Source organism: uncultured Paraglaciecola sp. (assembly GCF_937123705.1).
GTDB lineage: Bacteria > Pseudomonadota > Gammaproteobacteria > Enterobacterales > Alteromonadaceae > Paraglaciecola.
In genome coordinates this window covers 1-57,671 of the sequence record NZ_CAKZKO010000138.1, presented here as the reverse complement: position 1 = coordinate 57,671, position 57,671 = coordinate 1, and the positions used below count along the sequence as shown (strand labels likewise).

Genomic DNA, 57,671 nt, shown 5'->3' with positions numbered 1-57,671 from the left:
ATCTTAGTGGGGCGTTTGGACGCATCTAACATCGCGGCCGGTGCCATTGAGTTGCCCCCCGATTCTGAGTTACGGGAGCCAATTAACGTCAATAACGAACCATCCGAACCGGATTTATTAATGCCATACATAGGGTTGTGTGGATTGTTGCCCGTATCGTTTTCGGAGCGGGCAGGGATCACTGCACCATTCACATTGGCGCGGTTAGTAACATTTAACTTGTCTTGAATACCTCGCAAAAAGGCGCTGTCAGAATGAAACGCTAAACCAAGCTCGGTATTGATAAAATCACTTAAACCCGTATCTGGATTGGCGATTGAGGGCACAGTATCCCCAGGTAAGCCAAGCTTGCTGTAGCCGGCTGTGCTCAGAAAATCTAATTGACCACCGCGGCCACCCACCAATACATTGGAGCCTGAAATATTCGCGCCACCTGCTAAATCAAACACAATAAAAGGAATTTTTCCCGCCCCTTGGGTGGCAATACCGCAGTTACTTTTAAGGGCTTCTAAATCAGATGATAAGGTTGCGTGGGCAGAGCCAGGGTTGGCAAATAAGCTGAGCACAGAGCCGCTCATTGCGGTGCCCATTCCAGCCATAAAACCCTGAGCGATAAAATCGCGGCGCGTAACCGGCTTAGCATGGCAAGCATGGTAAAGGGGGGCATCTACGCCTATGGTGTGTTTATTTTTCATCATTCTTACCTTTATTGCATTGTGATGGCAGCGCTGCCTAAAGCACCAGCACACGCGGCCTTGACCACGGTTTTGGTATAATTAGCGTCACATACTTTGCCGCCACTACAATCCGTTAAGCGGGTGATTAAATTGTCTAGTTCTGCCGTTACGTCGGTGTTATTGGGTTGGTCATTTAAGCCGACACCTAAAATTTTGCTGGTGAGAGGCGTTAACACTAAGTCTCTGTTTGGGCCGCTAAAAGCCGAACTCGCACTTTGATTGAAGTTAAAACCAGAAAAATAGCTGTTTCTCAGGTTTTGGGTTTCAACCAGTTGATCACAATATTTAATAGCCATTTGGGTTACCGCCATTTGATTGGATGCTAAAAAACTATCCATATTGGTAACGGAGGGCAGTTGTTGTTTGAGTTTTTCAAATGTCTGTTTGATGGCAGTGTTATTCATAGGTACGCCGGTAACTGTGGACATACTGGCGTTAATTTCGGCAAAATTACGCATCCCAATTTCGGCTTGCGCTTTGACATCAACGCTGGCTGCTGGCGCAGCAGGATCGGCTTCAATTACAACATTGCTTTGATCGGCCAGTACCTCAAAGGTTAAGAAAAATTCATCCAATTCAGCCCCTTTCTCCACAGGAATGATGGTGCCTAAATCTGACAATGGTTGCCCTTGGCCAGATACATAGTTTGCTTGACTAATAGCGATATCGAGGTTTTGGTAAACTTGCCCAACATTTGCTTCACGGCCATTAATGCCAAGGCGCATTCCTTGTAGTGGAATATTGGCAATAGTGGCGTTGTTATCTAAGGAAATAAAGAAGGGTTTGGTAAACAAGTAGCTGTAACTATCGAATTGACTGCCTTCTAACACCACATAGCTTTGCGAAATATCAGTGATATCGCTAACGTCAAACAATAAGAAAAACTTCTGACCTATGCCCGCATCAAAGTTTTGTGCCACTTGGGTCGCACTCAACACCCGGTTGTGGATAGCGGTCATCCTGATTGTGCCAGCCCAAGGAATATCACCTGACACTTCATTACCTAACACCAAAGCATAGGTGTCGTTCCAATCTGCAAAGTTACCTGCTTGGGTGTTATCGCCATCGCCGGTAAACTCACCATTCACAAATATTTGCCTGCCATTCACCGGATCATAGTTAACCACAACATGTTGTAAACTAGCTTGTAATACTTCTGCTGCATCGGCAGTTGATAAGGCAGGTTGACCATTAAGGTCGGTTTGATCGGTGCGTAATAAAAAGTCATAGTTATATAAGGTTTGCCCTAAGGTAAAGTTGCGGGTGTCGGCGCCACCGGAGTAGCTTACTATTCTTGCCGGGCCTTCTTGGGTCACATTGGCTGGAACCACCCAAGCTTCAATCGCAAATTCACCGGTTTCGGTGATTAAATTATGTAATTTTTTACTGCTAGTGGTAGAGCCCTGTGCTTTACCATTGGTTAACTGAATCCCCCAACCGCCTACCCAGTTGACGTCGCCGTTAAGTGTGAGGTTAATCGCGGGCTCTACGCCACTGGTATCAAATACAGTGGTACCCGAACCGGTTTTAAATTCCCATTTGGCTATCAGGCTGTTTTCAAAGCGGCCACCTCCTGTCGCTAGCGTGCCATCAAAAAGAGATAGGGCTTTACTATTAACTAAGCGAGGATCTAACTCTGTCACATCAATGTCATCGGCCATTTCTTGAATAGCAGCACGTAGACTATTGGCATTGCTGTTGCAATCACTCCAACAATTATGAAATTCATCGCGAATTCTGCCCACAAAACGCGAACTAGCAGGATTGTCTAGATTGATTCTGGCCTTAGATGCTTGATAGGCTTCGTCAATATCATTTGAGGCAAAATATGGCGAAATAGGAATGGTGGCAGAGTTGGTGTGACAATTTGCACAATAAGTTTCTAACAAGGGATACAGGCCGTTGGCAAAAATTTGAGTGTCAGCGGGAAAATTTTTATTGGCGCCTGGGGTTTTGACTAGTGGTGCCTCTAATTGAATGTCCTCAACGGCTGCTTCTGTGGCGGCCCATTTAGTGATCCAAGTCGTCATAATATCACCACAAGCGGCATCACTGGTTAACCAGCAGTTGTGTCCTCCAGTTACTTTTGATACTAAAGTCGAGTCTTCAGGTGAAGCTAAATCCACTAATTGCACTGCTGCATCGTAAGCTAAGTTAATATCATCATTGCGGGCGAAAGACGGCGTTTGGTTGTCTTGTATGTGACAGGCACCACAACGTTCTACAGAGCTGATATTGTCCCACAGCTCTAACTTAAATTGGGTCACATCTGTTGTAGCAGCAACAGGGCCAGAATATGTAACAGGGGTATTACCCCCAGGTGCTGGTGCAGGTGTTTGCGTGACTTCAACCGAATTACCACCGCAGGCAGTTAGCACTGTAATCATCAACATTAAAATCAGTGTTTTCAGTGTTTGGTTTAGGTTAACGCTAGGCAAAGAGGTGCTATAGCTCATTTTTATTCCCCTTTACAATAGTCAGCCGAATCGGCAAACACTTGTTTGATGTTATAACCCGTGCTGGTAAATGTGTTGGTCATATGGGTGATTTGGGTTCTATCTGCGGCATTTTGAGGCGAGCGTAGGCAGATGTTTTCAAATACTTTCGTGACTTGGCATGTGGCAAATTGTTGGCTATTGGCGAGCTCTTGTCCCATAGATTTAGCACCGCTGCCAGTCGCGGGTAATGATTCATCCCAGCCGAGGTTTTTATTTAAACCTTGGCGCCAATAATTGCTCCAATTATCGTTATTGGTGCTAAAACCATAGGGAAAGTTATTGCTATTGATTTGATATTTTTTCTGTACTCGCGAACCCGTAGCGGCATCTATGTCACCCGCTTGATTGTATTGCAAGGAGCCTTGTTCGCCGTCAGGATCGCCATTTAGATTATATTCGTAATTATAGTAAGCGAAGGCTTGTGCCAGTGGATCCATTCCTGAGTGACAGCCCACGCAAGAATTATTAAATATGCGGCTATCGCCACCTGGGCTACGACTCACATCTTGACGCACCCGATCTGGACTACGACTGGTATCTTTTAAACCCTCTAAATCAGTACATAAGTGATTAATTAGAGTAAATCGAAACATGGCGCGATTGGTACCATCCTTAAAATAGGACTTAGCAGCAGCCCGTGTGGTCATCACACCAGCGGTAGCGTCGGCCGGAATAGCGGTTAACGCTGATTGAGTGGTGGCTTGTAGCACCTCTTTTAGATTGGCGCTCTGGTCTTCTAAGGCTTGGTAGTGGGCATTGCTATTGATGGAGTAAGCTGGCACAGCTGCACTTGCATTGGCGATATAGAGCAGATCGCCACTGAGTATTTGTCTAAAATCGATGTCGTCCCGGACTATGCCGATAACAGTAGCGGTATAATCATTTAATGGCGCAAATACATCTGAGTCCTCGTTAGTCCAAGGGGTGATCCAGTTTTTTAAGGTCACCGAATAAAACGCCGGATTACTCATTGCCAAATCTGCTGCTTCACGGGCTTTACCATCAGTCATTAGGTTTTCCATTTGCTCAAGCACAATAGAACTAGGCGGCACCCCTGCCAAGCGGTCATGGATTCGCTTAGCTTGTTCTCTGGTACCTGAATATGCGGAAGGAATGGTGAATAATGTGGCAGCAATAAAGGCCCAACAGAGAATGTTTTTACTTCCGCCAATTTGCTTCGCTAAATATTTCAAATTGGAGCTCCTCTAGTTGCCAAAAAAATAGTGTCTGGCTTAGTATGGGTTTTAGTCAACAAAAGTGTTTATAACAACATTACTGATTCAAGTTAGGTTTGAATATTTATACCTAAAAATCATATTTGGGGTAAAAAAGCGCACACTACAACAAAAAGTGCTCTTGAATTGTGTGAGAGAGTTTTTCCGTCAGTTTTTAGGTGTCAGCACAAATTACGCCACTTGTATCAATGCTTTGAATTGCGTGGCGTTTAGGAAGAGTGAAGCAAATTTAACTAACCGTAAATAGCTCAAAGTGTTGCTAATCTCCGACTTATTTATGGAGTAGAGCGACATTGACTAGCTCAAAAAGCCTGAGGAAAATGAGCATTATCTATATTAATCAATAGCTAAGATGGTTTGTGCTAGCGCCTTTGTGATGTCTTTAAAATCATACAGCCTCTAGGTGGCGGAACTTTTCCTGAATTAATTAAAATAAAGGCTAGACTCAAATAGCATTATTTCCGTACTGTATAGGATTAGGTATTTAATAACATTCCTAATAATAAAAGCATAAATTGTTCATCAAAGCCGTTAATGCAAGTATCTACCGTCTATTTAAAGGTAAAAGGTAGCAGCTAATAGACAGTTTTTGATTTTAGCGTTTGCTGATAGCCTACTTACCCTAAAAATTTGTTTTTAACCTGAGTGAAGCGCCTTGATGTATTGGTCATTATTAACATCTCCCCATTTTAGCCAAATAAGAGTCAGCATATTGTTGCTAGGGCTTGCTCTTGTTGGCTGTGGAGGTGACCAAATTTTGTCAACTGAGCAAGAACCCGACCCTGTGGTGGTTGATGTGCCAATAGCTTATATCAAACGTCCAGCACCAATAGACCAAGACTTAGTTTTATTATCCCAAGACTTGCGGGCCCCTAATGACTTTTTCCCAGGCGCGCAGTTATTCGTAAAACCTAGGGCTTCAGTTAGCGCCGTTGCCCAAAATATTAGTGATCGCGCGTTTTATTCTGAGGAACAAATTTTAGCCGCCACTGAAGATTTACCATTGGCAGGTTACGATGTAAAAGATTTAACGGTTTCCTATGATGGCCAGCGATTATTATTTGCGATGCGTGCCCCAGAAATTGAAGATGCCAATGATGACGAGCAGCCTAGCTGGAATATTTGGGAATATGATCTAGAGGCTGATAATTTAAACCGTATTATTGGTTCAGATCTAGACGCCGAAGTTGGCCAAGATACCTCACCAACTTATCTACCTGATGGGCGCATTGTGTTTAGTTCCACTCGGCAGCAAGCCAATCAAGCACTGTTGCTCGACGAAGGTAAGCCACAATACCAAGGCTTAGATGAAAGTCGCCGTCAAATTGCCTCGGTACTGCATGTGATGGGTGCAGATGGCCGTGATATACAACAAATATCCTTTAACCAAAGTCACGACCTTGATCCTATGGTGCTCAGTTCAGGAAAAATCCTGTTTAGTCGCTGGGATAATATGGGTAACAACAACAGCATCAACATTTATCAAATAAATGCAGACGGTAGCGGCTTAGAAATCGTTTACGGGCGGCACAGCCATAATAGTGAATTCAGTAATAATGCCATGCAGTTCACTGAACTGGCAGAGCAGCCTAACGGCCTGTTAATGGCGGCCTTAAGGTCTTTTGATAGTAATAGCTGGGGGGGACAATATGTCAATATTGATATCGCTAATTATATTGACAATACCATGCCAATTGCATCGCAGATAGGGCTTAGTGGACCGGCACAGCAGCCGGCCTTGTTCGACAGTGTTTTAATCGATGGCAGTATTTCACCCGGCGGGGTATTTTTGGCTGCATACCCTCTTTGGGATGGTAGCCAAAGAGTGTTGTTTAGTTGGAGTCAATGCCGCATATATGATTTTGAACAGGTTGTTACAGAGGGTGATGTGCGCACCATTTTACCCTGCGATGAAGCAAGTCTCGCCAATCCATTGACGGAGCCAGCACCTTTACTCTTTGGGTTATGGATGTATGACCCAATCGAAAATACACAATTGGTGATCAATGCGCCTGAAGAAGGACAATTCTATACGGATGTAGTGGCCATGCAGCCCCGTGCTTATCCAGCTGATACACAACAAGCTGATGAGTTTGAGCAAGATTTAGCCAATAAAGGGTTGGGCCGAGTGCACATTAAAAGTGTCTATGACTTTTCTGGCATTGATGCCACTGAGCAAGGTATAGCAGTCATGGCTAACCCGACTCAAACTCCTGTTGATGAAAGGCCCGCGCGATTTTTGCGGATAGTGAAAGCTGTGTCCATTCCATCTGAAGAAGTGCGTGATTTCGACAGCTCCGCCTATGGCCGCAGTCGCAACCAATTAATGCGTGAAATCATTGGATATGTACCTATTCAGCCTGATGGTTCGGTGTTGTTTGACGCCCCTGCTAATGTGCCTTTGGCATTTAGTGTACTGGATGTAAACGGTCGACGAGTTGGAGCAAGGCATCAAAATTGGTTGCAGTTGGCTGCCGGTGAAGTGCGTACCTGTAATGGCTGCCATAATCAAAATAATGAAGCCCCTCATGGCCGGGCTGATGCCGAAGCTGACAGTATTAACTTAGGCGCAACTGCGACCGGGAGTCCGTTTCCCAGTGCTAATCCAGCCTTATTTGCCGATCTTGGCGATACCATGGCGCAAACTTCCGGCAGAATTAACGGTGTAAACTATCCAACAGCCGATATCTTGTTTACCGATATATGGACAAACCCATCTATTCAAAACCCAGCGCCAGACTTAGGTTATCGCTATGCTAATTTACAAACGCCTTTACCCACTACTGCCAGTTGCGCCTTGAATTGGAGCAGTTTGTGCCGTATTCAAATTCATTTTCCCGAGCATATTCAGCCTATTTTTGAGCTAGACAGAAAAGTGTTTGCTGCAAACGGCGAGACCTTGTTACAAGACCGCAGTTGTTTAAGTTGCCATATCCCAGAAGGAGCAGACGGCCTCACTCAAATTCCTGCGGCTCAGTTAGATTTACGCGCCACTGCATCTACCGATGATCCTGATTTTTTGACCAGTTACCAAGAGTTGATGTTTGGCGACAATGAACAAGAACTACTTGAAGGGGCCTTAGTCGACCGTTTAATAATAGTCACCGATGAAAACGGCGACATTGTGTTTGAAGTGGATGAGGACGGGGAGCTAATTTTAGATGCAGAAGACAACCCCATTGCCGTTACTCGAACAGTAGGTGTGGCCAATAGTATGGCAACCAATGGCGCAGCTTCGAGTAATAGATTTTTTACGCCATTTAATCCGGGAGGCAGTCATGCAGGATGGCTCACTCCAAGTGAGTTAAAGTTAATATCTGAATGGCTAGATATTGGTGGTCAATATTACAACAATCCCTTTGTGGCTCCCTTAAACTGATGTTATTGATCCTAAAGTCGTTCATTTTCTATTTAAAAAGTGCACTCAAGTTTGGATTTGGGATAAGCCTAGCGTTATCAATAGTCATGTCTTACGCATTGGCCGATGACAATGTGCAGGTACAAGTTAAAGAGCCTTATATTGAGCTACATTCGGGCCCAGCTGGCGGTTTTCCTGTTATTTATGTAGCGGCAAGAAATGAATGGATCACGGTTTTAAAAAGGCGTACTAACTGGTTTAAAGTTGCCACCCATAAAGGTGTGCAAGGTTGGGTAAAACAACAGGCGTTGCATTTAACCCAAAGCAGTTCAGGACAGCCGGTAAAGTTGTTTGATGGTTCCTTCGAGTCCTTTTCCAAGCGAAAAGTAGAGTTTGGCGCTTTAGGTGGGTCATTTGAGGGTGTGGCCTCTATGACAGTATTTGCCGATTGGATCGCAACCGAAAACTTAACGGCTGGCGTAAGCGTGACGCAAGCCCTAGGTGACTTATCTGAGAATCAGTTTTTTTTAGTGCGCCTGCAACACAGCACTTTTCCAGAATGGCGCTTATCGCCTTATGTCACATTAAGTGCAGGGCAAATTCGTACTAAACCTAGAGCAAATTTAGTACAAAGTGGAGATGAAACCCGAACCAGTGATTTATTGGCTGCGGGTGTCGGTCTGCGTTATTACATGGCGCAAAATTTTATGTTGAAGCTTGAATATCAACATCTTCAAGCATTAACCAACAGAGACGAAAATGAGGACTTAGAACAATGGCAATTGGGATTCGCAGTTTTTTTCTAGCACTGCTTTGCACCGCGATAAGTTGTTCTTTGGCGGCACAACAAAACTCGCAACAGAAAAGTGAGCAAAGTGTAATTGAGCCTGGGGTTGAACGCCGCGATATTAATGAAGCGAATATCGACACTGAAAATTTTGAGTTTGGCCTGCTAGTGGGGGTGATAAGTGTTGAAGATTTTTCATCGAGCATGGTAGTGGGGGCGCGAGCGGCCTATCACGTAAATGAAAATTTTTTTGTTGAAGCCACATATGGTCAAGCCGAAGCAGGTGAAACCAGTTTTGAGGTACTCAGTGGTGGCGCACCATTTTTAACCGAAGCAGAGCGAGACTATCGCTATTATAACCTGTCATTAGGTTACAACCTCAACGGCGAAACCTTTTACACCGACCGTTGGGTTTTTAACTCGGCCACGTATTTCACCTTGGGTGCGGGCAGTACGGAATTTGGTGGAGATGAAAGGTTTACGCTAACTATTGGCGCGGGTTATCGATTGTTACTGACAGACTATTTTGCGTTGCATGTAAATTTGAAAGATCACTTGTTTAACTCTGAGTTGATTGGTGAAGAAAAAACCACACACAACATTGAATATGGCCTAGGGGCCACTTTCTTTTTTTAAGTTGTTTACCTATTGAGAGACTGTTTTATGTCAAAATTTAATCACAATCCTAGCCAAAGAAGACGTGTTGGAAATCGCAATGTTTTGGGTTTAGCCATATTAATCATTGGTACTTTGTTCAATGGAGTGAATGCCTATGCAGCAGCTAGTAATGGGCCCGCACCTGATTTTACCTTAGCGAGTAAAAATAGCGGCAATGTGCGTTTGCAAGAGCAATTAGGCAATGTAGTGTTAATCAACTTTTGGGCTTCTTGGTGCGGACCGTGCCGCGAAGAATTACCTCATTTAGAAGCGCTGCAACAAGAATATGCCGATTTAGGCTTCACTATTTTGGCCGTCAATGTAGATGAAAACTCTGCAAAAGCAGATATTTTACTGAATGATATTAGTGTTTCATTTCCGGTGCTATTTGATGTCAATGACGATGTGAGCAAGTTATACGATGTACAAGCTATGCCAACCACAGTTTTAGTGGATCGTGATGGTAATCAACGTTTATTGCACAAAGGCTATAAAAGTGGTGATGAAATAAAATATAAACAAGCTGTTAAAGCATTACTTCGGGAGTAAACAGTGAAGCAAGTCCATTCAATTCTGTTACGCTCGCTGTTGGCAGTCATGGCTTTGGGTTTAGCCAGTGGCTGTAGCAGCACGTTTGAGCCTTGGGTTAAACCCTACGAGCGTGACAACTTGGCCGATACCATCATGAGTATGAACCGCAATCCTGTATCTATGGCATACACTCACCATGCTTATCAAGCTCGTGAAGGGGCTAGAGGTGCAGAAGGTGGCGCTGGAGGTGGTTGTGGCTGTAATTAGTAAAAGCGCGCCACGGCCAAATGGCACAATGCGAAAACTACTGTTGCGATTGATTATTGCCTGCATAATCATTGGGTTGGCAACGTGGCAGGCGTATGCCGCAGTGTTACCACAGGACCGTTCTGACGCTATGTACCACTCTTACCAAGGTGGTGGCATGTCTATCGATGGCCCTTCTATTTTATTACGCAAAAAAATTGGTAATCATGTATCAATATCTGCCAATTATTATGTTGATACTATATCTGGTGCTTCAATAGACGTGTTAGCCACGGCCAGTCCTTATGCGGAGGAGCGCACCGAAAATGCCATAGGCATTGATTACCTTCACAACAAAACTTTGATGAGCCTGAACTACACTACTAGCTCAGAAAATGACTTTGAAGCCGAATCGTTCCATGTAGGTGTAAGCCAAGACTTTTTTGGTGATCTTACCACCCTCACATTAGGGTATTCCAAAGGCAATGATGAAGTGGGTAAAACCGGCGACAGCAGTTTTTTGAAACTGGCAGAACGCCAAAATTATCGCCTAGGGATCACCCAAATTGTCACAAAAAATATGATCCTTGGGTTAAGTCTAGAAAATATCTCAGATCAAGGTTATCTGAACAACCCCTATCGTTCGGTGCGTTTTCTCGATGCGGGTAGCGATCTGGGCTACCGTTTTGAGACCGAAGTTTACCCCAACACCCGCAGGAGTAACGCAGCGGCAATCACAGCGAATTATTATTTACCCCATCGCGCGTCTGTGTATGGTGAAGCCAAGTTGTTTTCTGATTCATGGGGCATAGATGCCAATACCTTTAAGCTCGGTTATATCCATACTTTTGGTGATGACTGGATAGTCGAATTACGCGCCAGACATTACCAGCAAGACAAAGCAGATTTCTATCAAGATTTATATAGCCGCAGCGCCGAATTTAACTTCCGCGCCCGCGATAAAGAAATGAGTACCTTTAATAATTTGTCTCTAGGTGCCAGTGTGACCTACGAATTCCAATTTTCAGCGGCTAATTTTTTCAAGAAAAGCACCATCAATCTCGACTTTGATCATGTGACCTATGACTATGATGATTTTAGAGATGTGCTGGCGTTAGATGCGTCTGTAGGGGCTGAACCCTTTTATCAGTTTTCAGCAAATATCGCACGTTTCTACGTGTCCATATTTTACTAGAGCCTTTTGTTTATCATGACCATAGGAATTCTCATGGGTTTTGACCTTAAAAAAATGTTTACCTTTATTCGCGTTCAATACAGGGTGTTACTAATTGGCTTGGTATTGAGTGCTAGCATGCAGGTCAATGCACAGCAAAATGAGCAAGCCTCACAAAAAACCGTTACCGAGCAATTGCAACAATTAAGAAAGGAAGTGATTGCCTTAAATCGCGATTTGTTTGTGTTAGAAGAAGATTTGTTGTTTCCATCTAGCACCCAAGTAGTGGTGTATCTTTCTATGGATATTGGCACTTATTTTAATTTGGATGCGGTTGAACTGAGAATTGATGACAAAGTAGTGACCTACCATTTGTATACCGAAAAACAAGTTCAAGCCTTGTTTAAAGGGGGCGTTCAAAAATTACATATTGATAATCTGGCCCAAGGTGAGCATGAAATCAGTGCCTTTTTTATTGGTAATGGGCCTCAGAATAGAGAATACAAAAGAGCCACCAGTACCACTTTTACAAAGACCGCAGACGCCAAAGCCCTAGAATTGAGCATTGTTGACTCAAGCGTAAAACAACAGCCTATTTTTGAGGCAGTAGAGCTTTAATATGTGGAAGTGGCTATGTGGGCTAGGCTGTTGTGTAGCATTTATATGTCATGCTCAACAGGTAAGGCAAACACATTCTGTTGAGCTTGAAAAAACGTATCAGCAAGTGTTGTATGAGTATTACCAAGGCAATTTTTCTTTAGCCTTAACTTATTTGGCTATTTTGCAACAAAAATACCCTGATGGCTTGGATCATATTCCAGAGTACTTAAGTGGTTACCAAGTCGAGCCCGAGCTACTAAAAGGGGGGATTAGTTTGGCTTATGGTTTGGATGATCAGGCCGCTGAAATATTCTTACGCTTACTAAAAAGCAATCCCGCAGCAGATGTCACCGCTTATTCTTGGTTACTGCTTGGAAAAACCTATTACAAAAAACGTCTGTATCCAGAAGCAGCCCAAGCATTTCAGAAAATTAGTCAACAAGATGCCAATCAATATTTTGATATTTCGACTCGCGACAACTGGTTATACATGCAATCGCAACTGTATGGATTTTTATTGTCTGAAGATCAAGGTGGTAAAAACATTCAATGGTTACAACAATTATCAGATGCGTCGATTTATCGCGATTACGTTCAATATAATCAAGCCCTTGCCTTATTGCACAAGGGAGATAGTCAACTAGCAATAGCGGGTTTATCTAATTTAGCCAACAATCAATCCAGCACTTCTCAAAGTTGGCTGGGTTGGGCGGCCCCCATTTTTACTGAAAATAGTGAGACGAATATTACAGCGGAGCGTGATGCCATTCGTGATCGCGCTAATCTCACCTTGGGTTATACCTTGCTTCAAAACAACCAACCCCACAAAGCGTTTCGAGCATTTAAAAATATTCGCAGCGATGGATTAGACGCGCAGGCCGCATTATTAGGTTATGGCTGGGCCGCTTCTAAAAGGGGTGAGTTACAAACCGCATTGGCCATATGGCAGCGACTGATCCACACCCCACATAATAGTGAATATACCTTAGAAGCCTATTTAGCCAGCGCCTATGCCTATGAAAAAGCCTTTGCTCCCACACAATCTATGCAGTTGCTTAAACTAGGACTAGAGCGTTTTAAACAGGCTTTAACAGGTTTAAATCAAGCAGAGCAGCAAGTTAAACAGCCGCAATTTATTTTGGATTTATTGCCAAATACTAAGGGCCAACCACATGATGATTATGATGTAAGTCTATCCCTTAAAGACAAAGGGCAACAGTTTAATGCGGCCGAGTTATTCAATACAGTGTCTGTTAGTAGTGAGTTTAGGGCGGTTTTGTCGGCTTTATCTGAAAATCGAGATATGCATGTTCAGCTACAAAATTGGCAACAACAAATGCAGCATTATCATTTGATGTTAGACGAACGAAAAATCGAACGATCCAAGCGCGCCGAACACATTTTACAGGACCAAAATTTGGCACAATTACCGGCACTACAAGCACAGCGAAATACCCTTGCGGCGATTTTAGCTAGCGCCGAGGAGCAGCAAGACGGCCAAGTCTTAATGAGTCAACAGAGTCAACAATGGTTAAGCCGCGTGGCGCGTTCAAAAATTCGGTTAGCAAGGATTAAGGCTCTTAAAAAACAGCACAACCAAGCACCTTTAAAAAACAGCTACGCAGAGCGCATTGAACGTGTTGCAGGACGTTTGATTTGGCAAGCAAGTGAAGCGTTTCCAGCAAATAAATGGCAAGCGAAAAAAGCCTTGCAGCAACTCGATAATGACATCATTCAAACCCAGCAACGTCAGCAACAATTGCTTAAACAACTCGCCGCTACACCAGATTTTGCCGCGCAGCGCCATAGAGTCAGTGCTTTGGCTCAGCGTATTGATGATGAAATTGTTAGCAGTGAGCTGATACAAGAGGCGCTGATTGCACAGTTATCTGATACCTTTAATCAGTTTATCCAAGCGCACAAGCAGAAAGTCAGACACTATATTTTACAGGCGCAATTGGCCGTGGTGCGTTTGAATGATCAAGCACTGCAAAAACACAGTGACAAGCTTATCCCAGAACCTAGGGTGCCAGAAAACAAGGATGTGCAACTATGAAGTTGCGTTATGGTGTGCTGCTTAACTTTGGATTGATGTTGCCGTTAATTGGATGTGGCACAGCGCCTAGTGGCAGTTCCCACTCCCAATCCACATCCTCTGCAGCTAATCAAACCTTAGGCGACGTGTATTTTGAACCTCTTCCATTAGATCACACGCCTCTTGAGCAACCCAAAACTGAAACCATGCGTGATTCATATAAAGCACTGCTCGATTTGGTGCGCTCACCCCAAACTAAACAAATAGTGCAATATCGACTGGCCGATTTAGAAGTGTCTTTAGCTGAGCAGATGTATGAAGAAGGCGAGCCAACAGATTCGGACGCCTTAAATAAGAGCTTGGCCCCTCAGCCGCTATTTGCTGTCGCTATCAGTCAATATAAGCAATTGCTGGTGGATCATCCCCACAATCCAGAAAATGTTGATGTGTTATATCAACTTGCCAAGGCATACGAGCAGCAAGGGCAAATGCAACAGAGTTTTGCAACCTTACAAACCTTATTACAGACATTTCCAGATAACCAGTACCTAAGTGAAATTCATTTTAGGATGGGAGAAGTGGAGTTTAATCGTGCAGCCTATACAAAGGCTATTGGAGCCTATCGCAAGGTTTTAGTGCAAGGTGAACACAGCCCGTATTACGGCACTGCCGCTTATATGTTGGGATGGAGTTATTTTAAGAACGAACAGCAAAGTGAGGCATTAAAGGCGTTTACAAATTTGCTTGATCATAAATTACCCAATGAAATTGTTGCTGAATCTATGTTGTCTCAGGTAGACAGTCAGGCTCAAATCGAGCTTTTACCTTTGGGTGAAAAACGCTTAGTAAATGACACTATTCGCATTATGAGTTTGTTGTTCTCTTATCTCGACAATCAGTATTCAAGCCCCGCGGCTAGCGTAGCGGCGCATTTTCAGCAAGTCGACAATAGGCACTATGAATATGTATTGTATAACGCTTTGGCACAGCACTATCTAAATAAAGACAGATATAGCGACAGTGCCAAAGCCTTTCAAGCCTTTACCGAAGTGCACAGCGAACATTTTCAAGCCCCTATTTTTGCAGTCAAACAAATAGATGCCTACATTTTAGGGAAGTTTCCTACTTTAGTGTTGCCCGCCAAGCAGCGCTTTGTCACGCGTTATGGCATTGGAGGCGAGTATTGGCTGAATTGGCCGATTGTATTGCAAGAACAAGTGGCTCCCCATTTAAATGACTATTTACAGGAGCTGGCGCAATACGAGCATAGTCGTGGGCAGATGCTAGCGGTGGCTAGTGTAGAAAACAAAGATAGTGATAAAGTTGGGGCTACAACTCAAGCTTTAAAACAGCAATCTACAGCGGCGCTATTGTTAGCCGCTAAGTGGTACCAGCAGTTTATTGCTACTTTTCCAGATGATAAGCAAACCCCCGAACTCACTTACCGTTTAGGTGAAGCATTATTTGAAGCCCAGCATTATAGTGAGTCAATTAACGCGTTCGAGCGTTATGCCTATGAGCACACCCAAGGGCAGTCCACGTTAACTAAGGCCCATCCTAAAGCTGCAGAAGCAGGGTATGCTGCTATTTTGGCCTATCAAAAAATTCAGACGCTTTCGAAACAGCCTGTGCTTGAAGATGACAATAAGCAGGCCCTTAGCTGGTTAGATAGGCAACTCAATTCTCAAGAAGATTTTGTTAAGTACTTTGCCGATGATCCACGGGCTAGAGATATTTTGTATAACAGCATGCAGCAGTTATTTACCTTAACCCGTTATGAGCTTGCCATCGCGGCGGCGCAACAACTGCTGAATTGGCCAACAGACATACCCACCAAACAACGCTTGGCGAGTCATTTGGTGGTGGGTCATAGTCAATTTGCATTGCAACGCTTCGCCCCAGCCGAAAGTACTTACGAAACTATCATGCAGTTGTTGCCGGCCAATGATAAGCGTTACTTGGATCTAAGGGAGCGACTCGCCGCAAGTATTTACAAACAAGGTGAGCAAAATGTGGCCAAGAACTACTTGCCCTTGGCGGTGAATGACTTTTTGCGGGTCATAGCAAAAGCACCTCAATCGGCGATCCGCATTAATGCCCAGTATGATGCCGCTAACTACTTGTTAGAGATGGGAGAATGGCAGCAGGGGATTGATTTATTTGAAGACTTTAGAAAGCGATTTCCTAACAACAAGCTGACTGCCAACATTCAAGGAAAATTAATTGAAGCCTATCAACAAAATGAAAACTGGCAACAAGCCGCCGATGAATTGTTAGCCTTGCATCAGGTCAATCCTCAAACCGAACAAGGCAGACAAGCCTTGTACGTGGCCGCCCAATATTTGCATAAGATTGATAACAGGCAACAAGCGTTAGATGCATACCGCACATACGCCCACAGTTACCCTAAGCCTTTTGCAGAAGCCAACCAAGCCCGGTTTATTATGAGTGAGTTTTACCTTGCCAGTAATGAAGCCAGTAAAAGACGTTTTTGGCTGAATAAATTAATTCAAGCAGACCAACAGGCGCAACAGTCAGCAGATATGCAGCGCAGTGATCGAAGTCGTTATTTAGCGGCTATGGCAGCCAATGTGTTCGCCTCCGATAAGTTATATGCCTATAAAAAAATCAAACTAACCCTGCCACTTAACGCCAGCTTAGCCAAGAAAAAATCAGCTTTAAATAGTGCCTTAAACGCTTACAATAAAACCTTAGAATACAAAGTTGAGGAATTCACCACAGCCGCCAACTTTGGCATCGCCGATATTTATCACCAACTTGCCAAAGATTTAATGGCTTCAAGTAAGCCTAAAAACTTGAATGCTTTAGAGCTAGAACAATACGACTTATTACTCGAAGAGCAAGCCTATCCCTTTGAAGAGCAAGCCATCGACATTCATGAAACCAACGTTAAACGTAGTTGGCAAGGTAGTTATGATAAATGGGTGAAGAAAAGTTTTAGCGCCTTACAAACCCTGTTACCGGGTAGGTATAACAAACAAGAAATCGGTGTTGAGGTAACAGATGAAATTTACTAAGGGTTGGGCTGTTTTTTGTTTGCTGAGTATCACTGCTCTTAACAGTTGTTCAAACTTGCCTAGCGTTTTTGAAGCTGAAAAAACTACAACTCAAGTGCCATCGGCGTCTTTAACGCCTCTGCAAATTAAAGTGCTGGCCTTACAAGCTAAGCCAAACCTATACAAAATTCAGGCCGGTAAACATAAGTTTAGCGCCGCTGCTTTAAGTCAATTTAAAGGAGCCTTGTTGCTCAAGCAGCAAGGTGAACTTAGTCAGGCTAGAGAAGCGTTTTTGCGATTGTCAGAACAACAACCCAATCTTTCAGGTGTGTGGTTGCAGCTGGCGCTAGTGACAAAAATGCTCAACAGAGATGCCAGTGAACAACAGCTTCAAGATATTGAAGGTTATCTTGAAAACGCCCTAGAGGCTAACCCGCTAAATTATCTTGCTCACAATGAGATGGCACAATTGCAACGTCAGCAAGGGCAGTTTCAAGAATCCTTGGCCCATTATCAATTAGCCATTAAAAGCTGGCCAGGGTTTGCGGCTGCTTATCTTAATCGCGGCATATTATATGATTTATACCTAGGTGAAAAAATCCAAGCCTTAGCTGACTATAAACTGTACCAAGGGTTATCTAATGACGATTCTCGGCAATTAAAAGGCTGGATAATCGATTTACAAAGACAAATAAAAGCTGCTGAGCAAAACCCACAACAAGGAACCAGACAATGAACAGTCGAATTGTTTACTTAGCGGGGTTCTATCTTGTTTTTCAGCTAGGTTTAGGTAATGCCCAACAGCCTGCGGTCATCAAGCTAGAAGAAACTATTCGGGCCAGTCAAGAGCAACCCAAAGTGTTAACTATAGTGCCTTGGCAACCACCTAAAACCAAACAAAGCCTACCTAGCCCCATAGTAGAGCGCATAAATAAAAAATTTGTGCCCTTGCAAAGGGATGAACTCAGGTTACAAATTCAAATGTTAGATAGTCCTAACTCTAGATAACAGAAACATACCCCGGCCTTAAGGCTAATACCCAACAACCTAAGGTTGAGAGTAGAATGAACAGATTAAAAAGTAGGAGTCAGTGATGGATTTTTTTGAAGTGGTAGTACGGTTTTTCCAAGAGGGCGGTACCTTTATGTTTCCTATTGCCGTTGTTTTGGCAATTGGTCTGGCTATTGTGATCGAACGTTATTTATTTTTAAGCTTTTCTAAAAGTGTGAATAAAAAAGCCTTTAAACAAATGGAGCCGCTACTCGATAAACATGATTACAAAGGGGTATTAGGTTTTGCGAGTACCGATAAAGCGCCCATTAGCCGTATTATCGGCGCAGGTTTGGCGCGATTGGATCACAGTCAAAGGCGTGAAGACATCGAGTACGCTATGGAAGAAGGGTTAATGGAAACCACCCCTAGACTTGAAAAACGCACGGCCTATTTAGCGACCTTGGCCAATATTTCTACGCTATTAGGTTTGTTAGGAACCATTATTGGTTTGATTGCGGCGTTTTCTGCCGTTGCCACCGCTGATCCTTCAGAAAAAGCCAGCTTGTTGTCGCAAAGTATTTCGGTGGCCATGAACACCACAGCTTTTGGATTGATTTCGGCCATTCCTCTATTGGTATTTCACTCGGTGTTACAAACCAAAACCACTGAAATCATTGACAGTATGGAAATGGCGGGAGTGAAATGTCTAAACGGCCTGATTGCCCGCAATGATCTGAATACAAATTCTCGTGCCACCGATAACGCTTAGTAGTTTGCACATTTCGATTATCAAAGCATAGGAATACAGCATGGCACGCAGCGCTAGAATCGGTCGAAAAGGCCGTCATATAAAAAAAGAAGCAGACCTAGACATCACCTCGTTTATGAACTTGATGATAGTGCTAGTGCCTGTGCTGTTGATGATGATGGTGTTCTCGCGAATTACCGTTTTGGAATTGGCGTTGCCGCAACTTAGCGATGCCAGCGAGATAAATATCGATGAAAAAGACCAACGTTTAGAGCTGGTGGTGCGCGCCGAAAAAATCTCGGTGTATTACCCTCAGGGGTATTTGGTAGAAGAATTGCCCGTAACTGAACAGGGTTACGATTATCCCGCTTTGCAGATGGTACTGAGGCAAATTAAACAAACGTTAACCAACAAAAGTATTGATAAAAAAGCCGCCACTCTACTCTTAGAAGAAGACATTCCTTATCAAGTGATTGTGGCCTTGATGGACACCACCCGCTCTTATCAAGATGTGCTGATTGCCTCTGTAGTAGACGCCGAACTTTTCCCAGAAATCTCTTTAGGTGATGCACCGGTTATTGATAAAACCACCCAAGGAAACGCTAAAAACAGCGCCGCTGGGAGTCAACCATGAAAAAATCAGCCAGAGCCATGCGCATGGAGCGCCATCACAAACGTATGGCCAAAGACTCCAAACTTAGCTTAGTGTCGTTAATGGATATTTTTACCATTTTGGTGTTTTTTCTGATGGTTAATGCCTCAGATGTGCAAGTACTGCAAAACAGTAAAAGTGTTGAATTACCCAAGTCCACTGCCCAGCAAGCCGCCAAAGAAACCCTGATCTTAATGGTCAACAACAACGACCTTATTCTGCAAGGGCAAAAATTGGCAGATGTAGCCACTATCTTGAATCAAACAGAGGATCACATTCCCGCCCTTGCCACTGAACTGGAATATCAAATTAATCGCAAAGGAAGCATGGGCGAAAAAGGCGCAGACGGCAATGATATCGAAAGAGCCATCACCATTATGGGTGACAAAAATATTCCTTATACCTTGCTTAAACGTATTATGCAGACTTGTGCTCAAGCTGGGTTTACCAATATTTCGTTAGCGGTAGAAGGGCAACAACCAGAATCAACAGCAAAGGCTAATCAACAAACGCTAGTACCAGAGGCAGAGCTATGACAACTGCCAGTGTGAATATGCCAGCTAATGCGTTTGTGACAGTTTTACCATGGTCATCTAGTGAGCCTGAAAATAAACGCTTTAAAATGATTGTTATGGCGGTGTTGTGCATCACTTTAGTGATGGCGGGCATAGTGAAATGGCAAGAATTACCTGAGCGGGCCCGTGCCGAAAAAGAAAAAGTACCGGCGCAGCTAACACGCTTGATGACCCCGAAAAAAGTACAGCCTCCTAAACCGATCCCTAAACCCGAACCCCAACCAGTAGAGCCTAAACCTAAGCCTCCAGAGCCCAAAATTGAGAAACCAAAACCGCTAGAGCCTAAAAAAGTTTCGACTAAAGTTGTAAGGAAAGCTCCTCCTAAGCCCACTAAGATTAAGGTGCCTACTCAAGAGGAAATCACCGAACTAGCCAAGCAAAAAGCTAAAAAATCAGGGTTGTTGGCTTTTCAAGATGATTTAGCCAGTTTGCGAGACAGCGCCAGTCTCAAAAATTTAGCCGATACCAACACTATAAAAGGTGCTGGAGCCAGCAATAAAACCCAACGCAAATTTATTGGTAAAAAAGTATCAGGAGGTAGTGGCGGCGTGAATACCAGCACACTTACTACAGATATTGGCTCAAAAGGTGAATTAGCAGGTCGTAAGAATACCGAGTATGTCGCCCCTACTGAAGGGCTGGCATCAATTGCCGCAAAGCAACTTGAAACTGAAGATACTGTAGTGGGCAGTCGCGATACCGAGTCTATTCGTAAAGTGTTAGATGCCAACAAAGGAGCTATTTACGCTATATACCGCAAGGCTTTACGAACTGATCCTAGTTTACAAGGCAAGCTAACCGTAAGCTTGCAAATAGAGGCCAATGGCTCGGTATCCAAGATAGAGTTAGTGTTGAGTGAGTTAGCCTCACCCAATGTTGAGAAAAAATTACTGAGTCGCATCCGACTCATTAATTTTGGTGAACAACAGGTAACGCAAACCCTGTTGGATTATTCGTTTAATTTTTTACCCTTTTGAGGTTGGTTTGAGTATGTTCAAGGAACACGGTGATTTTACTGTTACCCGACAAGGCAATGTGTTGATTGCCTATGTGTCTGGTGCTTGGAATGCCGAAACGGAGAAGGCTTATGGTGCCATTATCCATGATAGTATCAAACCTTTTAATGGTGGGCCATGGGTGCTTATCAGTAATGTTGAAGAGTGGGAGCTTTGCACCCCAGATTGTCAAAAACTCATGATGCAATTGGCTGTAGAATGCAGATCTAAAGGGCTGAAAAGAGAGGCGATAGTTAACAGTAATATCGACAGTGTTAAATTAGATTTGTTTGATAAATCAGCAAGACAGGATGTCCCTAAACCCTCTACAGATAGTTTTCAGCGGCACTTTGTAGCAACGGATCAAGACGCAGTCCGGTGGCTCAAGGGTGAGGGCTACAAACTCGAGTAACAGGATAGTGATTGTATCTACGTCATAACCTGCGTAAAATCCGCCACCGGAGTTGGCCAGGCAATCGCCGTTTTGTTTTCACTTGTGAATTTCAAAAGGGAGGAAAGTCCGGGCTCCGTAGGGCAGGGTGCCAGGTAACGCCTGGGCGGCGCGAGTCGACGACAAGTGCAGCAGAGAGTAGACCGCCTGTTTGTTATTCGTAACAAATCGGTAAGGGTGAAAGGGTGCGGTAAGAGCGCACCGCGTTGCTGGCAACAGTATACGGCAAGGTAAACTCCACCCGGAGCAAGACCAAATAGGATCTCGTATGGCGTGGCCCACGTTGAGATCGGGTGTGTTGCTAGAGCCAGTGAGCGATTGCTGGCCTAGATGAATGATTGTCCACGACAGAACCCGGCTTATCGGCCAACTCCAACTCATTGTTTTTAAAATGCTTATCTCTATTCTTGAGATTAAGTGCTACAAAAATTGCTACAGTGAAATAAATTTGCTGTTGCCAATTTTTCGTATCAGTATGGTTGTCATCAATATCGCTATTTGTTCAGAAATTAGGATAAATAGATCGAAATCCAATCGTTCCCAAAAAATAGAAGGTGGTTATGTATAAAATTCTCACGTTTTTATCATTATCTTTAATTTTTCTTTGTGGCTGTGATCGAAGTGAATCTGTGGCGCAAAAACCACTAGCAGCGGATTCAAAAATACGCGCAGAGGCAAATTTAGTCACTTCTAATACCATTATCCAAGCAGATGATTCTGGCTGGTTATCTCATGGGCGTACTTATTCAGAGCAGCGGCATTCGCCACTACAAGCCATTAATACCAAAAATGTGGCCGACTTGGGCTTGCTGTGGTCTTATGATTTGGGTACCAGTCGCGGCATTGAAGCTACGCCAATAGTACATAACGGTATGATGTACGTCACATCCACGTGGAATATTGTGCATGCCCTTGATGCTAGAACGGGTAAGCAAATTTGGCAATTTGATCCCGTAGTGGATAAAGAGCAAGCCGGAAAAGCATGTTGTGATGCCGTTAATCGCGGCGTAGCTATTTGGGGAGATGCGGTGTTTACCGCCACTATTGATGGCCGTTTGATTTCTCTCGATGCAAAAACAGGGGCTAAAAACTGGGATATCAATACCATTGATAAAACTTACCCTTACACTATTACTGGTGCTCCGCGCATTGTAAAAGGCAAGGTGTTGATTGGTAATGGCGGTGCTGAGTTGGGTGTGCGGGGATATATCTCCGCATATGATGTAGAAAACGGCAATCAGTTATGGCGTTTTTATACTGTTCCTGGCAATCCGGCCGATGGTTTTGAAAATGCCACTATGGAAATGGCGGCTAAAACTTGGACCGGTAAATATTGGGCCGCGGGTGGCGGAGGCACCGCTTGGGACTCGATGGCTTATGATCCGAAGTTGGATTTGTTATACGTTGGAGTAGGTAACGGCACACCTTGGAATCATGCTATTCGTAGCCCTGATGGCGGTGATAACTTGTTTTTGTCCTCTATTGTTGCGCTGCGGCCTGATACCGGTGAATACGTGTGGCACTACCAAACCACACCGGCGGAAAGTTGGGATTACACCGCTACCCAGCATATGATTTTAGCAGACTTAAAGATTGATGGTGTGATGCGAAACGTCATTATGCAAGCCCCTAAAAATGGTTTCTTTTATGTGCTTGATCGCGCAACGGGCGAGTTTATTTCGGCCAAAAATTTTGTACCTGTTACATGGGCTACGCATATTGATGAAACTACGGGTCGTCCAGTAGAAACCCCAGAAGCGCGTTTTGTAGGTAAAGCACCCAATATGCAACTACCTGGCCCTCTAGGTGCACATAATTGGCATCCTATGTCGTACAGCCCTGATACGGGGTTAGTGTATATCCCAGCGCAAGAAGCGCCTCACGCATTTGTGCATCAAGAAGACTACAAAAATACCAATGGCTTTTGGAATACCGGCACAGAGTTTGGCGATTTACCCAACGATAAAGCCACCATTAAGGCATTAAAGTCCATGCTAAAAGGGCGTTTATTGGCTTGGGATCCTATTGCGCAAAAAGCCGCTTGGACTGTCGAACACCAAGGCCCTTGGAATGGCGGGGTATTATCAACCTCTGGAGGTTTAGTTTTTCAAGGTACAGCCGATGCACATTTTGGGGCTTATGATGCGCTGACCGGCGAGCAAAAATGGCGCTTCTATACTCAAACAGGTGTGGTCGCTGCCCCTATTACTTATGAGTTAGATGGTGAACAATTTGTGGCCATTGCATCGGGTTGGGGTGGCTCCTATGTATTGAGTTCTGCTGGGGTGTTCCCAACGGGCAGTCAAGCAAATGTGGGTAGAGTGCTGGTATTTAAACTCGGCGCAAAGAATGCCTTACCCCCATTGCTAGTCGATAACTTTGAAACCCCCGAACCTCCAAAAATGTTAGAGGTATCTGATGAGACTCTTGCAAAAGGAGCACGGGCTTTCGCCAATAATTGCTTAGTGTGTCATGGCGCACTAGCTTATTCTTCGGGGTTGATCCCAAACCTTAGATACTCTGCCATAACCAGTAGTAAACAAGCGTGGAAAGCGGTGGTAATAGAAGGCGCTTTAGCTCAGCAAGGCATGCCTAATTTCAGCAAAAGATTTGATGCAGAAACAGCAGAGGCGATTAGAGCTTATGTGATTTCTGTGGCGAATAGTGAGTGAAAACGAGGGGTTACACCTGACACGGCTTGGTTGTTATCTAAGGCCTTGTCAACAACCCCAGAATTTTGGCTTAACTTACAGTCTATTTATGACTTATCGGCTAACCGTCCAAACGTAGATATTGAGCCAATTGTCGCTTTCGGCTCTTAAGTATTTAAAGCGACAGCCCTTAAACTTTTGCTTATTTTATTATCCCCGAATCCATAACAATTTGCGCCATCTCTTTGACTTTAGGGCTGTTGAGTAAACCCATTACGTCATTTTTTCTTACCATGCGATTGAGTTCTGGATCGTTGCTCAGTTGTTTAAATCTAGGGTTATGCTTAACCATTTCAACACGGGCCAATGTAGTCATCACTTCTTGTGTCATGCGCATTTTGACCGCAGTTTTGTCGGTTACATCCACATCGCCTAACACATTGGTGCCTTCTAAAATGCGCTGTACGGTTTTGTCATCAAGCACTGCATTGATTTCGCTGGCGGTCATTAAGCCTAATACGTCTTTTTTAGCTACCATACGGCTGATTTTTTTGCTGTTTACTAAACGCTGCACATCGGAGTCATTGGCTAGATAAATACCATCTTTTACACTTTGAGCTGGATTTTTGAGGGCGTAAGACGCCACACCAACCAATTGTGGGGTTTTGGGGAATTGTTGTGACAGAACAGAATCTATCGAACCAGCCATTAATTTTTGCGACCAGTTATTCACAATGTTATCAGCAGGTAATTCAGCATCGGTGATGGCTGTATTGGCCATATTGGCAACCCAAACCACGGCTAAACCCACATAAACCCCAATTACACCGTTAGCCAGTGCACCAGGAATGGGTAACTTGGATTTACCTTCGGTGGCTTTACTAACTATATGAATGATGATTCTAAGAACAATCGAAATAACAATAGCGCTCACAATGAATATCGCAAAGCCAGCAATAAAAAATGCGGCAAGGCCCTCTATACCAGTTTGTTTGGTCAATAGTGTTGCACCTTCAGGCGCGTAAGTGACAGCAATAAAATACGCCCCAATTAGGCTGGCAAGCCTTGCTAACACTAAGCCAAGGCCTAATCGATAGCCCCGGTAAATGAAGTAAAGTAAGATTATTGAAAATAAAATAATACCAATCATGGATGCCCTTTTCCTAAGTGTGGATGTTTTCTATGAAGATGTTAAACACTATAACCTTTACATACAAAGGCTAAATTTGAATATCTCACCATAGCAGCCATTTAGTTCGAGATGTGCTAACAATGTTTTAGGGCAGGTAAATTTTACACTATCAATGTAAAAAATATTTAGTTTGCTAATTTCAAGACCTAATAAATAACTTAATTGCCAGTGATGTTCTTTAACATATTGAAGAATAGGTAAAAATTTAATTCTATCTGTCCATTAGATTGGAATGGTTTGTGCACCTAAAGTAATGAAACTTATTAATATGGTCGAGGATTAAAAATGAAAAAGACAATTATTGCACTAGCCTTATCTACTTTTATATTTTCTGGATGTGCCTCTAATGCCAGCAATACTCAGAAAGGGGCTGGTATAGGTGCTGTACTTGGTGCATTAGCTGGGAAAGGTACGGGTGATAATGATAAAAAACGTTATGTGTGGGGCGCTGCACTTGGTGCATTGGCTGGTAGCGCAATCGGTAGTTATATGGACAAACAGGAACAAGAGTTTCGCGATGAACTCGCAGATAGTGGGGTTGAAGTGTATCGAGAAGGAGACAATATCCGATTATCTATTCCTGGAAATATAACCTTTCCTAACGACAGTGCAGTATTAGTAACCGGATTTTATCCAGTCTTAGAAGATGTGGCAAAAGTGTTAAATCGTTACGATAAAACCAAGCTAAGTATTGAAGGTCACACTGATTCAGTGGGGGATGCTAGTTATAACTCGCAATTATCTATGCAACGAGCTAATAGCGTAGCTAACTATTTACAAGGGACAAATGTAAATGCAAACCGGCTTCAAACCCTAGGATTGGGTGAAACTCAACCTATCGCAAATAATGGTAATGCTCAAGGTCGCCAACAAAATAGAAGGGTCGAACTTCGCATCATTCCCTTACAAAGCTAAATAACTAAAATTTAGTTAAGGCAATGGGTTGTAGACCAGCCCATTGCTTCAGTTTTATTGGTATCACTTTAATTTAATGCTAAAAGCTTGTTTAAAGTCTTCAACTGGTAATCTGTTCTTGTCTTGTTGACGAATTCGCCAGGCTTGCACCGACATACCCACACTCTTAGCATTTTTGTGAAAACTGACCGTCATAAAATGCTCACGGGTTCTTTCTCTCCAATAAGCAGATAACGGAAATCCCTTTTTAGTAAGAACGTTAAAATTTTTGTCATATTGCACAGTTTGAGGTTCAATGTTGGGTATTTTAATTTCGTTGGGATCAGGAAACTGTTTAGGCGTTTTTTTGGCTTTGTCTGAGGCTAAGCTATTTAACCCAGTTAAATTCGACATGGGTGAGGACACGACTTCAATCAACTGACCGCCATTTTCTCCCATTTTCACTTGGGCGATTCGGCCAAAATGCACATCACCCGACATCACCACTATATCGTGACCCGTGCTGGCCATAGCTGTAATTAGCTGTGAATATTGTTTTTTGAAGCTCAGTAAATTGCGTTCCAATTTGTTTTTTTCAGCAAGCAACACTTGAGGAATAACCAACACACCCGGCTTGGTGAGCTCTTCGGCCCAAGTTATCATTTGTTCAAAGCCCTGATTATCAATAAACTGGGTTTTGCTGCGATAGGAGCGTAAATCGGCTACACAGAATGACAAGTCGCTACCAATCTCAAAAATATCTACCTTGCTACTTTGCTGCACATTCAAAACACCGTCTCGCGAAGCGCCTTTCCAAGCATTGCGAATTTTGCGTATTTTCAACATAAACAAGGTTGGTAACAGGCCATCATAAAACGGATAGTCATTCCAAAACTCATGATCATCAGGCAACATCCAAGCGCCACCACGTGCCAACATACTGCCTAATGCTTGCCAATGTTTAGCGTAATCCTCTGCCACTCGTTGGCGCACTTCGTTGGTAAGCGGTGACAGAGAGTCCAATCCAATATCCAAATACACTTGGTCGCCCACCATAAATTTAATATCTGGTTTAACTGATTCAGCACCGCGTTCGTATAAGGCCTTAAAGGCACGAGCAGCCTGCCCTGAATCTCGATGCTCATAAAAACAACTACTTAGTGCCACCGTAAAGGCATGATTTTTATTGCTAGATAAGGCGATTGGCAATGTTGAAAATGTTCCACTTCGTAACAATTGCCACTGATCTAAACCTTGATGTTCTTCTCCTTCTAATCGTTGGTAAAAATCGACTTTATAACCCAGACCTGCTTGTAACCCAGTGACTAATCTTGAATCATAAAAACGTTGACTCATTCTATTAAATGGCCGTTGCCATTGCTTAAGGGAGATATCTTCGCGATGCACTTCTTTGTCATTTAAGCTCACTACTAACCTCGCAAGTTTGGGCTTTCGTAAGGTGCCAAATAGAGTTCCTGCCCACAGCTCAACCGAGGTTGCGGTGACTTTATGAAACACTAGGCTCCACTGGGAAGTATTAGTGGGTAATTCGATGGTGTGCATTTTGAGATCCTTGTTTGAAAGCAGCGAATTAAGCATAGAAGGGAATAAAGTTAATGTTAGGATGAATTACAATAAATAGGCCAAAACAGCTTAAAAGGTAAGGCATATGAATCGACTAATTTTTTTATTGTGTTTAATAGCTTGCAGTCACTCAAAGGTATTTGCTCACCAGGCAAGTGCTACCTATGTTGCGAACGAAGCGGTACTCATTGTAAATGGCAATCAGAAAGTGCTGTTCGATCCCTTTTTTCATAGAGATTTTGGCACTTATCAGTTGGTGCCAAAAGAAACCAGACAAGCCATTTTTGATGCTCGGCCGCCCTTTGATAACTTAGATGCCATTGTGATCAGTCATGCCCATGACGACCATTTTTCTGCCGAAGATGTACTGAAGTATTTGTTAAAACATTCGAAAACTAAGTTAGTTGCGCCGCAACAGGCGGTGAATGCAATCAGACTATTAAATGGAGCTAAGGCAATAGAGTCACAACTAGTCAGTGTTAACTTGGTTTTTGATCAGCCACCTCAAACTTTAAAAGTAGCGGACTTATTGATCGAAGCGGTGCGTATTCCTCATGCCGGTTGGCCAGCTCGTGCAGAGGTGGAAAATATAGTGTTTAGAGTGACCCTTAAAGAGCAAGACAATCAAGTCACTGTCATGCATTTAGGAGATGCTGATCCTGACGATGAGCACTACATTAAATACAAAGATCACTGGCATAAGCGTATAAGTAATACCGCATTTCCCCCATATTGGTTTTACTTATCGGCAGAGGGTAATGATATTTTGTCCGACATCTTGAATGTTAAACAAAGTGTAGGCATTCATGTTCCGACTCAAGTACCAAATAGTTTAAAATCCAGTGGCAAAGATTACTTTTCTAGACCGGGTGAAAAACGCATAATTAAAAACTCTCACGAGCATTAATACATTATGAAACAACTTATTCCTTACATAAATTTTAATGGTCAGTGCCAAGCAGCACTAGATTTTTACCAAAGCTGTTTTCGGGATGCTGAAGTGGCCATACAAACCTTTGCAAGTGCAAGTATTGACGGCATTCCACCAGAAATAAAAGATAATGTTATGCATGCCGAATTTAAATCCCAAGGAGTCATTTTTATGGCCACAGATGGTCAAGGTGAAGATGGGGTCAACCTAGGCAATAACATTCATTTAAATCTGCAAATGGACTCAACTGAGGAACAAATTGAATTATTCGACAAGTTAGCTGTGGGTGGTTCAATAGTTATGCCGTTACAGCAAACTTTTTGGAATGCCCGGTTTGGAATGCTGACGGATAAATTTGGTGTGCAGTGGATGCTCAATGTTTTGATAAATCCAGAAAGCAGCCCTTAAATTATAATTATCCCGAGTTCGGGTTAATTAAGTATTTAGATATAAAAGAAGTCACAGACTGAAGTTTAATGGCGGTGATTCGATTAGAATGTCTAAAAAGTATAACAATCTAATGGATTTTTAAATTAATGAATGTTGCAGCAGCAAACGTTACACGACTTTCAAGCACAATTTATCGACTGCTTATCCTAAGCTTTTTATTCATGACTTCTTTAGGGTGTGGTTCAACAGAACAACATACAAAAAGCTCAGGGCCATTTACCGGAGAAATATCTGCAAAACACCTTATCGAGCAATATTCTCACTTTCGTTCTGGTTATAACAATTATCAACCTAGCCCAGCAGAGATTGCCGCGGTTGCTGAATTGTCTGGAAAAAAGTTAGTGGTTTTATTTGGAACATGGTGTCACGACAGTGAACGCGAAGTACCTAGATTATTAAAATTGTTAGATTTGTCGGGCGTCGAGTTGCAGGAGCTTTCGCTTTATGGCGTCAATTACAATAAAGAAGAACCTTCAAATTTGCATCAGAAATTCAATTTAGTCAGCTCGCCTACCATCATTTTGTTGCAAGACGATATCGAACTCGGGCGGATAATTGAAAAGCCAGTTAAAAGTTTAGGTGAAGATTTAGCCGAATTTGTGGCTGATTAAACTAACGAATATCCACTAACTTTTGGCTATTCGTTGACCTGTCCTTATTTATCATTAGGAAATGACCATCCAAACTCTCAATCCAAGTGAAAAAGATCTCTGGTTTCTACCTCTAGGCGGAACCGGTGAAATTGGCATGAACATGAATTTGTATGGTCATGCTGGGCAATGGTTGATGATGGACTGTGGCATTACTTTTAGTGCGCCACTTTGCACAGAAGCCGAAGCTAAAACCTTAAATTTACATCAACACGATGTGGTGGCGGCCGATCCATCTTTTATTAGTCAACGCAAAGAGCAGCTAGCTGGGATAGTCATTACCCATGCCCACGAAGATCACATCGGAGCCTTGCCTTACTTGTGGCGACGCTTTAAGTGCCCAGTGTATACCACCAAATATACCGCTGAAATATTACGTCGAAAACTCGCCAGAGATGGTTTTGGTGACAATATCCCCATTATCGAAGTCGCGACGGGTGAGCGCATCGATATTGGTGTGTTTAATGTACAGTGGCTGTTGATTACTCATTCATTGCCCGAACCTCATGCTTTTGTGATCAGAACACCCGCTGGCAATGTGTTTCATACCGCAGATTGGAAAATTGATTTAGCCCCAGTTACCGACAAACCTTTTGATGCCCACACCTTTAAACAGTTAGCCAAGCAAGATATTTTGGCCATGGTATGCGACTCAACCAACGCCACTCGTGAAGGGCATTCGGTATCCGAGCTGCAATGTTACCAAGGGCTGAAACAAGCCGTTGAAAATGCCGAAGGACGGGTGGTAGTAGGTTGTTTTAGCAGTAATATTGCCCGCTTGATAAGCCTTGCCAAAATAGCCAAGGAAACAGGGCGCTATTTTGCATTGTTTGGTCGCTCGCTACAAAACACAGTAGGCGCCGCCAAAGCTACAGGGCATTGGCCCGATGACTTGCCGGTTTTAGATGCTTTTAATTGCGGATACTTATTACCCAACGAAGTCTTAGCGGTAGCAACCGGCAGCCAAGGTGAGCCAAGAGCCGCGTTAAGTCAGTTAGCCAAAGATACCTATCGAAGTGTAGCGTTAGAAGCTGGCGACTTAGTGATATTTAGCTCGATAGTGATCCCCGGTAACGAAGAGTCTATCGAAAACCTCATCAAAGCCTACACCGCGCGCAACATTAAAACCTTGCAGGCAGACGATACAGATATGCCTATTCATGCGTCAGGTCATCCTTGTCAGGAAGAATTAAAGCAGATGTATAACTGGGTACAACCACAAATCGCCATTCCTACTCACGGTGAAATCGAACACTTACAAGCCAATGCACAGATGGCGAAGTTAAGTCATGTACCAAACAGATTAACCGGACTGAATGGCGACTTGTTTAAACTGGCACCCGAAATAAAACTGGTTAAACAAGCCGTGAAAACCGGCAGGATTGCGTTGCAACAAACATAGTTGCCTTGATATAACGACTGACAGATCCTGTGACTACACTGGGTAAGACTTCCATAATAGCTCGACATAATTTAATCTAATTTTTACTGATAAAATTTGGCTAAAAACATCATGCATTGCTTCAAAATTTTTATTATCACCTTGGCCGTATTGGCAATATTTTCGACTCGGGCAGAAGAGTCATTGCCTAAAAATCAAAATGGACAAAAACTTGCAAATTTTCCCAGCTGTACTCTTGAAAATGGCGCAACAATTAAGCCTTGTAAAATAGGTTACCGTACTTTTGGAAAGCTAAATGAAAATGCCGATAACGCTGTACTAATTCCCACTTGGTTTACCGGAAATTCTGCGGATCACAGTTATTTGGCAGCCAAGAACATTATTGATCCTAATCGGTATTTTGTGGTGATTGTTGATGCTTTGGGTAATGGTGTGTCTTCTTCTCCATCCAATAGCAAAACTCAAGCAGACGGTGATTTTCCACTTTTTAATATTGGCGATATGGTGGACTCACAATATCGTTTACTCACCGAAGTTTTGGGTGTGAAACAACTGCATGCTGTTGTGGGGCTGTCAATGGGAGGCATGCAGGCTTTCGAATGGGCAGTAAGATATCCAGATTTTATGACCAACACAGTGGCTGTTATTGGTACACCTAAGTTACCTAGCTTTGACATTGCCTTATGGGAAACGCGCAATCGTTTGATGGAATTATACCGCTTATGCGAATGTGAAGCAGCACTACAAGCCGTGGTTGGCGTGGGCATGCTAGGCGATATGCCAGGCACTTTAGCTGCTAATACTCAGCCGAAAGGCATAGCCCCCACTATGGAAAATAGAGCCAAAACCTACTTTGAGTCACCGCGCCAAAGTTGGGATCATCAAAGGCAAGCCCAAGCCATGATTAAACACAATATCGCCCGCAATTTGCAAAATGATATGCAACAAGCGGCAAAAGCGATTAAAAGCAAAGTGTTGATAATTGTCGGCAAAGACGACCGCGTGGTAACCCCAGCCCCAGCGCTTGCCTTCGCGAAAATGCTCAAGGCGCAAACACTAATTTTGGATAACGGTTGCGGCCACGGCGAACCTTGGTGCGAAGCAGATACCTTTGCTAAAACGGTGAGTGAGTTTTTGCAGGAGTAGAGAGATAAATTAGCTACAAGTTTAAACAAAAGTCACTGGATTTCCGCCTTCTAGGAAATGACGTAGTAGGACGTTATTGCTGAATTAATGCCTTGACCTTCTCGATTCAATTCACCGTAGTTCCCGAAGTGTTTTGATCGGGAACCCAGCGGCTTTGAGTGCTGTGGGAATCTTGTTACCTGTTCTCTGTTCAGTTAACTCAAGCCACGAATAACTTGATGTCGAAACCGCGCTTTTGCGATGTCTGGCTTGGTATGCAACACCAATAGAACAAAAATCAATTCACCTATTATTTCAAAAAGTACGCGGTAATTTTGATCTACGCGCTCTTGTATTTTAAGCACATAATCGAGTGCTTGGGTGCTAAATGGGTACATGTGTGGCTGTAATGCCAGCTTGTTGATATTGGTATCTATTAAGCGTTTTAGACACGCAGAGACCTGCATTGGGTCGTCGTTTATCAATCTAGAGAAAGGTAGATGACAAAGTAATCACTGCACCTAATGTTTACTCAAAATTATTTTAAGTATTGCGTCCAATTCTTATTCTGGATCGTTTAACAAATAACGACCGCTGTAAGTGTCGTTATTGACTATATTTAGGAGCTTAAAAATGAACAACATTAAATTAGCTAGTAAAGTAAGTGTCGGTTTCGCATTGTGTGCTCTAGCAGCGCCTTTTAATCTATTGGCTGGACATACTAATACGGTTTTAGAAGCCGAACTGAGAGGAAAGAATGAAGTCCCCAGTATGGCAGATGGACGAAAAAGTAAGCGCAATAAGCATGTAGGTGATAAAAATGGTAAAGGTGAAGGTTACGTATTTGGTATAGATGGTGATCCTGAAACCTTATGTTATTTACTTGAAGTTGAAAAAATTCAACTTGTTCCTGTTGGTGAAGGCATGGCCGCTCACATACATAGAGGTCCTGCCGGTGAAAATGGTCCTGTGGTAGCTGTATTGGCCGGGCCAGAAGATGGCAATGCCGCAGATTGTATCTCAGAACTTGAGGCGGGTAAGTTTCCAGACTTGTATCCTGGAATAGTGCAAGAAATTTTGAACCACCCAGAAGAGTTTTATATCAATGTGCACAACCCTGAGTTTCCATCAGGTGCTATTCGTGGTCAACTAGAGTATCAGTTAGAAGAAGATGATGATCATAGTCACGATTAAAGTTGTTTAAAATGGCCTATTAACGCTATGCACGGCCTTAGCCTTGATTAGCGTTTTGGCTAAGTTTTTGCAGTGAAAAATTCGTAAGAATTTTCATATTGAATGGCAGTGAGCCCAGAAGGTTGGCAAAACCTTCGGGTTTTTTTGTTACTCGTTTTACCTATACCTTCAGACTCGGGGTACCAATAACACTAAAGTTTTTCCAAGCTGACAAATTTTGGCGTATCCCCTAAGGCTTGGGATAGGTGTGATGAGTTACCCAATCAGTTCAAATACAAAGTGGGTGAGGTTTGATGTCACCACCACTAGGCCCATAAAATACGCAATGCTGGCTAAAGGCGCTGGTGTGATCAAATTAGTATTCTTACTCATAAGATCGGCAGGTTGACTTAAGTGGGCCTTGTCATTTTCTATTTTTGCAACAAACTCTCTTAAATCCTGAGTCATTTTATTGAGTACGATGTTAGGGATAGTCGGTTGTTGACTGCCAAACAGTTGACGAATTTCCTCAAGTGCTCGGGATCGCAATGCCGCTTGTAAATCACTAATCGCCAATCGACGAGTTCTTGCGGGCCAAAATAAACAGGCAATTTGCACTAGCTTAACTTTAAGGTTTTCAAACTGTTTAGCCTTCGCATACTCATAGGCTAAGAGTATTTTCACATCATCTATTTCAAGTGATTTTGTGATCACAGAGGATAGTATTAGTTTCGGTGAGAGCAGCCCTACATTTAATAATATAGGTTGAGGCACATTTATAATGGTCGCTTGCGATGAGTAGTTGTTTTCGGCACCTTGGCTATTCGAGAGCAAAAGTAAGCTATTTATGCGCTGTTCTAATTTTTTTTGATGACCTTTTATTAATATAAAGCAAAGCGTTACCATACCTATTGCAAAAAATGCAAAGAGTAAATTAAATAAAGTCGGGTCGATAACGGCAGGTATATGTGTTGCGCAATTGCTGCTGTGGCAATGCTCGAACACAAATGGCAGTCTGGGAGAGCGGGGCAACGACAGCCAAATTGTGACCACTATACTTGCAGACACTGCGCAAAGAGCGTGAAAAATAAGATATTGACTCTTTAAACGCTGGTTTATGGTTTTTACGTAGTTGCGATGTACAAAAAATGTACCGGCAGCTATCAACGAGCTGATTAAAAAAATGCAGCAGGCAATCACAAATAGCGAAGCCAGTTGCATCATTGCAGCGAGTAGTGCTTCACCGATCATTTGACTAAGCTAGACTGATTGATGGTTGATTCTTGCTCGAGGGCGCGTAAAACGTCCACCTGATTGTTGGTGTTTCTGGATTTTAAAAAGGTAAAAATACCCGACATAATCGCCGTATCGTCGCCCTCACCCAAAGCGTCGCTGATCTCTGCTATCAAGCTGCTCATTACTTCTTGCTTAGAATACACAGAGGTATATATGTAGGCCTTTCCTTGTTTACGACGGCTAAGCAGTCTCTTTTTCCAAAGTCTCTCAATGGTGCTTTGGATAGTATTAATACTGATCACATCTTCAGGATCTTTGGCTTGAAGCTTCAAAATGTTGAGTATGTCAGTTGCACTCAATGTCGACTCTTGGCTACGCCAAAATAAGCCTAAGGTTTCAATTTCCCGCTGACCAAGCACCGGAGCCGATAATGGCGGTTTAGCTGACGTTTTATTTTTAATGTTCATATTTTGCACCGAGCCCTTATCGGTTATCAATTTGCATGTTTAAATATACGCATGAAAGTGACTTATAGATGCAAGATTTGTTGAAAAAAGGCGAAAAATGAAGAAAAGCAATAAAGTTCCTTACAAACCGAGCAAAATATGGGTTGCTGTGTTGAGCTGTGTTTTACTGACGGCCGGATCATGCTCTGCTTTCGCCGCATCTGCTCCAGCTGCAACTTTAAGCGTTTCAACCTCACAGAATGAGCCAGCAGATGTTGCCGGAATAGAAAAAATTGAGATCCAAGGCAAAGCGGTGAGCCAAATAGGCGAGACTATTTCTGCATCAGAAGGAGTCATTGGTCAGCAAGAAATTTTAAATAGACCAATGTTACGCATTGGCGAAATTCTAGAATTAGTGCCCGGTATGGTGGTGACTCAGCATAGTGGCACAGGTAAAGCCAATCAGTATTTTTTACGAGGTTTTAATCTCGATCATGGCACCGACTTCGCGACTTTTATTGATGATATGCCGGTTAACATGCGCACTCATGGTCATGGACAAGGTTATACGGATTTAAATTTTATCATCCCAGAATCAGTCCAAACTATTACCTTTAAAAAGGGGGCCTATTATGGCCAAGTTGGTGATTTTAGTGGCGCCGGCAGTGCGGCATTTAATACCGTTAACACTCCTCAAACCACCCAATTATCTGCCACCATTGGAGAGGATGATTTCCAACGATATTTATTCGCCGGTGGCGTTGCGGTAGATGATGATCACATAAATTACGCCATTGAATACAATAGCTACGATGGGCCATGGACCGACATAGAAGAAGACCTCGACAAAACTAATGTATTGCTTAGCTACAACAGCAAACTCAAAAACGGCGAGTTAAAAGTGACCTTTATGGGCTATGACAATGCATGGAACAGTGCCGACCAAATTCCTGAGCGAGCCGTCACCGCCGGAATTATCGATGAATTAGGCTCGTTGGATACCAGTTTAGGCGGCAATAGTAGTCGATATAGCATTAATGCTCTTTGGAAAAATGAACACTTCAAGGCCTCGGGATACTTGATTGATTACGATCTGAACTTATGGTCCAACTTCACTTATTTCTTGGACAACCCCACAACCGGAGACCAGTTTGAACAAGTCGATAAACGCCAAATTTTCGGTGGTGAACTAAGCTATAGCGCATTTACAAGCTGGCAGGGGATGCCTGTTTCCAATGAGTTTGGCGTGCAGGTGAGAGTGGACGATATTGACGAAGTAGGGTTATTCCAGACTCAGCAAAGACAGCGTTTAGGCGCAATTAGAAATGATGCCGTGACGGAAAGTAGTGCTGGCATATATTGGCAGAATAATATTATTTTCAGCGATGCCATTAAAACCATCGTTAGCGCTCGTTATGATTATTTTGATTTCGATGTGAAAAGTAATATTGATAGCAATATTAATGGTATCGATTTAAGCACCAACAATGGCACTGAAGATGCCGGAAATCTGGCCCTAAAGGCCAGTGTCATTTATACCCTTAACGACAATTGGGAGGCCTATTTATCAGCGGGGCAAGGTTTCCATTCAAATGATGCACGGGGCACCATAGTGCAAGTCGACCCTAACTCCGGCGAATCCATAGCGCCAGTCGATCCTATAGTGGACTCATTCGGATACGAACTTGGGTTACGAGCAAACTTATTTGAAAGACTTAATGCATCCATGTCAATTTGGCAGCTTAATTTAGACAGCGAACTACTCTTTGTGGGTGACGCTGGTAATACTGAACCCAGTGATTCTTCGTCTCGTTACGGTGTTGAGTTAACCGGTTATTACAATATTAGCGACGCATTAACTCTCGACTTAGAATATGCCTATACCGATGCCGAGTTTGACCAACTCCCGAGTTACGCCAATCAAGTTCCTGGAGCGCTTGAGCATGTAGTACAAGCTGGCGTCAGTTATCAGCCGCAACAAGGCTGGTTTGCCAACGCCAGGCTGCGTTATTTCTCAGAACGCCCGTTAGTTGAAGATGGCAGTGTGACTTCGGATGACTCACAAATAGTGAACCTCAATATTGGCTACAAGTTTACCCAACTGACCATAAAATTGGATATTTTGAATGCTCTCGACAGCAACGACCATGACATTGACTATTATTACGCCAGCCGATTAGCCAGTGAACCCCTAGGAAGCGCAACCGAAGACTTGCATTATCATGTACTTGAACCCAGAACCCTGCGGTTGTCGGCGGTATATCGATTTTAGTGTACTACCTGTTACTCTGGATAGAGTCCTAAGATTTTAGTTTAGGTAAGCGCACCATTTGAATTCAACCTCATCAATGTGCCCCGTCCTAAACGAGTTAATGGTTAAGGACGGGGCAGTATGCTGAACTGTAAATACTTTATTTAAATGATCCCGGCCACTGGGCGGCAATGTAAGTAAAGACTGTCCAAGCGGCTAGATTTTGGCGCATATGGTCGGGATTGACCTTATCAAAAGTATCATCAGGGGTATGGTGCAAGTCGAAGTAGTCAGTGCCATCTTGCATCAAACCAAGTGCCGGAACACCCAACGCCGATAGCGGCATCATATCTGGCCCACCAGAAGTATCACCGCTGCGACGGCTAACGCCTAGTTCTCCCATAATGCCTGCCATAGTATCTACCACATGAATCGCCTTAGCCGATACGTTTTTAGAAGAGCGTAAACCATACACTGGCCCTGCTCCAAAGTCTGATTCTGAGCCAATCATATGTTTGTCGATAGTGCCGTCGGCTTCTCTGGCTTTGGCATATGCTCGTGCGCCAATAAGTCCTAACTCTTCTGCGCCCCATAAAATAACGCGAATGGTGCGGCGCGGATTAACGTCGGTGTTATTTTTAATAAAGGCAGCGGTTGCCATGGCAATAGCCACACCTGCGCCATCATCCACTGCGCCTGTGCCTAAATCCCAGCTGTCTAAATGGCCACCAATGACGACGACTTCATCAGGAAATTCGCTTCCGGTGATTTCGCCAATCACATTTTTGGTAACGATATCGCCTAAGTCTTTGGTTTGCACATTTAAACGCATTTTTGGGGTATGCCCATAACCCATTAAACGCACCAATTGGTCGGCATCTGGGTTTGAAAGCGCAACGGCGGGCACTTGGGTATAACCCATAGCGACACTAGTGGCGCCTGTGTGAGGATTACGATGATCGTCGGTGCCGATAGAGCGAATAAGTATAGCGGAAGCGCCTTTTTGCGCGGCTAATTCATGGCCTTTGGAACGGGCAATATTAGCAGGGCCATAACCCGCACCGTCTTTAAAGCGTTCCATACGGTTGCTGATAAAAGCAATTTTGCCTTGTAGGCTGCCATCTTTCGCTTTTTCTAGGTCAGCATAAGTTTCAAAGTGAGCGATGTCGGCTTCTAGGCCACCTTCTGGAGTTGATTTTGAACGACCTAGGGCGGTAATGATCATCTTTTGATACGAAGGCACTAACACTTCTGCGGTTTCAATGCCGCGCACCCAACCGTTCATTTTAACATCTTCGGTATATATCTTATCAAAACCTAAGGCTTTTAGTTTATTAACACCCCACTGGATACCGGCTTTCTCGCCAGGAGTACCAGGGTGGCGCGAGCCTACTTCTGTGGTGAGCGACCTTAATATTTCATAGGCGCTATCATCTTTGAAGGCTTTGTCGCGCAGGCTGGTTGCGGTTTCTTGGGTTTTTTCTGCCACAGGCACAAGATTGTTAGCGGCGTGAGTGGTTGCGGTAACAAGTAATGTTGCTACGGCCATCATGTTAATCAGTTTCAATGGGTGCTCCTTTTATTTTTTTAATATGATGACACGTTATGCTTTTTTAGTCAGTCGCGGGTTGTCACAAAATATTGTTAACCCGCTTAGGTTAATGCCCGTCTTCATCTATAAAAACGTCTTCAACCGTTAATTTAAATAGTCGGGCAATTTTAAACGCCAGAGGTAAGCTAGGATCGAATTTGCCTTTTTCGATGGCATTGGCGGTTTGTCTTGATACGTCCAGTGCACTGGCTAAGTCAGCTTGAGTCCAGTCTCGCTCGGCGCGCAACACTTTTAGACGATTTTTCATTGGTATTTCCTTTGGCCAATAAAAGTACTGATGATGTAGGTCAGCGACATCAGAATAATAAGGTGGTTAATTTCTGGTTCGAAACTAATCAATTTTATGTCTTCTAATTGTTCGTAAGCAATGCCAGCTATCATCGTTATACCTAGGGTAATCCCCATGGCATCCATAGTGATTTTACGTTGCAATTCGTCTTGTTTAGATAAATGTTTGACGTACACCATGATCATGGTTAAGCCCAGTGCTAAGTGTGTCATCAATACAATAACCGAATAAACTGGCTGATAATCCCATATATACTCAGCGCCAAATCTTAATAAAGCGGTGCTGACTAACCAAGCCAAGGTCCAAAAAGCTAAGGGAGCTAGATGATTGTTTTTCTGTGTTGTACAGATTGATTCGGAAGGTTCAATTTTAGTCATAAGTAAAACTCTCAAGTCATAAAGTAAAATAAGCTTTACTTTGTGTCGAGTATAAAACCCTTAAGCAGAATGTCAAGGTTGTTTTACAAAAAGAATGCATGACGTGACATTAAGAGAGTTTGTTTTTAAAGTCCTCATACTCAAACTTGCGTACCAGCTCAAAACTACCATCCTTGCGAATAATGCCAATTGAAGGATGTTCAACGCCATTAAAGAAGGTGGTTTTAACCATAGTGTAGTGGATCATATCTTCAAATATAATGCGTTCACCAACTTGTAATTCATGATCAAAGCTATACAAATCAATGGCATCGCCTGCTAAACAAGAGTTGCCGCCTAATCTGTAGGTAAAGGGCTTTTCGTCTGCTTTTGCTGCGCCGCGTACCTCGGGGCGATAGGGCATTTCTAGTACATCGGGCATATGGGCGGTGGCCGAAATATCTAAAATGGCAATTTTATCTTGGTTGTCGACTATATCCACCACTTCGGCTACTAAACTGCCGGTTTCCCAAGCCACTGCCGATCCGGGCTCTAGGATCACTGTTAAATGGGGGTGCCTTGCTTTAAAGGCCTTTAAAGTGTCGATGAGATGTTTAACGTTATAACCACTGCGGGTCATTAAATGCCCGCCGCCAAAGTTAATCCATTTTAGTTGCGGCAACCATTTACCAAACTTGTCTTCGAATGCTTTGATGGTGCGCTCGGTGGCAAAAGAGTCACATTCACATAAATTGTGAATATGAAAACCTTCAATGTCGCTTAGGTCGGCGCTGTGCAAGTCTTGGGCGCGAATACCTAAGCGTGAACCGGGCGCACTGGGGTCGTACAGCTCGGTTTCGGCTTCTTGATGTTCGGGGTTCACTCTCAGCCCAGCGGATACCTTTGAGGCTAAAATTTGCTGTTTGTATCTTTGCCATTGCCCCAAACTGTTAAAAGAAATATGGTCGACCAAGTTTACCAACTCATCAATATCGGCAGGTTTAAAAGCCGGTGAATAAGCATGTACTTGTTTGCCTATTTCTTCTTTACCTAACCTCGCTTCCCATACAGCGCTGGCCGTTGATCCTTGCAAGTATTGCTTAACAAGATTAAAAGTTGACCACATGGAAAACCCTTTTAGGGCCAGAATAATTTCTACACCTGTTTCGTTTTGCACTTGTTGCATCAACTGCAAATTGGCTTCTAATTTTGCCTCTTCACACACATAACAGGGCGAAGGAATGGTTGGGTTTAGCATTGGGTTTGGCATAGTATTTTTACTAACTTTGAAGGTTCATGACTTTGCACATCCTCACAAAGTCGAATTAATGTTTTAGCTTCGAGCGGCGAGTTTCGAGCTTTAGGCACAGAAAGTTTCTGTGGTTCAATTTCTTTTTTTGCTCCTAGCTAGTAACTCGCCACTGCTTTTATTTAAACGGACTCTCGTCACATTCAATCACATGCCAAGGCAAACCATGTTTGTTTAGCATGTCCATAAATGGGTCTGGGTCGAATTGTTCCATATTCCACACGCCGGCTTTTTTCCAAGTGCCATTTAGCATTAAAGATGCGCCAATCATGGCAGGTACACCAGTAGTGTACGACACCGCTTGAGCGCCCACTTCTTCATGGCATTTTGCATGTTCGCAATTGTTGTAAATAAAGATGGTTTTTTCTTGGCCGTCTTTGATGCCTGTGATGTAAGTGCCTATGCAGGTTTGGCCGGTGTAACCATCGGCGAGTGATCCGGGATCTGGCAGTACAGCTTTTAAAAACTCTAAAGGTACAATCTGCTGACCTTGGAAATTAATTGGCTCAATGCTAGTCATGCCAATGCCTTCAAGCACTTTTAAGTGAGTCAAATAAGCATCGCCAAAAGTCATCCAAAAACGGGCACGTTTAAGGGTAGGGAAGTGTTTTACCAAAGACTCTAATTCTTCATGGAACATTAGGTATGACGCTCTGACCCCAATGTTTTGATAATCCAAGTCTTCACGCACACTTAAAGGATCGGTTTCCTTCCACTGGCCGTTTTCATAAAAACGCCCGCGCTGGGTGATTTCACGAATATTGATTTCAGGATTAAAGTTAGTGGCAAAAGCTTGACCGTGGTCGCCGCCATTGCAATCCACTATGTCGAGGTAATGAATTTCATCAAAATAATGTTTAGCCGCGTAAGCGGTATACACATTGGTCACGCCAGGATCAAAGCCGCTTCCCAAAAGGGCCATCAAACCCGCTTTTTCGAACTTTTCTTGATAAGCCCACTGCCACGAATATTCAAATTTTGCTACATCTTTAGGCTCATAGTTGGCGGTATCCATGTAGTCCACACCCGTTTCTAAACAGGCATCCATAATGGCTAAATCTTGATAAGGCAATGCAAGATTGATAACTAAATCAGGTTTAACTTGGTTGATAACTGCCACTACTTCACTGGCATGATCGGCATCCACCGCAAACACACCTTTTACTCGGTCAATACCCACTTCTTTTTGTAATGCTTCACACTTAGACACGGTGCGGCTAGCTAAATAGATTTCGTCGAAAAGCTCTGGCAAACGAGCGCATTTTTTAATGGTCACTGCGGCCACACCGCCAGCGCCAATGATCAGAACACGAGACATAAAAGGTTCCTAATGAACGAGTTAAAATATAAAGGGAGAATGCTAGCAGTAATTGGTTTTGGTGCAAGTTGAATCTTGGAAGTATGAAGGTTGTTTCACAAATCAATGGGGTCAGAGCATTTGATTCGATAGAGCGTAATTGCAGACCTAACTCAACCCCAGCATTTGCAATCGTAATTTATATTTGCTGGTAGTTGGAAGACAAACCTGAGAGATCAAATGCTCTGACCCCATTGATCAGGGTGTTAAGCTCGTCTGTCTCGAGGAGGCGCCCCAAAAATGCACATTTTTTCTCATGATGCAGTTAAATCTTGTTTATTGTTTACTTGTAAATATTGATACCACTGCCATTGGCCGATGATGGCCATTACTAAGAAGCAGGCGTAAAGTGCGGATGTGGGGAATAAGCCTTTTTGCCAGTAAATAACTATGGCTACGACATCTACTACTATCCATACCGTCCAGTTAAATAACTTTTTGTGAGATAACAACCACTGTGCCACCAAGCTGGCACAGGTGGTAAAAGCATCGGGGTAAGGCAAGCTTGCGTCTGTGTTGTGATGCATAACACTACCAAGAATTAACGTACTAATAACAATGGCAACTATCCATAGGATATATTCTTTCGATGAACCTCGTTTAACGATGACATGACCAGATTGGTCTCTGGCGTTTTTCCAAAGTAGCCATCCGTAGATTTGAAAGCCTATATAAAACACCTGTAAAGCCATGTCGGAATACAGTTTTACATCGTAGAATATCCAAGTGTAAATGCTCACTTGCACAAAACCGAAGGCAAAACACCAAATATTACCTTTGATGAGTAAATAAACGCAGATAAAACCAGCAACTGTTGCGACCCATTCCAATGGTGATGCGCCAGCAAAGCCTTGTAACCATTCTTGCAAAGTTATTGCCTGTTTAAGAAAGAGTTAGTAAAGCGATATTTGTATCATTGTGACCTTGCCCCCTGCAAGCCTCCTGTGTGTATTGCCAAAATTTTACTATCAAGGGGAAAGTGGCGTTGCTCAACTAAGGTTTTTAAGGCGAAAAATAACTTTCCGCTGTAAACGGGTTCAATTGATATGTGAGTTTGCTCATGAAATTCGTCACAAAACTGCTTTAGTTGGGTATTCGATTTAGCGTAACCACCAAAATGATGTTGGTGGTTAATTTGCCAATTAGAGTAGGTCGCTTGGTCTTGGGGTAATAGCTCGGAGACTAATTGTTCCAAGTAGTCTGCTCCTTTAAGTACGGCTATGCCCATTACTTGTGCCTTTGTTTGCTGTGTTGCTGAAATGATTCCGGCTAGTGTGCCTCCACTGCCGACAGGCATTAAAATGTAGTCATATTCAGTTTGCAGTTCGCTGATGATTTCGGTTACGCCAGTCATCGCATGTTGCCAAGAGCCACCTTCGGGAATAACCATGGCGTTGGGATTTTGATGTTGCAAGTTTTGCAAATAATCAGCATTGCTGCGCTGTTGATAAGTGTTGCGATCAACGTATTGAATGTTGGTTTGCCAGTTAGCTAAATCTTGCAACATTGGGCTAGGATTTTTTGAGTAATCGCCGCGTACTATAGCGGTTAATCCAATATTAAGTCGCTCGCAGCAATAACCTAAAGCATGTAAGTGATTCGAAAAACCACCACCAAAACTGACGATATGTTGGGTTTGGGTATTCACCGCTTCTAAAAGTGCATATTTGAGTTTTCGCCATTTATTGCCGGAAATAATCGGATGAATTAAGTCGTCGCGTTTGATAGATATTTGCAGGTTTTCTATGCCTTGCCAGTTTGGCTGGATGCTGTGAGTCGGCGAGGGTGTTTGGATCCCAAGAAGTATCCCTAATTGTTGTGGAGTCACTTGTTTAATCCATGTTTGTCTAAGCGATATAAAAACGCTTTGTAACTCATATTTAAAAATTGTGCGGCTTTAGTGCGATTGCCTTGATGGCGTTCAAGGGCTTGTGCAAGGCATTGTTTTTCAAAGGCTTCCCAGTCCAAGCCAGATTCTGGTAGGGTAAAATTACTATTTTCATTGTTGGATGGTGTAGCGCTATTAGTGTCGTTTAACAGTTCTTGTTCGTCGTCTAACAATACAAAACGCTCGATGCGATTTGACAGCTCTCGCACATTGCCCGGCCATGGGTAATCAATCAATTGTTTAAGTGTGGATTTTTGCAATTCAGGTTGCGGTATTTGATATCGCTGGCTGCTTTTGGCTAAAAAGAAATTGATAAGGCGGGGAATGTCTTCTTGCCTTTCACGTAGAGGTGGCATAACCAAAGGCACAATGTTTAAGCGATAGAATAAGTCTTCACGGAAGCTTCCTTCAGATACCATCTGTGCTAGATCTCTGTGAGTGGCAGCTAGTACCCGCACATCTAATTGGATTTCCTGATGGCTACCTAAAGGCGTGATAGTGCCTTCTTGTAAAAATCGCAGCACTTTAGCTTGTAATGCTAAGGGTAATTCGCCGATCTCATCTAAAAATAGCGTTCCTTTATCAGCACTTTGTAGTTTACCTATTTTGTCTTGATTAGCGCCTGTGAATGCGCCTTTTAAGGCCCCAAACAGCTCTGCTTCTGCCAGTGATTCAGGAATGGCGCCGCAATTTACCGCAACAAAAGCTTGAGATTGGCGACTGGACAATTGATGTAAGGCACGAGCCGCTAGCTCTTTACCCGTGCCACTTTCACCAGTTATCAACACCATAGCATCGGTGTTAGAAACCCGCTTTATGCGATGGTAAACCTGTTGCATACAAGGCGCATTGCCCACTAAATCCACTAGTTGCTGTTGTTCTGATAACGCCTGTGTGAGCTGTTTGTTTTGGCTTCTGAGTTGCTTAGCTTTGACTATTTTGTCTATGCATAGCAATAACTCCTGACGCTGAAAAGGCTTGGCTAGATAATCGTCTGCGCCAGCATCAACGGCTTTAACCGCGTGGGCAATAGTGCCGTAAGCGGTGGCAATAGCAAATCCGAGTTCGGGTTGATTGCTGCGCACGTAGTTTAATAAGTCTAATCCACTAAGAGAGCCAAGTTTCCAGTCTGAAAATATACAATCAACCCCATGCTTTTTGACAGCAACGATTGCCTCTTCAACGCTGCTTGCGACACAGACTTGGTATGCTTCTGAATGTAAAATACCTTGTATGAGTTTGCGCTGCTGAGGGTCGTCTTCCACTACCAATATATTTATGCGGTCATTCATGGCTATGTTTCTCGGTTGTGGCACTTGAGAGTGTCAAAGTGGCAATGCAACCTTGGGGCGAGTTATCAGTGAGTGATATATCACCGTGATAATGCAAATTGCTGATGCGTTTAGCGATATATAATCCCATTCCAGCACCTTCGGGCTTATTGGTGATATGAGGTTTAAAGAGCTGAGATTTGATTTGTGGATCGATTCCTTTACCTTGGTCCAGCACACGAACTTGAATGCAATCATTTTGTTCACTAACAAATAGACTGACTGTTTGCTCAGAGCTGCTGGCTTCAACTGCGTTAACCACTAAGGTATGGATCATGGCCCGTACTTCTACTTCCGCGCCTAACATCTTGATGGTTTGAACCGATGAAAACGCAATTTTTGTGGTGCTGGTCATGCTCATTTCCAGCAGTATGTCGTTAGTCAATTGTGTTAAGTCGATAAGTTGGTCGCGCTGAATATCTTGGGTGGTCAAACTCAGCAGACTTTTAATACTGTTATCAAGATGGTTTATCTTTTGACGAACCTGAGAGGCCAACTCAAGTCGTTCATCTTGCGGCATATCGGTTTGACTGATTTGTTCTATAGCTAAACCAATGGTATTAATTGGGTTACGTAAGGTGTGTGCCAAGCCTCTTGCCACTTCGCCTAATTCAGCCAATTGTTGTTGCTGGCCAAAGCGCTTTTCTACTTCCCCTAGTTCAACCAAGCGTCGACTCATTTGATTAAAGCGTTGTAAGGTATCGCGAATTTCTTTTATTCCGCTTAAGGATACTTGGCTACCAAGATGGCCTTCTTCTAGATTGTGAAAGCCTTTGGATAAAGCTTGCAAGGGTTGGCTAATATGACTCGCCAACCAATATGCAAGCATCAATCCTAATAGCGTTAAGCCAATAGTACCTGCGATCAACCAGTTAAAGTATTGATAAATAGCAGAATCCTGCTTTCCAAATTGCACTATATGCTTGTCGATTTGGTCATTATTTGTATTGCTAATGGCAAAGGCATAAGAGTTGTTAATGGGATTAAAATGCAGGGATTGTAATTGCCCGGCTAAGCGCTCACGAAAATCTACATTTGGCATTAAAGGCGCTGACAGTATTTTTACCGTTTGGGTTTTATCGCCCGCTATAAACTGATAACCCTCGCCAAGATCTATCTTCTTTTTGGGAGTGTTTTCGATGCGAATAACCACTGACTTGGGATCCATTGGCATTGCAATATGCGTTTTATTTTCAATTATGGCTGGTGAGGCATTTTGACGAGATTCTGCAATGTGGGCAGTATCGAGTAGCAATTTTAAGGTTTGTTTTGATAAGGCACGACTTTTGTTTTCTACTTCGCTACTCATTTGTTGTTGAATGTAGTTTATAAAAAATAACTGAGTAGCAGAGAGTATCAATACAAAAACGGCAATCAACAAAAACAAATAGCGTTTTAATGACATAGCACCAAGTAAACCTAGTATTTTATAGTTAGACATATATAAACAATAATTGCGCCAAGGTGTTCAAAAGTTAAGTGTATGATTAATAATGTTAAAATAAAAACTTTGGAAAATTCTCAGAGGAAATTTCCCCATATCAGGAAATCATATCCTTATATGCAGATAAATGTTAGCTAGAACTCTTCACATTAAATCAGCAAAAATCGTTAACGGTTTGATAAATAAAGTGAAAATAAAGTTGGTACAAGACTTGATAGTTGTATAGGCGAAACATGACTAAATTGATTACCACCAAGAGTTTGGAGAATAAAATGAAGACATTAGTTAAAAATTTAATTGCGGGTTCAATAGTTGGAAGTCTAGCCTTAGTAGGTGTAGTAACAGCCGATGAAGAAATTAAGCATAAAACCATTGAAATCAAAGCGATTAAAGGAAAAGACGTAAATGTGTGGGTGGAAAATGACGGCAATAGTCAAGCTGTTATGGTCACCGCCGCAGAACTAGCAGATAGTGATTTGTTAGCCGATAAACTAGCCGATCTCGACCCAGAAACCCGCGAAACCGTAATGCAAGCATTGCAAGGTGTGAAGATGTCCCACGACGGCGAAGCCCATGTTGAAGTGGAAAAGGTGTTTGTCATGAACAAAGGTGAGGGACAAAGGGTAGAATTTATTGGCGAAGATGCGGGAAATATTGATATAGAGCTTACAGAGGGAAATGGTCATCGAATCATTAAGCATGTCATTCACGGTGATGGCGATAATAGTGTGCTGAAAGGTCATAGTGGCGTCATCACAAATATGATTGAAAGAGGGGAATTTAGTCAGGACGATTTAGATAAAATACAGGCTGCCTTAGATGCAAAGCGCTAAATAATTCAGTAGCACAAGCAGCGATGTGGTTACCAAGATAACAGACAAACGCTCCTTTTAAAGGGGCGTTTTGATTTTATATCCCAATTAAAGGTGTAGGCATCTATTGCACTTGAATCATCTTTGTTAAGGTTATAAAGATAATAACAACGAAGAGAAATCCACATGAGTATATTGTTAATCTGTTTATTTATTGCAACTGTAATGCCTATTTTGGCCAAAGCCCCCCTTGCTATGGCCCAGAATAAACAACAAGGAGGTTATGATAACCGTAACCCAAGAGAGCAGCAGGCAGCGCTTTCAGGTTTTGGCGCGAGAGCAAAAGCCGCGCACGAAAACTGTTTCGAAGCGCTGGTCATGTTTGTACCGGGTTTAATGGCTGTTATCGCAACAGGTAACACTGGGCAAACTCCACAAACTTTAGCTATCACATTTGTGGTCGCTAGGCTTTTGTATTTAGGTGCCTATTATGTCGATCAACACGTCATTCGTACGCTTTTTTGGTTTGTAGGATTTGTGTCGTCATTAGCACTTATTTGGATAGCCATTCCTTAAAATAGTTAAGCTTTATCTATACTATAAAACCTCAAGTTCACTAGAGGTGAAGTGATAGTCAAAGTATTTGTTGCTCAACTTGTTGAAGGAAAATCCATTGGAAGACGCAAATTTGTCTGTCGGCTATGTAGCAAAACGTACAGGTGTAAAAGTATCAACCCTACATTTTTACGAACAAAAAGGACTCATTAGAAGTTGGCGCAATAATGGTAATCAAAGACGTTACAAGCGCGATGTATTGCGCAGGATTTCTGTTATCAAAGCCGCTCAAAAACTGGGTTTGAGCCTGCAAAGTATTCATCAAACATTTGTAGGCATGCCCAATGAGCGCACACCCGACAGAAAAGATTGGGCTGAATTATCTAAACGTTGGCAAAAACAGTTAGACAAACAAATTAATTCCTTAGTGAACTTACGAGATTCATTAGATGGCTGTATAGGTTGTGGGTGTTTATCCATGCAAAATTGCCCAATTTACAACCCCAATGACCAACTCGCATCCCAAGGGCCTGGGCCGGTTATTTTAGATCGGTGACGGGTTTGTAACGCTACGCGTTTGTGTCAAACAACTCGTCATAGTGATGTAGGAATATAAAATAACAAAACAAATTTACTTGCCAGTTGACATCTAGATGGCTATACGGCAAATTGCGTCTATGAACAAAATTATGACGACCACCACCAGTATGATGATTATCACCTTCAATAGGGTGGTCGCTGGCTAGTGCATAACGCATTCAACAAAAAAGCCCGCAACCAAAGCGGGCTTTTTTGTTATTAGGATACCGAAAAAGTAAATAAAAACAGCAAGTTGAATTAATTGAGGAAGCAGATAATGAAAGTATTGAAGTTTGGTGGATCGTCACTTGCCGATGCAGAACGTTACTTAAGAGTGAAAGACATCAGTATTACATGTCACACCGAAAGTGGTGCTGCGGTGGTACTGTCTGCTCCCAAAGGCGTGACCAATGCTTTATCGTTATTGTGTGATGAAGCGGCATCGGGTAAAGATTATGGTGAGCTATTTGCCAAATTAAATATGGTGTTATTTGGTATTCTCGATGACCTGCAAGAAAATGTACCCAATTTTTCTCAAGCTAAACTTAGTAGCTTTATCCAAGCAACATTAAATGATTTAAATCAACATCTTGAAGGTTTTGCTTTACTGCGCTGTGCTCCCGAGCAGGTCGTTGCAAAAGTGTTAAGTGTGGGTGAATACATAAGCGTTAATATTTTTAGTGAAATATTAACGGCTTTAGGGCAGAGCAATCAGATTATTGATCCCGTCAATTATATTATCGCTGAAGGTGACTATTTAGATAGCATTGCCGATGTTGCTGCAAGTAAAGCGCGTTTTAGTGATGTAGACAGTTCAGGTAAAAATTTACTCATTATGCCTGGTTTTGTTGCGGTGAACGAAGCCGGTGAAAAAGTCACCTTAGGGCGTAATGGCTCTGATTATTCGGCGGCTATTTTGGCTGCATGTATTGATGCCGAATGTTGCGAGATTTGGACAGATGTAGACGGTGTTTATAATGCCGATCCAAACCAAGTTGATGGCGCGGTATTACTGGATAAATTGACCTATCAAGAAGCGATGGAGTTGTCGTACTTTGGTGCCAAAGTGTTGCATCCAAAGACTATTGGCCCTATTGCCCAACATCATATTCCTTGTTTAATTCGCAATACCTTAAATCCTGCGGCACCTGGCACCCTAATTAGCAATGAAGCCAGTTCTAAATGGACCAGTGTAAAGGGGATTTCGCATTTAGATGATATGACTATGTTTAACGTGGCTGGCCCAGGCATGAAAGGCATGGTGGGCATGGCGAGTCGGGTGTTTGAAATTATGTCGAATGCCAACATATCAATCAGCTTGATTACGCAGTCGTCGTCTGAATACAGCATCAGTTTTTGTATTCATAGTAAAGATGCCAGTCGCGCTCAAGATTTACTAGAAGATGCCTTTGGATTAGAGCTTAGCAATCAGTTGCTTGATCCAATTGAAGTGCGACATGAGTTAGCGATAGTCACTTTAGTAGGCGACGGTATGCGTCACTCTAAAGGCTTGGCTGCCAAGTTCTTTAGTTCCTTGTCTCAAGCAAGAGTCAATAATGTGGCTATAGCACAGGGCTCCTCTGAACGTTCCATTTCAACAGTAATTGAAGCTAGCAAAGCCAAAAAAGCGGTGAAGGTCGTGCATCAGAATTTTTTCTCTAATCTACATGCTATTGATGCATTTTTAGTAGGCTGCGGCAGTGTTGGGCAAGAATTGCTGGCTCAAATTACTCGTCAGCAAGCTTCTTTACTGTCGCAAAATATCAGCCTAAAAGTGTACGGCATTGCCAATAGTAAGAAGTTATTAGTTAAAGCCAATGGCATTGATTTAAGTGCAACATGGCAAGAAGACATGCAGCAAAGCGAAAAACAATTTTCTATTGAAAATCTGGAGCGTTTTGTTCACGACAATAGTTTGGTTAATCCGGTGATCATCGATTGCACCAGTAGCGAAGTGATTGCACAGCAATATCCGCAAATGATGCGATCTGGGTTTCATGTGGTCACGCCAAATAAAAAAGCCAATACTGCCAGCACCGAATTTTATCAGTTACTAAGGCAAACTGCGCAACAAACTAATCGACAATTTTTATATGAAACTACAGTGGGTGCGGGCTTACCGGTAATCGATAACCTACAAAATTTGTTTTATGCCGGCGATGAACTTGTACGCTTCGAAGGGATTTTATCGGGCTCCTTGTCGTTTGTATTTGGTAAGTTAGACGAAGGTTTGAGCTTATCCGAAGCCACTGAAATTGCCAAAAAGAATGGTTTTACTGAACCCGATCCTCGTGATGATTTAAGTGGTATGGATGTGGCCAGAAAACTATTGATTATGGCCCGTGAATCAGGATTAACCTTAGAATTATCCGACATCACCATAGAGCCAGTGTTACCACCTTCATTTGACGCTAGTGGTAGTATTGAAGACTTTATGAACCGTTTGCCTGAGTTGGATAGCTATTATGGTGCTAAAGTTGACGCCGCTAAAACCGCAGGTAAAGTGTTGCGTTATGTTGGTTCAATCGAACATGGTAAATGTGTGGTCAGTATTGAAGCGGTGAATGAGTCCCATCCTTTGTATATGGTGAAAGAGGGTGAGAATGCCCTAGCCATTCACAGCCATTATTATCAACCCATTCCTTACGTTATTAGAGGTTATGGTGCAGGTGCAGAAGTGACAGCGGCAGGCGTTTTTGCTGATGTGATGCGTACTATGCCTTGGAAGTTATCAGTATAATGTCAAATATTAAAAGTTCAGTATTGCGGGCCTATGCGCCAGCGTCAATAGGTAACGTTAGCTTAGGTTTTGATTTGCTCGGTGCGGCTTTAAAACCCATAGACGGCAGTTTACTAGGGGATGAAGTAGATATAGAAATAGCTCAGCAATTTAGTTTAATTGTTAAAGGTCGTTTTGCAGACAAACTACCGCCCGATCCTGCCAGTAATATTGTCACCCGTTGTTATCAGCATTTTATCGCCGAACTTGTAAAACAAGGTCATAAAAAAGAGGCGATACCGACCCTAAAAATGACCTTACATAAACATTTGCCTATAGGCAGTGGATTAGGATCAAGCGCCAGCTCTATAGTGGCGGCACTGCATGGATTGAATCAGTTTTTTGCTGAGCACTTTGGGCAAGCCCCTTTTACCGATAACCAATTGTTGTTAGTGATGGGCGAACTCGAAGGGCAAATCAGCGGCAGTGTGCACTACGATAATGTGGCGCCTTGTTTTTTAGGGGGGCTAACCTTAATGGCCGAACACCAAGAGCAAGTGGCTCTGTCATTGCCTATGTTCGAAAATTGGTATTGGGTGTCGTGTTATTCAGGTATTAGCGTGTCTACGGCGGCTGCGCGAGATATCTTACCCAAGCAAGTCTCTATGCCAGATACTATTGCCTTTGGTCGTCAATTAGCGGTGTTTACCCATGCTTTGCATTGCAAAGACGAAAAACTGGCGGCAGCCATGATGCAAGATGTCATTGCCGAACCTTATCGCAAGTCATTGTTGCCAAAGTTTGATGATTCACGGGCTTTTTCCGAGCAAAATGGGGCCCTTGCTTTTGGTATTTCTGGTTCAGGACCCACAGTATTTGCAGTATGTGATAATCTGCAAAACGCTAAAGTTATTAATCAATGGCTAAGCGAACATTATATTCAAAATGACACAGGTTTTAGCCATATTTGTCAGTTAGATAGCGGTGGCGCATCAGTCAGCCACGTTTGAATGCAATAGTATTGATTGCAACGATTACAATTAAGAAGGGTGTAAAGTGGAACTCGTAAATTTAAAAGATGCCTCCGAGCAAGTAACTTTTGCTGCAGCGGTAAAACAAGGTTTAGGCAAAAATCAAGGTCTGTTTTTCCCCAAAGTACTGCCTAAGTTTGATGATATCGATACTATTTTGGCCATGCCATTTATCGAGCGCAGCATAGAAATTTTAACGGCGCTAATTGGTGATGAGCTACCCCGCGAAACTGTTGCTGGTATTGTTAAACGCGCTTTCGAATTTGAGGCTCCTTTAGTGAAAGTGACCGACAATGTGTATAGCCTTGAACTTTTCCATGGCCCAACCTTGGCGTTCAAGGATTTCGGTGGCCGATTTATGGCTCAGTGCCTAGTGGAAATTTCTGATGGTAAGCCAATCACAATTTTAACTGCGACATCGGGTGATACCGGAGCCGCAGTGGCTCATGCTTTTCATGGTATTGATAACATCAATGTGGTGATCTTGTATCCGAAAGGTAAAATCAGTTTATTGCAGGAGAAGATGTTCACCACTCTTGGCGACAATATTCACACAGTGGCGATTGAAGATGATTTTGATGCCTGTCAGCAATTGGTGAAAAGTGCATTTGACGATCCAGATGTACGTGAAGGTTTGCACTTGAATTCAGCAAACTCTATTAATATCAGTCGCTTAGCTGCACAAGTCTGTTATTACTTTGAAGCTGTGTCGCAGCTTTCAGAAGCAGAGCGCAATGACCTAGTGATCTCCGTTCCAAGCGGAAACTTTGGTAATTTGACCGCAGGCTTAATTGCTAAAGTGATGGGTTTGCCAGTGAAGCATTTTGTCGCAGGTACTAATTTAAACGATACCGTGCCGCGCTATTTAAAAACCGGAGAGTGGTCACCTAAAGATACCGTGGCCACTTTATCTAATGCAATGGATGTGAGCCAACCAAACAATTGGCCGCGCATCGAGGCGATGATTGAGCAAGGTCTAGTCGATAAATCGTTGATTTCTGGTGACACAGTTGATGAAGAATATACCCAAGTGGCTATGCGTCAACTTGCCCAGCTAGGATACGTGAGTGAACCTCATGCCGCCATTGCTTATAAAGCCTTGGTCAGAAAAATGGAGGAAGGCCAAACCGGTATTTTCTTAGGTACAGCGCACCCTGCTAAATTTCGTGAAACCGTCGAGAATGTCTTAGGACAACCTATCAGCCTGCCTAAACCCCTAGCAGATTGCGCGGGGAAAGAAGGGTTATCAGCTGAACTACCTAACGACTATCAAGCCTTAAAAGCCCACTTATTTAGTTTGTTAGGATAGATAAACATAAATGAAAACGTGGGAAGATATTTTAGGTACTGAAAAACAACAGCCTTATTTTCAACAAATACTGCAATATATTGAGCATGAAAGGGCTGTTGGCAAAACTATTTATCCGTCTCAACAATATGTGTTTAATGCCTTTACCCTAACAGACTTTAACAAGGTAAAGGTTGTGATTTTAGGCCAAGATCCTTACCACGGCCCTAATCAAGCCCACGGCTTGAGTTTTTCGGTGTTACCTGGTGTTAAAACCCCGCCATCGTTAGTCAATATTTATAAAGAGCTAGTCACTGATATTACTGGTTTTACGGTACCTCAACATGGCTGTTTGCAACATTGGGCAGCGCAAGGCGTGTTGCTACTTAATACCGTACTAACAGTTGAACAAGGCAAGGCGCACTCTCACGCTAAGATAGGTTGGGAGCGATTTACCGATGGGGTTATTCGGCAGCTAAGTTTGCACAGTGAAAATCTAGTGTTTTTACTGTGGGGTAGCCACGCTCACAAGAAAGGCGCCGCAATTGATACCAATAAACATCATGTTTTAAGCGGCCCCCATCCCTCGCCTTTATCGGCATATAGGGGCTTTTTTGGCTGTAAACATTTCTCCCAAACCAATCAAATTTTACAGCAACAAGGTCAAACCCCCATCGATTGGCAGGTGTGAAATTAGCATTAAGAACTTACTTTTTACTAGGGATAATTAAATCACTTAGGGCAAGTTTTTCGGGGCGGTAGTCATTTACCTGTTCATCTTCTTTGGGGTAGCCTAAGGCTAAACCACAGACTAATTTGTACCCTTTAGGAATATCAAAATGCGTCTCAAGTGGCGAACGCCACATGCCTAAAGCGCCTTGTGGACAGGTGCCTAAGCCAAGATTGGTAGCTGACAACATTAAAGACTGCATCATAATGCCCGAATCCACTAACGCGGTGAATTTCATGCCCGGATGCACAAATATAAACATCGCCACGGGCGCGTCAAAAAATGTAAAGTTACGGGCTAGTTGCTCATCGCGAGCATGTTTATCGCCGCGCTCAATACCCATAGTACGATACAAACCTCTACCTGTTGCCAATCGCCGCTCTTGAAAAATACCGGGGTATTTACCTAAAATGGGTTTGTAATCGCCATCGGGCATAGCTTTGCTGGTCATGGCTTTAAGCAATTTAATAGGCAAAGGTTGGCGCTGAATTTTGTTGATTTTGCGATAACGACTAAGTAACTCCTGTCCCAACTGCTTGCATGTTTCTCCCTGTGCCACCACAATTTTATAAGGTTGAGTATTAGAGCTAGATGGAGACTCAATGGCATCGGTTAAGATATGGTTGATAGTCTTTTGACTTACTGGTTTATCGGAAAATGCGCGAATGCTGCGACGAGATGTTAATACTGCTGAGAAATCCATAAGGTAATTATTGGCCACAAATAAAAAACAAATTCTTTCACATGCTGCCATAAGTGGTCAACGTGGTGGCAACAAATTTCTTGTATGTGCCTTACCTTAATTAGTAAAAGCCTTTTCATGAAAGTAACAGACTGTTATGTTGTTATGAGCTCCAAATCTTGGAGAGAGTTGCATATTCTGAGGCAATCTACGAAAGAGGATTTGAATGAGACACATCTTTGTCATTGTTAACATAGTTACTTGGATATTCGTGTTGCTATTAAGTTATAAATGGCCAAATAGCCTGTGGTTATTTTTGATTGTGGCGCCCTTCTCCTTAGTCGGTTTATACGACATGTATCAAACTAAACATGCACTGAGGCGAAACTTTCCTGTAATTGGTCGTGGTCGATGGATTTTGGAATTTTTTCGGCCGTTTTTGCGTCAATACTTTTTCGAGTCTGAAACCGACGGGGTGCCAATCAGTCGGATGTTCAGAACAGTCATTTATCAACGAGCCAAAGCTGCGGAAGATGCTGTTCCTTACGGAACTAAGTATGACACTCAAGCTGTTGGTTACGAATGGATTGGCCACTCGTTGGCAGCAATTCACCCTGATAAAGAGACGCCAAGTCAACGTGTGAAGGTGGGAGGAAAAGCGTGCTTACAACCCTATGATGCGAGTGTTTTTAATATCTCAGCTATGAGTTATGGTGCATTAAGTAGTAACGCAATAGAAGCACTGAATAAAGGGGCAAAAGAAGGCGGATTTTATCACAACACTGGTGAAGGCAGCGTTAGCCCTTCTCATCTAAAACACGGCGGCGATTTAGTGTGGCAAATAGGTACGGGGTACTTTGGTTGTCGAACCAAAGACGGGAAATTTGATCCTAGTCGTTTCGCTAAAACCGCATCGATAGATAATATTAAGATGATTGAAATTAAGTTGTCCCAAGGTGCAAAACCGGGGCACGGAGGAATTTTACCCGCCCATAAAAATACTATTGAAATTGCGAACATTAGATTAGTGGAACCTGGAACACAAGTTGATTCACCTCCGGTACATTCAGCATTTTCAACCCCAATAGAAATGATGCATTTTATTAAAGAACTCAGGGACTTGTCTGGAGGAAAACCAATAGGTTTCAAATTATGTATTGGTCGAAAAAGTGAGTTTATTGCACTTTGCAAAGCTATGATCGAAACTAAAGTCCAACCTGATTTTATTACGGTGGATGGTGGGGAAGGGGGAACAGGTGCAGCGCCACTAGAATATTCCAATTCTGTTGGCATGCCACTGCGTGAAGCCTTGGTTTTTGTGGTCGATATACTCATTGGTTTTGGTTTGAAAAAGGAAATCAAAGTGATTGCAAGTGGAAAGACTTTTACCGGCTTTCACTTAGTAAAAAGCTTAGCGTTAGGCGCTGATATCTGCAATAGCGCCCGAGGTATGATGGTGGCGTTAGGGTGTGTTCAGTCCTTGATTTGTCATACGAATGAATGCCCAACTGGTATAGCCACGCAAAATCCGTCCTTGGCATCTGGATTAGTTGTAGGCAATAAGGCAAAGCGTGTTGCTCGATTTCACAAAGGCACAGTGCACGCCACTTTTGACTTGATTTCTTCCGCTGGTTTATCCAATCCTAATCAACTCAATCGTTCACACATTTACAGAAGAGTGAGCCAAACTGAAATAAAACGATTTGATGAGATCTACCCTAATTTGACGGAAGCTTGTTTATTGCAAGAAAGCTGCAATCCAGAGCTCTTTGCCCAAGAAATGAAAGAGTCATCGGCAGATAGCTTTATGCCGAAGGAATATGTGGTTGAGAAGCGCTTATGTTAAAACAGACGAAGCAACTGGCACTAAACTCGAAGCAAAAAAAAGCCCTAAAAATATAGGGCTTTGAATTCGGTTTTTACAAAAACTCTAATGCGTCTTCTGGTGACATTCCCAGATCCCGCAGCTCTTGCCTAAGTTGATTTCGATCATGAATGGCTTCAATTTCTCGCCATTTTCGTTTGTTCGCTTTGCTCTTTGTTGATTTGGTATTTGAATCTAAGGTAGACAATACTTCGGACTTATCCATTTTGTACTCCTTTCTTATTTTTATAGCGCAGTAATAACAACAATTCCTTTAAGCTGAAGCGATTATCGAAATAAAACAACAGCTTAAAGACTATTTACCATAGTGAGTGTTAAATTAATATAAGTTTTTTAACTTTTTATTAACAGAGAGTGAATGTTTTGTGACAAGAGGGGATTTGAGTAGCGAGCTGAAAGTATGCCTTTTGAAGTGCTATCGATCTGCGAGTGCTTTTTATTTATGCCCTAGCGGGCACTGCCCTCCGTGGCAGGTTTCACATAGAATCCCTTCTATGCGACCTACTTTTTTGCTACAGCCAAAAAAAGTA

52 protein-coding genes and 1 other RNA gene (1 of these 53 running past the window's edge) are annotated in these 57,671 nt (G+C 42.9%); 34 read left to right on the top strand and 19 right to left on the bottom strand.

The features are described 5' to 3' along the window. The 3 genes in view from Q0688_RS17400 to Q0688_RS17390 are tightly spaced (at most 11 nt apart) and all read right to left on the bottom strand, a layout consistent with a single transcriptional unit that may run on beyond the window. On the bottom strand, positions 1–695 hold the 5' end (the start) of the coding sequence (locus Q0688_RS17400; RefSeq protein WP_299079849.1) for a general secretion pathway protein GspF. 898 nt of this gene lie to the left of the window's left edge; the window shows 695 of its 1,593 coding nt (coding positions 1–695); the start codon lies at positions 693–695; the stop codon falls past the left edge of the window. An 11-nt stretch (positions 696–706) separates the two neighbouring features. Continuing rightward, positions 707–3,193 (bottom strand): LamG domain-containing protein, encoded by a 2,487-nt coding sequence (locus Q0688_RS17395; protein WP_299079846.1) that lies wholly within the window; start codon positions 3,191–3,193, stop codon positions 707–709. Positions 3,194–3,195: 2 nt separating this feature from the next. Beyond that, positions 3,196–4,389 carry a hypothetical protein gene (locus Q0688_RS17390; protein ID WP_299080442.1) on the bottom strand — a complete coding sequence of 398 codons (1,194 nt, stop codon included), beginning with the start codon at positions 4,387–4,389 and terminating at the stop codon, positions 3,196–3,198. Positions 4,390–5,227: 838 nt separating this feature from the next. Here Q0688_RS17390 and Q0688_RS17385 point away from each other — a divergent pair. From Q0688_RS17385 to Q0688_RS17300, 18 genes are all read left to right on the top strand, one after another. Then, complete coding sequence (locus Q0688_RS17385; protein ID WP_299079843.1) at positions 5,228–7,849, top strand: hypothetical protein; 2,622 nt, start codon at positions 5,228–5,230, stop codon at positions 7,847–7,849. Next, positions 7,792–8,634, top strand: coding sequence for an SH3 domain-containing protein (locus Q0688_RS17380; protein ID WP_299079840.1), 843 nt, complete (start codon positions 7,792–7,794; stop codon positions 8,632–8,634). The genes Q0688_RS17385 and Q0688_RS17380 overlap by 58 nt, the downstream gene beginning before the upstream one ends. After that, positions 8,604–9,251 carry an outer membrane beta-barrel domain-containing protein gene (locus Q0688_RS17375; RefSeq protein WP_299079837.1) on the top strand — a complete coding sequence of 216 codons (648 nt, stop codon included), beginning with the start codon at positions 8,604–8,606 and terminating at the stop codon, positions 9,249–9,251. Before Q0688_RS17380 ends, Q0688_RS17375 begins: the two co-directional genes overlap by 31 nt. 27 nt (positions 9,252–9,278) lie before the next feature. Next, entirely contained in the window at positions 9,279–9,821 is a 543-nt protein-coding gene (locus Q0688_RS17370) for a TlpA disulfide reductase family protein (RefSeq protein WP_299079835.1), read from the top strand. A gap of 48 nt (positions 9,822–9,869) precedes the next feature. Further along, complete coding sequence (locus tag Q0688_RS17365) at positions 9,870–10,070, top strand: DUF4266 domain-containing protein (RefSeq protein ID WP_299080440.1); 201 nt, start codon at positions 9,870–9,872, stop codon at positions 10,068–10,070. Next, entirely contained in the window at positions 10,057–11,244 is a 1,188-nt protein-coding gene (locus tag Q0688_RS17360; RefSeq protein ID WP_299079832.1) for a DUF3570 domain-containing protein, read from the top strand. The genes Q0688_RS17365 and Q0688_RS17360 overlap by 14 nt, the downstream gene beginning before the upstream one ends. Before the next feature lie 33 nt (positions 11,245–11,277). Continuing rightward, positions 11,278–11,841, top strand: coding sequence for a hypothetical protein (locus Q0688_RS17355; protein ID WP_299079829.1), 564 nt, complete (start codon positions 11,278–11,280; stop codon positions 11,839–11,841). A 1-nt stretch (position 11,842) separates the two neighbouring features. Then, the gene (locus tag Q0688_RS17350) at positions 11,843–13,879 is read left to right on the top strand and encodes a tetratricopeptide repeat protein (RefSeq protein WP_299079827.1); all 2,037 of its coding nucleotides are present in this window, start codon (positions 11,843–11,845) and stop codon (positions 13,877–13,879) included. Beyond that, positions 13,876–16,896, top strand: coding sequence for a tetratricopeptide repeat protein (locus Q0688_RS17345; RefSeq protein ID WP_299079820.1), 3,021 nt, complete (start codon positions 13,876–13,878; stop codon positions 16,894–16,896). Before Q0688_RS17350 ends, Q0688_RS17345 begins: the two co-directional genes overlap by 4 nt. After that, on the top strand, positions 16,883–17,611 hold the full coding sequence (locus Q0688_RS17340; protein WP_299079817.1) for a tetratricopeptide repeat protein: 729 nt from the start codon (positions 16,883–16,885) through the stop codon (positions 17,609–17,611). The genes Q0688_RS17345 and Q0688_RS17340 overlap by 14 nt, the downstream gene beginning before the upstream one ends. After that, positions 17,608–17,883: a hypothetical protein gene (locus tag Q0688_RS17335; protein ID WP_299079814.1), complete on the top strand. Its 276-nt coding sequence runs from the start codon at positions 17,608–17,610 to the stop codon at positions 17,881–17,883. The genes Q0688_RS17340 and Q0688_RS17335 overlap by 4 nt, the downstream gene beginning before the upstream one ends. An 85-nt stretch (positions 17,884–17,968) precedes the next feature. Next, positions 17,969–18,637, top strand: coding sequence for a MotA/TolQ/ExbB proton channel family protein (locus Q0688_RS17330; protein ID WP_299079811.1), 669 nt, complete (start codon positions 17,969–17,971; stop codon positions 18,635–18,637). A gap of 40 nt (positions 18,638–18,677) precedes the next feature. Continuing rightward, positions 18,678–19,250, top strand: a complete 573-nt coding sequence (locus Q0688_RS17325; RefSeq protein WP_299079808.1) for a biopolymer transporter ExbD — start codon at positions 18,678–18,680, stop codon at positions 19,248–19,250. Continuing rightward, a complete protein-coding gene (locus Q0688_RS17320) occupies positions 19,247–19,804 on the top strand; it encodes a biopolymer transporter ExbD (protein WP_299079805.1) in 558 nt (185 codons plus the stop codon). The genes Q0688_RS17325 and Q0688_RS17320 overlap by 4 nt, the downstream gene beginning before the upstream one ends. Then, positions 19,801–20,820, top strand: coding sequence for an AgmX/PglI C-terminal domain-containing protein (locus Q0688_RS17315; protein ID WP_299079802.1), 1,020 nt, complete (start codon positions 19,801–19,803; stop codon positions 20,818–20,820). The genes Q0688_RS17320 and Q0688_RS17315 overlap by 4 nt, the downstream gene beginning before the upstream one ends. 13 nt (positions 20,821–20,833) lie before the next feature. Then, on the top strand, positions 20,834–21,250 hold the full coding sequence (locus tag Q0688_RS17310) for a hypothetical protein (protein ID WP_299079799.1): 417 nt from the start codon (positions 20,834–20,836) through the stop codon (positions 21,248–21,250). Positions 21,251–21,298: 48 nt separating this feature from the next. Beyond that, positions 21,299–21,667, top strand: an RNA gene (gene rnpB, locus Q0688_RS17305) — RNase P RNA component class A. Between the two features lie 182 nt (positions 21,668–21,849). Beyond that, entirely contained in the window at positions 21,850–23,961 is a 2,112-nt protein-coding gene (locus Q0688_RS17300; protein WP_299079796.1) for a PQQ-dependent dehydrogenase, methanol/ethanol family, read from the top strand. Positions 23,962–24,142: 181 nt separating this feature from the next. Here Q0688_RS17300 and Q0688_RS17295 read toward each other — a convergent pair whose 3' ends face one another. Then, the gene (locus Q0688_RS17295) at positions 24,143–25,090 is read right to left on the bottom strand and encodes a CvpA family protein (protein WP_299079793.1); all 948 of its coding nucleotides are present in this window, start codon (positions 25,088–25,090) and stop codon (positions 24,143–24,145) included. A 327-nt stretch (positions 25,091–25,417) separates the two neighbouring features. Between Q0688_RS17295 and Q0688_RS17290 the strand changes: the two genes are divergently transcribed. Further along, the gene (locus Q0688_RS17290; RefSeq protein ID WP_299079790.1) at positions 25,418–26,047 is read left to right on the top strand and encodes an OmpA family protein; all 630 of its coding nucleotides are present in this window, start codon (positions 25,418–25,420) and stop codon (positions 26,045–26,047) included. A gap of 63 nt (positions 26,048–26,110) precedes the next feature. Here Q0688_RS17290 and Q0688_RS17285 read toward each other — a convergent pair whose 3' ends face one another. After that, complete coding sequence (locus tag Q0688_RS17285; RefSeq protein ID WP_299079786.1) at positions 26,111–27,589, bottom strand: hypothetical protein; 1,479 nt, start codon at positions 27,587–27,589, stop codon at positions 26,111–26,113. A gap of 106 nt (positions 27,590–27,695) precedes the next feature. Between Q0688_RS17285 and Q0688_RS17280 the strand changes: the two genes are divergently transcribed. From Q0688_RS17280 to Q0688_RS17260, 5 genes are all read left to right on the top strand, one after another. Then, a complete protein-coding gene (locus Q0688_RS17280) occupies positions 27,696–28,517 on the top strand; it encodes an MBL fold metallo-hydrolase (protein WP_299079784.1) in 822 nt (273 codons plus the stop codon). Positions 28,518–28,523: 6 nt separating this feature from the next. Next, positions 28,524–28,949 (top strand): VOC family protein, encoded by a 426-nt coding sequence (locus Q0688_RS17275; RefSeq protein ID WP_299079777.1) that lies wholly within the window; start codon positions 28,524–28,526, stop codon positions 28,947–28,949. Positions 28,950–29,077: 128 nt separating this feature from the next. Next, positions 29,078–29,602 (top strand): thioredoxin family protein, encoded by a 525-nt coding sequence (locus Q0688_RS17270; protein WP_299079774.1) that lies wholly within the window; start codon positions 29,078–29,080, stop codon positions 29,600–29,602. Positions 29,603–29,744: 142 nt separating this feature from the next. After that, positions 29,745–31,043, top strand: coding sequence for a ribonuclease J (locus Q0688_RS17265; protein WP_299080438.1), 1,299 nt, complete (start codon positions 29,745–29,747; stop codon positions 31,041–31,043). A 111-nt stretch (positions 31,044–31,154) separates the two neighbouring features. Continuing rightward, complete coding sequence (locus tag Q0688_RS17260) at positions 31,155–32,189, top strand: alpha/beta fold hydrolase (protein WP_299079771.1); 1,035 nt, start codon at positions 31,155–31,157, stop codon at positions 32,187–32,189. Positions 32,190–32,383: 194 nt separating this feature from the next. On the opposite strand, the gene Q0688_RS17255 is transcribed toward Q0688_RS17260, so the two are convergent. Continuing rightward, a complete protein-coding gene (locus tag Q0688_RS17255) occupies positions 32,384–32,635 on the bottom strand; it encodes a hypothetical protein (protein ID WP_299079768.1) in 252 nt (83 codons plus the stop codon). Positions 32,636–32,801: 166 nt separating this feature from the next. Here Q0688_RS17255 and Q0688_RS17250 point away from each other — a divergent pair, with 166 nt between their 5' ends. Further along, positions 32,802–33,362 carry a CHRD domain-containing protein gene (locus tag Q0688_RS17250; RefSeq protein ID WP_299079765.1) on the top strand — a complete coding sequence of 187 codons (561 nt, stop codon included), beginning with the start codon at positions 32,802–32,804 and terminating at the stop codon, positions 33,360–33,362. Between the two features lie 255 nt (positions 33,363–33,617). Here the strand turns inward: Q0688_RS17250 and Q0688_RS17245 are convergent, their stop codons facing one another. Continuing rightward, the gene (locus tag Q0688_RS17245; RefSeq protein ID WP_299079762.1) at positions 33,618–34,592 is read right to left on the bottom strand and encodes a hypothetical protein; all 975 of its coding nucleotides are present in this window, start codon (positions 34,590–34,592) and stop codon (positions 33,618–33,620) included. Next, complete coding sequence (locus tag Q0688_RS17240; RefSeq protein ID WP_299079755.1) at positions 34,589–35,044, bottom strand: BlaI/MecI/CopY family transcriptional regulator; 456 nt, start codon at positions 35,042–35,044, stop codon at positions 34,589–34,591. The genes Q0688_RS17245 and Q0688_RS17240 overlap by 4 nt, the downstream gene beginning before the upstream one ends. Before the next feature lie 97 nt (positions 35,045–35,141). On the opposite strand from Q0688_RS17240, the gene Q0688_RS17235 reads away from it, so the two are divergent. After that, a complete protein-coding gene (locus Q0688_RS17235) occupies positions 35,142–37,295 on the top strand; it encodes a TonB-dependent receptor (protein ID WP_299079752.1) in 2,154 nt (717 codons plus the stop codon). 139 nt (positions 37,296–37,434) lie between these two features. Here Q0688_RS17235 and Q0688_RS17230 read toward each other — a convergent pair whose 3' ends face one another. The 9 genes from Q0688_RS17230 to Q0688_RS17190 form a co-directional block, all read right to left on the bottom strand. After that, on the bottom strand, positions 37,435–38,841 hold the full coding sequence (locus Q0688_RS17230; protein WP_299079749.1) for a M20/M25/M40 family metallo-hydrolase: 1,407 nt from the start codon (positions 38,839–38,841) through the stop codon (positions 37,435–37,437). A 91-nt stretch (positions 38,842–38,932) separates the two neighbouring features. Then, entirely contained in the window at positions 38,933–39,133 is a 201-nt protein-coding gene (locus tag Q0688_RS17225; protein WP_299079746.1) for a helix-turn-helix transcriptional regulator, read from the bottom strand. After that, entirely contained in the window at positions 39,130–39,552 is a 423-nt protein-coding gene (locus tag Q0688_RS17220) for a hypothetical protein (RefSeq protein WP_299079743.1), read from the bottom strand. Before Q0688_RS17220 ends, Q0688_RS17225 begins: the two co-directional genes overlap by 4 nt. 109 nt (positions 39,553–39,661) lie before the next feature. Next, positions 39,662–40,801 (bottom strand): carboxynorspermidine decarboxylase, encoded by a 1,140-nt coding sequence (gene nspC / locus Q0688_RS17215; RefSeq protein WP_299079738.1) that lies wholly within the window; start codon positions 40,799–40,801, stop codon positions 39,662–39,664. Positions 40,802–40,958: 157 nt separating this feature from the next. Further along, the gene (locus tag Q0688_RS17210) at positions 40,959–42,158 is read right to left on the bottom strand and encodes a saccharopine dehydrogenase family protein (RefSeq protein ID WP_299079735.1); all 1,200 of its coding nucleotides are present in this window, start codon (positions 42,156–42,158) and stop codon (positions 40,959–40,961) included. Between the two features lie 293 nt (positions 42,159–42,451). Continuing rightward, a complete protein-coding gene (gene pnuC / locus Q0688_RS17205; protein ID WP_299080434.1) occupies positions 42,452–43,072 on the bottom strand; it encodes a nicotinamide riboside transporter PnuC in 621 nt (206 codons plus the stop codon). Between the two features lie 38 nt (positions 43,073–43,110). After that, the gene (locus Q0688_RS17200; RefSeq protein WP_299079732.1) at positions 43,111–44,025 is read right to left on the bottom strand and encodes a 1-aminocyclopropane-1-carboxylate deaminase/D-cysteine desulfhydrase; all 915 of its coding nucleotides are present in this window, start codon (positions 44,023–44,025) and stop codon (positions 43,111–43,113) included. Next, positions 44,022–45,377, bottom strand: a complete 1,356-nt coding sequence (locus Q0688_RS17195; RefSeq protein WP_299079729.1) for a sigma-54 dependent transcriptional regulator — start codon at positions 45,375–45,377, stop codon at positions 44,022–44,024. The genes Q0688_RS17200 and Q0688_RS17195 overlap by 4 nt, the downstream gene beginning before the upstream one ends. Then, positions 45,370–46,857, bottom strand: a complete 1,488-nt coding sequence (locus Q0688_RS17190) for a HAMP domain-containing sensor histidine kinase (protein ID WP_299079727.1) — start codon at positions 46,855–46,857, stop codon at positions 45,370–45,372. Before Q0688_RS17190 ends, Q0688_RS17195 begins: the two co-directional genes overlap by 8 nt. Before the next feature lie 275 nt (positions 46,858–47,132). Between Q0688_RS17190 and Q0688_RS17185 the strand changes: the two genes are divergently transcribed. From Q0688_RS17185 to ung, 7 genes are all read left to right on the top strand, one after another. After that, complete coding sequence (locus Q0688_RS17185) at positions 47,133–47,693, top strand: hypothetical protein (RefSeq protein WP_299079725.1); 561 nt, start codon at positions 47,133–47,135, stop codon at positions 47,691–47,693. Positions 47,694–47,858: 165 nt separating this feature from the next. Beyond that, positions 47,859–48,248, top strand: coding sequence for an MAPEG family protein (locus tag Q0688_RS17180; RefSeq protein WP_299079722.1), 390 nt, complete (start codon positions 47,859–47,861; stop codon positions 48,246–48,248). Positions 48,249–48,345: 97 nt separating this feature from the next. Further along, positions 48,346–48,783: a redox-sensitive transcriptional activator SoxR gene (gene soxR, locus Q0688_RS17175; RefSeq protein WP_299079719.1), complete on the top strand. Its 438-nt coding sequence runs from the start codon at positions 48,346–48,348 to the stop codon at positions 48,781–48,783. 300 nt (positions 48,784–49,083) lie between these two features. Beyond that, positions 49,084–51,546 (top strand): bifunctional aspartate kinase/homoserine dehydrogenase I, encoded by a 2,463-nt coding sequence (thrA, locus tag Q0688_RS17170; RefSeq protein WP_299079716.1) that lies wholly within the window; start codon positions 49,084–49,086, stop codon positions 51,544–51,546. After that, positions 51,546–52,535 carry a homoserine kinase gene (thrB, locus tag Q0688_RS17165; protein ID WP_299079713.1) on the top strand — a complete coding sequence of 330 codons (990 nt, stop codon included), beginning with the start codon at positions 51,546–51,548 and terminating at the stop codon, positions 52,533–52,535. The genes thrA and thrB overlap by 1 nt, the downstream gene beginning before the upstream one ends. A gap of 46 nt (positions 52,536–52,581) precedes the next feature. After that, entirely contained in the window at positions 52,582–53,865 is a 1,284-nt protein-coding gene (gene thrC / locus Q0688_RS17160; RefSeq protein WP_299079710.1) for a threonine synthase, read from the top strand. 10 nt (positions 53,866–53,875) lie between these two features. After that, positions 53,876–54,535, top strand: coding sequence for a uracil-DNA glycosylase (ung, locus tag Q0688_RS17155; RefSeq protein ID WP_299079707.1), 660 nt, complete (start codon positions 53,876–53,878; stop codon positions 54,533–54,535). Between the two features lie 16 nt (positions 54,536–54,551). On the opposite strand, the gene Q0688_RS17150 is transcribed toward ung, so the two are convergent. After that, positions 54,552–55,328, bottom strand: a complete 777-nt coding sequence (locus Q0688_RS17150) for a nitroreductase (protein ID WP_299079704.1) — start codon at positions 55,326–55,328, stop codon at positions 54,552–54,554. 154 nt (positions 55,329–55,482) lie between these two features. Here Q0688_RS17150 and Q0688_RS17145 point away from each other — a divergent pair, with 154 nt between their 5' ends. Continuing rightward, positions 55,483–57,102 (top strand): FMN-binding glutamate synthase family protein, encoded by a 1,620-nt coding sequence (locus Q0688_RS17145; protein WP_299079701.1) that lies wholly within the window; start codon positions 55,483–55,485, stop codon positions 57,100–57,102. Between the two features lie 73 nt (positions 57,103–57,175). Here Q0688_RS17145 and Q0688_RS17140 read toward each other — a convergent pair whose 3' ends face one another. Then, positions 57,176–57,346 (bottom strand): DUF3545 family protein, encoded by a 171-nt coding sequence (locus tag Q0688_RS17140; RefSeq protein ID WP_299079698.1) that lies wholly within the window; start codon positions 57,344–57,346, stop codon positions 57,176–57,178. Positions 57,347–57,671 lie beyond the last annotated feature (325 nt).

Excerpts from the sequence above, each read along its gene's own strand:
- Q0688_RS17395 (WP_299079846.1), bottom strand. The coding sequence starts at position 3,193 with ATGAGCTATAGCACCTCTTTGCCTAGCGTTAACCTAAACCAAACACTG.
- Q0688_RS17380 (WP_299079840.1), top strand. The coding sequence starts at position 7,792 with ATGGCTAGATATTGGTGGTCAATATTACAACAATCCCTTTGTGGCTCC.
- Q0688_RS17375 (WP_299079837.1), top strand. The coding sequence starts at position 8,604 with ATGGCAATTGGGATTCGCAGTTTTTTTCTAGCACTGCTTTGCACCGCG.
- Q0688_RS17370 (WP_299079835.1), top strand. The coding sequence starts at position 9,279 with ATGTCAAAATTTAATCACAATCCTAGCCAAAGAAGACGTGTTGGAAAT.
- Q0688_RS17365 (WP_299080440.1), top strand. The coding sequence starts at position 9,870 with ATGGCTTTGGGTTTAGCCAGTGGCTGTAGCAGCACGTTTGAGCCTTGG.
- Q0688_RS17355 (WP_299079829.1), top strand. The coding sequence starts at position 11,278 with ATGGGTTTTGACCTTAAAAAAATGTTTACCTTTATTCGCGTTCAATAC.
- Q0688_RS17350 (WP_299079827.1), top strand. The coding sequence starts at position 11,843 with ATGTGGAAGTGGCTATGTGGGCTAGGCTGTTGTGTAGCATTTATATGT.
- Q0688_RS17345 (WP_299079820.1), top strand. The coding sequence starts at position 13,876 with ATGAAGTTGCGTTATGGTGTGCTGCTTAACTTTGGATTGATGTTGCCG.
- Q0688_RS17340 (WP_299079817.1), top strand. The coding sequence starts at position 16,883 with ATGAAATTTACTAAGGGTTGGGCTGTTTTTTGTTTGCTGAGTATCACT.
- Q0688_RS17335 (WP_299079814.1), top strand. The coding sequence starts at position 17,608 with ATGAACAGTCGAATTGTTTACTTAGCGGGGTTCTATCTTGTTTTTCAG.
- Q0688_RS17330 (WP_299079811.1), top strand. The coding sequence starts at position 17,969 with ATGGATTTTTTTGAAGTGGTAGTACGGTTTTTCCAAGAGGGCGGTACC.
- Q0688_RS17325 (WP_299079808.1), top strand. The coding sequence starts at position 18,678 with ATGGCACGCAGCGCTAGAATCGGTCGAAAAGGCCGTCATATAAAAAAA.
- Q0688_RS17320 (WP_299079805.1), top strand. The coding sequence starts at position 19,247 with ATGAAAAAATCAGCCAGAGCCATGCGCATGGAGCGCCATCACAAACGT.
- Q0688_RS17315 (WP_299079802.1), top strand. The coding sequence starts at position 19,801 with ATGACAACTGCCAGTGTGAATATGCCAGCTAATGCGTTTGTGACAGTT.
- Q0688_RS17310 (WP_299079799.1), top strand. The coding sequence starts at position 20,834 with ATGTTCAAGGAACACGGTGATTTTACTGTTACCCGACAAGGCAATGTG.
- Q0688_RS17300 (WP_299079796.1), top strand. The coding sequence starts at position 21,850 with ATGTATAAAATTCTCACGTTTTTATCATTATCTTTAATTTTTCTTTGT.
- Q0688_RS17295 (WP_299079793.1), bottom strand. The coding sequence starts at position 25,090 with ATGATTGGTATTATTTTATTTTCAATAATCTTACTTTACTTCATTTAC.
- Q0688_RS17290 (WP_299079790.1), top strand. The coding sequence starts at position 25,418 with ATGAAAAAGACAATTATTGCACTAGCCTTATCTACTTTTATATTTTCT.
- Q0688_RS17285 (WP_299079786.1), bottom strand. The coding sequence starts at position 27,589 with ATGCACACCATCGAATTACCCACTAATACTTCCCAGTGGAGCCTAGTG.
- Q0688_RS17280 (WP_299079784.1), top strand. The coding sequence starts at position 27,696 with ATGAATCGACTAATTTTTTTATTGTGTTTAATAGCTTGCAGTCACTCA.
- Q0688_RS17275 (WP_299079777.1), top strand. The coding sequence starts at position 28,524 with ATGAAACAACTTATTCCTTACATAAATTTTAATGGTCAGTGCCAAGCA.
- Q0688_RS17270 (WP_299079774.1), top strand. The coding sequence starts at position 29,078 with ATGAATGTTGCAGCAGCAAACGTTACACGACTTTCAAGCACAATTTAT.
- Q0688_RS17265 (WP_299080438.1), top strand. The coding sequence starts at position 29,745 with ATGAATTTGTATGGTCATGCTGGGCAATGGTTGATGATGGACTGTGGC.
- Q0688_RS17260 (WP_299079771.1), top strand. The coding sequence starts at position 31,155 with ATGCATTGCTTCAAAATTTTTATTATCACCTTGGCCGTATTGGCAATA.
- Q0688_RS17255 (WP_299079768.1), bottom strand. The coding sequence starts at position 32,635 with ATGCAGGTCTCTGCGTGTCTAAAACGCTTAATAGATACCAATATCAAC.
- Q0688_RS17250 (WP_299079765.1), top strand. The coding sequence starts at position 32,802 with ATGAACAACATTAAATTAGCTAGTAAAGTAAGTGTCGGTTTCGCATTG.
- Q0688_RS17245 (WP_299079762.1), bottom strand. The coding sequence starts at position 34,592 with ATGATCGGTGAAGCACTACTCGCTGCAATGATGCAACTGGCTTCGCTA.
- Q0688_RS17240 (WP_299079755.1), bottom strand. The coding sequence starts at position 35,044 with ATGAACATTAAAAATAAAACGTCAGCTAAACCGCCATTATCGGCTCCG.
- Q0688_RS17235 (WP_299079752.1), top strand. The coding sequence starts at position 35,142 with ATGAAGAAAAGCAATAAAGTTCCTTACAAACCGAGCAAAATATGGGTT.
- Q0688_RS17225 (WP_299079746.1), bottom strand. The coding sequence starts at position 39,133 with ATGAAAAATCGTCTAAAAGTGTTGCGCGCCGAGCGAGACTGGACTCAA.
- Q0688_RS17220 (WP_299079743.1), bottom strand. The coding sequence starts at position 39,552 with ATGACTAAAATTGAACCTTCCGAATCAATCTGTACAACACAGAAAAAC.
- nspC (WP_299079738.1), bottom strand. The coding sequence starts at position 40,801 with ATGCCAAACCCAATGCTAAACCCAACCATTCCTTCGCCCTGTTATGTG.
- Q0688_RS17210 (WP_299079735.1), bottom strand. The coding sequence starts at position 42,158 with ATGTCTCGTGTTCTGATCATTGGCGCTGGCGGTGTGGCCGCAGTGACC.
- Q0688_RS17195 (WP_299079729.1), bottom strand. The coding sequence starts at position 45,377 with ATGAATGACCGCATAAATATATTGGTAGTGGAAGACGACCCTCAGCAG.
- Q0688_RS17190 (WP_299079727.1), bottom strand. The coding sequence starts at position 46,857 with ATGTCTAACTATAAAATACTAGGTTTACTTGGTGCTATGTCATTAAAA.
- Q0688_RS17185 (WP_299079725.1), top strand. The coding sequence starts at position 47,133 with ATGAAGACATTAGTTAAAAATTTAATTGCGGGTTCAATAGTTGGAAGT.
- Q0688_RS17180 (WP_299079722.1), top strand. The coding sequence starts at position 47,859 with ATGAGTATATTGTTAATCTGTTTATTTATTGCAACTGTAATGCCTATT.
- thrA (WP_299079716.1), top strand. The coding sequence starts at position 49,084 with ATGAAAGTATTGAAGTTTGGTGGATCGTCACTTGCCGATGCAGAACGT.
- thrB (WP_299079713.1), top strand. The coding sequence starts at position 51,546 with ATGTCAAATATTAAAAGTTCAGTATTGCGGGCCTATGCGCCAGCGTCA.
- ung (WP_299079707.1), top strand. The coding sequence starts at position 53,876 with ATGAAAACGTGGGAAGATATTTTAGGTACTGAAAAACAACAGCCTTAT.
- Q0688_RS17150 (WP_299079704.1), bottom strand. The coding sequence starts at position 55,328 with ATGGCAGCATGTGAAAGAATTTGTTTTTTATTTGTGGCCAATAATTAC.
- Q0688_RS17145 (WP_299079701.1), top strand. The coding sequence starts at position 55,483 with ATGAGACACATCTTTGTCATTGTTAACATAGTTACTTGGATATTCGTG.
- Q0688_RS17140 (WP_299079698.1), bottom strand. The coding sequence starts at position 57,346 with ATGGATAAGTCCGAAGTATTGTCTACCTTAGATTCAAATACCAAATCA.